At 36.4% G+C, this 57671-nt stretch carries 58 protein-coding genes, 5 tRNA genes and 1 riboswitch (2 of these 64 cut by a window edge); of the genes, 61 read left to right on the forward strand and 2 right to left on the reverse strand.

Annotated elements, in window-relative coordinates; translation table 11 throughout:
- The 16 genes from proB to VEI_RS04220 form a co-directional block, all read left to right on the forward strand.
- Positions 1-628, forward strand: partial view of a glutamate 5-kinase gene (gene proB / locus VEI_RS04145; protein WP_059362177.1) — the 3' portion only. The gene continues 494 nt to the left of window position 1, outside the view; 628 of the gene's 1122 nt are visible here — the last part of the coding sequence; the start codon falls outside the window, past its left edge; it ends in the stop codon at positions 626-628.
- An 11-nt stretch (positions 629-639) separates the two neighbouring features.
- Positions 640-1893, forward strand: a complete 1254-nt coding sequence (locus tag VEI_RS04150) for a glutamate-5-semialdehyde dehydrogenase (RefSeq protein WP_059362180.1) — start codon at positions 640-642, stop codon at positions 1891-1893.
- 139 nt (positions 1894-2032) lie between these two features.
- A complete protein-coding gene (nadD, locus tag VEI_RS04155) occupies positions 2033-2647 on the forward strand; it encodes a nicotinate-nucleotide adenylyltransferase (RefSeq protein ID WP_059362601.1) in 615 nt (204 codons plus the stop codon).
- A 6-nt stretch (positions 2648-2653) separates the two neighbouring features.
- Positions 2654-3235, forward strand: a complete 582-nt coding sequence (yqeK, locus tag VEI_RS04160) for a bis(5'-nucleosyl)-tetraphosphatase (symmetrical) YqeK (RefSeq protein WP_059362185.1) — start codon at positions 2654-2656, stop codon at positions 3233-3235.
- Positions 3228-4352: an LCP family protein gene (locus tag VEI_RS04165; RefSeq protein ID WP_059362188.1), complete on the forward strand. Its 1125-nt coding sequence runs from the start codon at positions 3228-3230 to the stop codon at positions 4350-4352. Before yqeK ends, VEI_RS04165 begins: the two co-directional genes overlap by 8 nt.
- Before the next feature lie 13 nt (positions 4353-4365).
- On the forward strand, positions 4366-4728 hold the full coding sequence (rsfS, locus tag VEI_RS04170; RefSeq protein WP_059362191.1) for a ribosome silencing factor: 363 nt from the start codon (positions 4366-4368) through the stop codon (positions 4726-4728).
- Between the two features lie 3 nt (positions 4729-4731).
- Positions 4732-5628 (forward strand): CvfB family protein, encoded by an 897-nt coding sequence (locus tag VEI_RS04175; protein ID WP_059362194.1) that lies wholly within the window; start codon positions 4732-4734, stop codon positions 5626-5628.
- 3 nt (positions 5629-5631) lie between these two features.
- Positions 5632-6972, forward strand: coding sequence for a Trk system potassium transporter TrkA (trkA, locus tag VEI_RS04180; protein ID WP_059362200.1), 1341 nt, complete (start codon positions 5632-5634; stop codon positions 6970-6972).
- A 7-nt stretch (positions 6973-6979) separates the two neighbouring features.
- Positions 6980-8467 (forward strand): TrkH family potassium uptake protein, encoded by a 1488-nt coding sequence (locus tag VEI_RS04185; protein WP_059362203.1) that lies wholly within the window; start codon positions 6980-6982, stop codon positions 8465-8467.
- A gap of 52 nt (positions 8468-8519) precedes the next feature.
- Positions 8520-9116: an MBL fold metallo-hydrolase gene (locus VEI_RS04190; RefSeq protein WP_059362206.1), complete on the forward strand. Its 597-nt coding sequence runs from the start codon at positions 8520-8522 to the stop codon at positions 9114-9116.
- Between the two features lie 50 nt (positions 9117-9166).
- Positions 9167-9242: transfer RNA gene (locus VEI_RS04195), tRNA-Asp, on the forward strand.
- Positions 9243-9247: 5 nt separating this feature from the next.
- Positions 9248-9323, forward strand: a tRNA-Phe gene (locus VEI_RS04200).
- A 7-nt stretch (positions 9324-9330) separates the two neighbouring features.
- Positions 9331-9405, forward strand: a tRNA-Gly gene (locus VEI_RS04205).
- 7 nt (positions 9406-9412) lie between these two features.
- Positions 9413-9487, forward strand: a tRNA-Cys gene (locus tag VEI_RS04210).
- A 14-nt stretch (positions 9488-9501) separates the two neighbouring features.
- Positions 9502-9590: transfer RNA gene (locus tag VEI_RS04215), tRNA-Leu, on the forward strand.
- 70 nt (positions 9591-9660) lie between these two features.
- Positions 9661-10116: a 2-thiouracil desulfurase family protein gene (locus tag VEI_RS04220; RefSeq protein ID WP_059362211.1), complete on the forward strand. Its 456-nt coding sequence runs from the start codon at positions 9661-9663 to the stop codon at positions 10114-10116.
- A 26-nt stretch (positions 10117-10142) separates the two neighbouring features.
- On the opposite strand, the gene VEI_RS04225 is transcribed toward VEI_RS04220, so the two are convergent.
- Complete coding sequence (locus VEI_RS04225; protein ID WP_059362214.1) at positions 10143-11975, reverse strand: phosphoethanolamine transferase; 1833 nt, start codon at positions 11973-11975, stop codon at positions 10143-10145.
- 175 nt (positions 11976-12150) lie between these two features.
- Between VEI_RS04225 and VEI_RS04230 the strand changes: the two genes are divergently transcribed.
- From VEI_RS04230 to VEI_RS04290, 13 genes are all read left to right on the forward strand, one after another.
- Positions 12151-12900, forward strand: coding sequence for a segregation and condensation protein A (locus VEI_RS04230; RefSeq protein WP_059362217.1), 750 nt, complete (start codon positions 12151-12153; stop codon positions 12898-12900).
- A gap of 1 nt (position 12901) precedes the next feature.
- The gene (scpB, locus tag VEI_RS04235; protein WP_059362220.1) at positions 12902-13426 is read left to right on the forward strand and encodes an SMC-Scp complex subunit ScpB; all 525 of its coding nucleotides are present in this window, start codon (positions 12902-12904) and stop codon (positions 13424-13426) included.
- A gap of 25 nt (positions 13427-13451) precedes the next feature.
- Entirely contained in the window at positions 13452-14177 is a 726-nt protein-coding gene (locus tag VEI_RS04240) for a pseudouridine synthase (RefSeq protein ID WP_059362223.1), read from the forward strand.
- Positions 14174-15421, forward strand: coding sequence for a BaiN/RdsA family NAD(P)/FAD-dependent oxidoreductase (locus VEI_RS04245; RefSeq protein ID WP_059362226.1), 1248 nt, complete (start codon positions 14174-14176; stop codon positions 15419-15421). Before VEI_RS04240 ends, VEI_RS04245 begins: the two co-directional genes overlap by 4 nt.
- Positions 15422-15431: 10 nt before the next feature.
- Complete coding sequence (gene cmk / locus VEI_RS04250) at positions 15432-16115, forward strand: (d)CMP kinase (protein ID WP_059362229.1); 684 nt, start codon at positions 15432-15434, stop codon at positions 16113-16115.
- Entirely contained in the window at positions 16108-16728 is a 621-nt protein-coding gene (locus VEI_RS04255) for a lysophospholipid acyltransferase family protein (protein WP_059362231.1), read from the forward strand. Before cmk ends, VEI_RS04255 begins: the two co-directional genes overlap by 8 nt.
- Complete coding sequence (locus tag VEI_RS04260) at positions 16719-18617, forward strand: bifunctional 4-hydroxy-3-methylbut-2-enyl diphosphate reductase/30S ribosomal protein S1 (RefSeq protein WP_059362234.1); 1899 nt, start codon at positions 16719-16721, stop codon at positions 18615-18617. The genes VEI_RS04255 and VEI_RS04260 overlap by 10 nt, the downstream gene beginning before the upstream one ends.
- A 120-nt stretch (positions 18618-18737) precedes the next feature.
- The gene (gene der, locus VEI_RS04265; RefSeq protein WP_059362238.1) at positions 18738-20072 is read left to right on the forward strand and encodes a ribosome biogenesis GTPase Der; all 1335 of its coding nucleotides are present in this window, start codon (positions 18738-18740) and stop codon (positions 20070-20072) included.
- Between the two features lie 24 nt (positions 20073-20096).
- Entirely contained in the window at positions 20097-20705 is a 609-nt protein-coding gene (plsY, locus tag VEI_RS04270) for a glycerol-3-phosphate 1-O-acyltransferase PlsY (protein WP_082161455.1), read from the forward strand.
- A gap of 1 nt (position 20706) precedes the next feature.
- Complete coding sequence (locus VEI_RS04275; RefSeq protein ID WP_059362241.1) at positions 20707-21705, forward strand: NAD(P)H-dependent glycerol-3-phosphate dehydrogenase; 999 nt, start codon at positions 20707-20709, stop codon at positions 21703-21705.
- Between the two features lie 69 nt (positions 21706-21774).
- The gene (gene rsmD / locus VEI_RS04280; RefSeq protein ID WP_059362244.1) at positions 21775-22326 is read left to right on the forward strand and encodes a 16S rRNA (guanine(966)-N(2))-methyltransferase RsmD; all 552 of its coding nucleotides are present in this window, start codon (positions 21775-21777) and stop codon (positions 22324-22326) included.
- A gap of 4 nt (positions 22327-22330) precedes the next feature.
- The gene (coaD, locus tag VEI_RS04285; RefSeq protein WP_059362247.1) at positions 22331-22822 is read left to right on the forward strand and encodes a pantetheine-phosphate adenylyltransferase; all 492 of its coding nucleotides are present in this window, start codon (positions 22331-22333) and stop codon (positions 22820-22822) included.
- A gap of 14 nt (positions 22823-22836) precedes the next feature.
- Positions 22837-23301: a hypothetical protein gene (locus tag VEI_RS04290; RefSeq protein WP_059362250.1), complete on the forward strand. Its 465-nt coding sequence runs from the start codon at positions 22837-22839 to the stop codon at positions 23299-23301.
- Positions 23302-23379: 78 nt separating this feature from the next.
- Here VEI_RS04290 and VEI_RS04295 read toward each other — a convergent pair whose 3' ends face one another.
- The gene (locus VEI_RS04295) at positions 23380-25098 is read right to left on the reverse strand and encodes an Rqc2 family fibronectin-binding protein (RefSeq protein WP_059362253.1); all 1719 of its coding nucleotides are present in this window, start codon (positions 25096-25098) and stop codon (positions 23380-23382) included.
- Between the two features lie 108 nt (positions 25099-25206).
- Between VEI_RS04295 and VEI_RS04300 the strand changes: the two genes are divergently transcribed.
- The 32 genes from VEI_RS04300 to mutS form a co-directional block, all read left to right on the forward strand.
- Complete coding sequence (locus tag VEI_RS04300; protein ID WP_059362256.1) at positions 25207-26088, forward strand: YicC/YloC family endoribonuclease; 882 nt, start codon at positions 25207-25209, stop codon at positions 26086-26088.
- A gap of 12 nt (positions 26089-26100) precedes the next feature.
- Positions 26101-26370, forward strand: a complete 270-nt coding sequence (remA, locus tag VEI_RS04305; RefSeq protein ID WP_005379012.1) for an extracellular matrix/biofilm regulator RemA — start codon at positions 26101-26103, stop codon at positions 26368-26370.
- Between the two features lie 8 nt (positions 26371-26378).
- Positions 26379-27008 (forward strand): guanylate kinase, encoded by a 630-nt coding sequence (gmk, locus tag VEI_RS04310; RefSeq protein ID WP_059362259.1) that lies wholly within the window; start codon positions 26379-26381, stop codon positions 27006-27008.
- 4 nt (positions 27009-27012) lie between these two features.
- Positions 27013-27228, forward strand: a complete 216-nt coding sequence (gene rpoZ / locus VEI_RS04315; protein WP_059362263.1) for a DNA-directed RNA polymerase subunit omega — start codon at positions 27013-27015, stop codon at positions 27226-27228.
- Between the two features lie 54 nt (positions 27229-27282).
- Entirely contained in the window at positions 27283-28485 is a 1203-nt protein-coding gene (coaBC, locus tag VEI_RS04320) for a bifunctional phosphopantothenoylcysteine decarboxylase/phosphopantothenate--cysteine ligase CoaBC (protein ID WP_059362267.1), read from the forward strand.
- 49 nt (positions 28486-28534) lie between these two features.
- Positions 28535-30193, forward strand: coding sequence for a SulP family inorganic anion transporter (locus VEI_RS04325; RefSeq protein WP_059362270.1), 1659 nt, complete (start codon positions 28535-28537; stop codon positions 30191-30193).
- Between the two features lie 44 nt (positions 30194-30237).
- Positions 30238-30337: riboswitch (SAM riboswitch) on the forward strand.
- 48 nt (positions 30338-30385) lie between these two features.
- Positions 30386-31576 (forward strand): methionine adenosyltransferase, encoded by a 1191-nt coding sequence (gene metK, locus VEI_RS04330; protein WP_059362272.1) that lies wholly within the window; start codon positions 30386-30388, stop codon positions 31574-31576.
- 88 nt (positions 31577-31664) lie between these two features.
- Positions 31665-33848, forward strand: coding sequence for a replication restart helicase PriA (gene priA, locus VEI_RS04335; protein ID WP_059362277.1), 2184 nt, complete (start codon positions 31665-31667; stop codon positions 33846-33848).
- Between the two features lie 12 nt (positions 33849-33860).
- Complete coding sequence (gene def / locus VEI_RS04340; RefSeq protein WP_059362280.1) at positions 33861-34349, forward strand: peptide deformylase; 489 nt, start codon at positions 33861-33863, stop codon at positions 34347-34349.
- Positions 34342-35349, forward strand: coding sequence for a methionyl-tRNA formyltransferase (gene fmt / locus VEI_RS04345; RefSeq protein ID WP_059362283.1), 1008 nt, complete (start codon positions 34342-34344; stop codon positions 35347-35349). The genes def and fmt overlap by 8 nt, the downstream gene beginning before the upstream one ends.
- Positions 35306-36130: a DUF116 domain-containing protein gene (locus tag VEI_RS04350; protein ID WP_059362286.1), complete on the forward strand. Its 825-nt coding sequence runs from the start codon at positions 35306-35308 to the stop codon at positions 36128-36130. The genes fmt and VEI_RS04350 overlap by 44 nt, the downstream gene beginning before the upstream one ends.
- Positions 36114-37472, forward strand: coding sequence for a 16S rRNA (cytosine(967)-C(5))-methyltransferase RsmB (gene rsmB, locus VEI_RS04355; protein ID WP_059362289.1), 1359 nt, complete (start codon positions 36114-36116; stop codon positions 37470-37472). Before VEI_RS04350 ends, rsmB begins: the two co-directional genes overlap by 17 nt.
- 30 nt (positions 37473-37502) lie before the next feature.
- Positions 37503-38549: a 23S rRNA (adenine(2503)-C(2))-methyltransferase RlmN gene (rlmN, locus tag VEI_RS04360; protein WP_059362292.1), complete on the forward strand. Its 1047-nt coding sequence runs from the start codon at positions 37503-37505 to the stop codon at positions 38547-38549.
- Positions 38542-39243, forward strand: coding sequence for a Stp1/IreP family PP2C-type Ser/Thr phosphatase (locus VEI_RS04365; RefSeq protein WP_059362295.1), 702 nt, complete (start codon positions 38542-38544; stop codon positions 39241-39243). The genes rlmN and VEI_RS04365 overlap by 8 nt, the downstream gene beginning before the upstream one ends.
- 26 nt (positions 39244-39269) lie before the next feature.
- On the forward strand, positions 39270-41192 hold the full coding sequence (gene pknB, locus VEI_RS04370) for a Stk1 family PASTA domain-containing Ser/Thr kinase (RefSeq protein ID WP_059362298.1): 1923 nt from the start codon (positions 39270-39272) through the stop codon (positions 41190-41192).
- Positions 41193-41199: 7 nt separating this feature from the next.
- The gene (gene rsgA / locus VEI_RS04375; RefSeq protein ID WP_059362301.1) at positions 41200-42063 is read left to right on the forward strand and encodes a ribosome small subunit-dependent GTPase A; all 864 of its coding nucleotides are present in this window, start codon (positions 41200-41202) and stop codon (positions 42061-42063) included.
- 1 nt (position 42064) lies between these two features.
- On the forward strand, positions 42065-42715 hold the full coding sequence (gene rpe / locus VEI_RS04380; protein ID WP_059362304.1) for a ribulose-phosphate 3-epimerase: 651 nt from the start codon (positions 42065-42067) through the stop codon (positions 42713-42715).
- Positions 42716-42932: 217 nt separating this feature from the next.
- Positions 42933-43652, forward strand: coding sequence for a 30S ribosomal protein S2 (gene rpsB / locus VEI_RS04385; protein WP_005379396.1), 720 nt, complete (start codon positions 42933-42935; stop codon positions 43650-43652).
- Positions 43653-43765: 113 nt separating this feature from the next.
- Positions 43766-44446: a translation elongation factor Ts gene (gene tsf / locus VEI_RS04390; protein WP_059362307.1), complete on the forward strand. Its 681-nt coding sequence runs from the start codon at positions 43766-43768 to the stop codon at positions 44444-44446.
- A 62-nt stretch (positions 44447-44508) separates the two neighbouring features.
- On the forward strand, positions 44509-45234 hold the full coding sequence (gene pyrH / locus VEI_RS04395; protein ID WP_059362313.1) for a UMP kinase: 726 nt from the start codon (positions 44509-44511) through the stop codon (positions 45232-45234).
- Between the two features lie 5 nt (positions 45235-45239).
- Positions 45240-45800, forward strand: coding sequence for a ribosome recycling factor (gene frr, locus VEI_RS04400; RefSeq protein ID WP_059362316.1), 561 nt, complete (start codon positions 45240-45242; stop codon positions 45798-45800).
- Positions 45800-46051 (forward strand): hypothetical protein, encoded by a 252-nt coding sequence (locus VEI_RS04405; RefSeq protein ID WP_059362319.1) that lies wholly within the window; start codon positions 45800-45802, stop codon positions 46049-46051. The genes frr and VEI_RS04405 overlap by 1 nt, the downstream gene beginning before the upstream one ends.
- The gene (locus tag VEI_RS04410) at positions 46032-46793 is read left to right on the forward strand and encodes an isoprenyl transferase (protein WP_059362322.1); all 762 of its coding nucleotides are present in this window, start codon (positions 46032-46034) and stop codon (positions 46791-46793) included. Before VEI_RS04405 ends, VEI_RS04410 begins: the two co-directional genes overlap by 20 nt.
- Positions 46794-46796: 3 nt before the next feature.
- Complete coding sequence (locus tag VEI_RS04415; protein ID WP_059362325.1) at positions 46797-47618, forward strand: phosphatidate cytidylyltransferase; 822 nt, start codon at positions 46797-46799, stop codon at positions 47616-47618.
- Between the two features lie 26 nt (positions 47619-47644).
- Positions 47645-48796 (forward strand): 1-deoxy-D-xylulose-5-phosphate reductoisomerase, encoded by a 1152-nt coding sequence (locus VEI_RS04420; RefSeq protein WP_059362328.1) that lies wholly within the window; start codon positions 47645-47647, stop codon positions 48794-48796.
- A gap of 1 nt (position 48797) precedes the next feature.
- Positions 48798-49814, forward strand: coding sequence for an RIP metalloprotease RseP (rseP, locus tag VEI_RS04425; protein WP_059362330.1), 1017 nt, complete (start codon positions 48798-48800; stop codon positions 49812-49814).
- Positions 49815-49836: 22 nt separating this feature from the next.
- Positions 49837-50913: a flavodoxin-dependent (E)-4-hydroxy-3-methylbut-2-enyl-diphosphate synthase gene (gene ispG / locus VEI_RS04430; protein WP_059362333.1), complete on the forward strand. Its 1077-nt coding sequence runs from the start codon at positions 49837-49839 to the stop codon at positions 50911-50913.
- 4 nt (positions 50914-50917) lie between these two features.
- Entirely contained in the window at positions 50918-52636 is a 1719-nt protein-coding gene (locus VEI_RS04435) for a proline--tRNA ligase (RefSeq protein WP_059362336.1), read from the forward strand.
- A gap of 176 nt (positions 52637-52812) precedes the next feature.
- A complete protein-coding gene (locus VEI_RS04440; RefSeq protein WP_059362339.1) occupies positions 52813-53637 on the forward strand; it encodes a PHP domain-containing protein in 825 nt (274 codons plus the stop codon).
- 20 nt (positions 53638-53657) lie between these two features.
- Positions 53658-54536: an Asp23/Gls24 family envelope stress response protein gene (locus VEI_RS04445; protein ID WP_059362342.1), complete on the forward strand. Its 879-nt coding sequence runs from the start codon at positions 53658-53660 to the stop codon at positions 54534-54536.
- An 8-nt stretch (positions 54537-54544) separates the two neighbouring features.
- On the forward strand, positions 54545-55861 hold the full coding sequence (gene miaB, locus VEI_RS04450; RefSeq protein WP_059362346.1) for a tRNA (N6-isopentenyl adenosine(37)-C2)-methylthiotransferase MiaB: 1317 nt from the start codon (positions 54545-54547) through the stop codon (positions 55859-55861).
- Between the two features lie 2 nt (positions 55862-55863).
- Positions 55864-57671 carry the 5' portion of a DNA mismatch repair protein MutS gene (gene mutS, locus VEI_RS04455; RefSeq protein ID WP_059362350.1) on the forward strand. Its footprint extends 814 nt past the window's final position, so only the first 1808 of its 2622 coding nucleotides appear in the window; the start codon lies at positions 55864-55866; its stop codon lies beyond the right edge, outside the window.

Consider the following 57671-nt stretch of genomic DNA (forward strand, 5'->3'; position numbering starts at 1 on the left):
AGCAGATGTATTAATTATTCTATCTGATATAGATGGATTATATACGGCAAATCCTGCCACTAATCCAGAAGCAACCTTAATCCATGAGGTTTCGATGATTACCGATGAAACCTATAAAATTGCAGGTGGTGCTGGATCTAGTATGGGTACTGGTGGTATGTATACAAAAATAAAAGCGGCTCATATGGCAACCAACTCAGGTATTCACATGATTATCACTAGTGGAGAATCGGATAATTCTTTACGCAGAGTTTGTAACGGTGAAGACATAGGTACATTATTTATTGCTAATGATCAAGGTGTTTCTCAAAAACATCACTGGGTTGCGTATGGCAAACGTTTAAGTGGTTCTATTACTATTGATAATGGTTGTGCTAGTGCCGTTTTGGATAAGGGTGCTAGTATTCTTCCAGCGGGTATCATTTCTGTAGATGGCATTTTTGAACCTGGTGATACTGTATCCATTCTGTATGATGGCAAAGAGATTGCTCGTGGTTTAGTAAATTACAGTTCATCAGATTTAGTTAAAATTAAAGGTCATAATACACAGGATATTGCGCGTGTACTAGAAATTAATACAACCTATGATGAAGTCATTCATAGAAATAATCTTGTTATTATTCATTGATGAGGTGCTGCATGATTTCATATGAATCAATCTTTAAAAATATGGGCGAATCTGCTAGAGCAGCATCACTTGTATTACAACAATTGCCAGAGGAGCGCATCAATGATGTATTGCGTGCAATGGCTCAGGCTTTAGTAACACATACAGATCGTATCTTAGAGGCTAATCATAAAGATATGGAGTCTGCCCGTGATGTAGTGCCTGACACGATGCTTGATCGTTTACTTTTGTCAAAAGATCGTATTGAACAAATGGCAGAAGGTGTTCGGCAAGTCAGTTTATTGGCATCTCCTGTGGGCTCTGTTTTAGAAAGTATAAATAGACCAAATGGACTTCATATAGAAAAGAGAGCCGTTCCTTTTGGTGTTATAGGTATTATTTTTGAAGCGCGTCCAAATGTGACTGTAGATGCTGGTGCACTATGTTTTAAAACCGCTAATGCCACTATTTTACGAGGTGGTAAAGAGGCTTTCAATACAAATCAAGTTATTGTTTCCATTATGCAAGATGTACTTGAAGAACATGATTTACCTCGATTGGCTATCCAATTAGTAGAGGTCTTAGATCGTGAAGCTGTAAGTGTATTATTACAACAACGTCGTTATATCGATGTGATTATCCCGCGTGGTGGTGCTGGTTTAATTCAACGTGTTGTACAGGATAGTATGATTCCTGTTATTGAAACAGGAAGTGGTGTTTGCCATACCTATGTTGATGTTGATGCGAATCTTGAGATGGCCCTTGATATAGCTGTAAATGCTAAGGTACAACGTCCTTCAGTTTGTAACTCCATGGAAACACTGCTTGTTCATGAAGGGATTGCAAAAGAATTTTTAGTGGCTTTAGAAAAAAAATTAGCGTCTCATCATGTAACCATTCATGGTACGCCTGAGGTGTTACAAATAATAAAAGGTATAGCTGTTGATGAACATTCTTTTAGCACAGAATATAATGATTTTGATTTAAATGTAGCCATTGTTTCATCTTTGGATGACGCTATTTTACATATTAATCGTTATACAACACATCATTCAGAAGCCATTGTTACAGATGATGTTGCATCTGCACAGCGTTTTATGAATCTTATAGATTGTTCAACTGTATATCATAATGCTTCTACTCGTTTTACAGATGGTTTCGAATTTGGTTTTGGTGCTGAAATTGGCATTAGCACTCAAAAGCTTCATGCTCGTGGTCCAATGGGCTTACAAGCATTAACATCTTATAAATATTTTGTATTTGGTACGGGGCAAATTCGTTCGTGATACGCTTATATTATTTATTGCGAGCTTACTATCGTTATATACAGACTCCAAAAGGTTCTTATGAGTGGGTATCGTATATAAAAGCAATTACATTATTTATCTTGATTTGCATTATAGTCATAAAGGGTGTGGCTTATATATGGTAGAAACAAGGCGCATAGGTATAATGGGAGGAACTTTCAATCCCATTCATTTAGGCCATCTTATGATTTCAGAGGTCGCAAGAGAAACTTTCAAACTAGATAAGGTTATTTTTGTTCCTGCCCGTATTCCTCCTCATAAACATAATGATGTTATTGATGCAAAGCATCGATATGCGATGACCGCTGCCGCAGTAGCAGACAATCCATATTTTGAAATATCTGATGTGGAAATGCGTCGTGAAGGGCCTTCCTATACTATTGATACGATTCATCATTTCAAAAATATATATGGGGACTCTGTTGAGTTTTTCTTTATCGCTGGCACAGATACAATACGAGATTTACCAAATTGGAAATTTATTGATCAATTATTAGATAATTGTCACTTTATTGGTGCCATGCGTCCCGATGGATCTCAAGTTATAGATACTACCTTAGATTTATTAGGGCCTAAAGCTCATGATAAGATTCATTTAATGAATGTACCAGAAATGAAATTATCTGCTACTTATTTACGTGATAGATTACGCCATGGATTAACGGTGCGCTATATGTTGCCTAAATGTGTAGTTCAGTATATTGAGAAATATGATATTTATCGGGAGGAATAATATAAGGTGGATATAAAAGAGATTGAAACCGATTTATCTAATAAATTAAGTAAAAAACGTTTTATTCATACATTAGGTGTAGTGAATTCTGCTATGTATTTAGCCCAAAAGTATGGTGCAAATATTGAGGATGCTCATTTAGCTGCACTTTTACATGATTGTGCTAAAGAAATTCCTCTCTTAGAAATGCGTGATTTAGTTGCAGATTTGCCTTGTGACCAAGATATGCTACATAGTGGTGCCTTGCTACATGGTTTGGCTGGAATGGTTTTGGCTAATACTCAATATGGTGTAACAAATCCAGATATTTTGGAGGCTATACGCGTTCATACTACTGGGAAAGAAAATATGTCAAAGTTAGATAAAATTATATTTCTAGCTGATTATATTGAACCGAATCGTAAATTTCCTGGTGTAAATGATATTCGATTAGCTGCTGAACAGTCTTTAGATGCTGGTGTATTATGTGGTTTTGATATGACTATACGTCATTTAATTGATAGTGGAGATTCAATTTATCCACTCACTATTCTTAGCCGTAATGATCTATTGCGACATATGAAAAAAGGAGGTGCAAATAATGGATGAACTCGAAAAAGCACGTGCCCGTCGACGTAGAAGGCGTCGAGAGAGACAAATGAAGAAATCCAAGGTTCAGTGGGGACGATTAGTGATTGCCGTTGTATTAGCACTATCTGTCATTTGTGGCATAGGTTGGGGCCTGTATAGTGGTGTTAGTTATGTTTATCACCGTATTACTAATACTGATACGGCAGCTACTATTGAGGAATCTAGTGAGCCAAAACATACTGATACAGTCAGTGTAGAGCAAAAGGCTTTAGATAAGCCTGTTTATGTATTGATTGTTGGCAAAGATAAAAATAATCCGAGTCAAGCCGATTCATTATTCCTCATGTCTATTAATATGAATACGAGTACGATGGATATAATCGGTATTCCTAGTAATAGTAAGATTGAAAGTAGAGATCAAAAATCTGTATCCATGTTAAATCAAATGTATGCAGATGGTGGTATTGAACTAACAAAGGCCGTAGTAGAGGATGTATTTCATATCAGTATTCCTTACTATGTTGTTGTTGACGAAACAGCTTTCAGAAAAACCAGTGATGTATTAGGTGATCAACAGTTTTATGTAGAAAAAAATATGGAACATGTTGATGCTGAAACAGGGAATAAGGATATCGACTTGCGTCGAGGCTATCAAAACTTAGATAGTGATAAAGCATTAGCCTATTTGAGATATGCTGATGAACATAATGATAATTTTAGCCGTGTACAACGACAAGAACGTTTCTTAAAACTTTGGGTTGAACGTGAGCAAGATCGATTTTTCCTAACTAAAGCTTGGCATATTTGGCGTTTATGGAGCCATTATGAAAGTAATATTTCCATATGGGATGCCATTAAATTGATGCGTTCCATTAGTCAAACTGAAAAAGATCATATTCATTTTTATATTTTACCTGGTGAAAAAGAGAAAATTGATAATATCGTTTACTGGCATGTGAATCCTACTGAAGCACAGCGTTTAGTAGGTATAACTATGGGAACATTATCACCACAAGATATGAGTCAATTTGTGTCTGCTCCTGTAGCAACTAAGGAAAAGGTTGCTGTTGAATCGGAACAAGGCACAAGAGCTAAACCAAGTGAACCAGGTTCAGAAGCAGAAAAGAAAGAGTAAAATAGGAGATACAATGAAACAAAAAGAAGCAATTAAACAACATGCATTATCCCTTGCACAAGCAGCTTTTGATAAAAAAGGTCGACATATTGAAATCTTAGATTTAGAAGGCATTTCTATGTTAGGCGATTATTTTATGATTGTAAGTGCTAACAATATTAAGCAATCTCAAAGTATTGCTGATCAAATTGAAGATGTTGCAGCTGAACAAGGTATGACAGTGCTTCATCGTGAAGGTTATCGTGAAGGTGAGTGGGTTTTACTAGACTTCGGTGACATCATTTGCCATGTATTTGGCAATGATGAAATTCGTGAATTTTATGGTCTAGAAGCCTTATGGAATGACGCTGAGCGTGTTCCTTTTGAAGGAGAATAATATATGGCTAGCGAATTATTGGAGAATACCATAGCCACCCTACGTGTTTTACGTACCAGTGATCATGGTGCTTTCCTTGATGGTCAAACAGGTAATACAAATGATGATATATTACTCCATAAGGATCAACAAACATCACCAGTATCTATTGGAGATGATGTAGAGGTATTTTTATATCGTGATCCAAAGGGGCGTTTGACAGCTTCCATGCGATTACCAGCTATGAAGGTAGGACAAATTGGTTATGTTGAGGTTATTAATGTAACTAATTTTGGATGTTTCGTAGAGGTTGGTACTGAACGGGGGATTTTCATGCCTCACGCTGAAATGCGTGGTAGACCACAAGTCGGGGAAAAGGTATGGGTAAAACTCTATACCGATAAATCTGGTCGTATGGCTGTATCGATGGATGTTGATGATGAAATGCGCCGTGCTTCTAAGGCGGCTACAGAAGCTGTTGTAGGGCAACAAGTTAATGGTGCTATTTATAATTTGACTAGTGATGGTGCATTTTTCATTACTCCAGAGCGATGGATTGCTTTTTTGCATCGCTCTGAAATGACAAGAAAACTAAATGTTGGAGAAATGGTAGAAGCCCGCGTTACATTTAAACGTGACGATGGTCGTATTAATGTTTCTATGCGCCCTATAAAAGAGAAGGCATTGGTATCTGATGGTCAGATTATTATGGAATATCTTTTACAGCGGGGTGGTAAAATGCCTTATAGTGATGAGTCATCAGCAATGCTGATTAAAGATAAATTTAATATCAGTAAAGCTGCATTTAAACGTGCTATTGGTCATTTGATGAAGGACCGTCTTGTAGTTCAGGAAGATGGATGGACATTATTAACAGAAACGGGAAAAGAATGGACACCATCAACTGACAAAGAGGACTAAACTATGAAAATTATTGTAGTAGGTGCTGGTAAAGTTGGATATTCTTTGTGTGAAAGATTGGTTCAGGATGATCATGATGTATATCTTATAGATCGTTCACAAGAACGGATTCATAATTTAGAAAATATGCTAGATGTTAGCCTTGTTTGTGGCAATGGTAGCGATATTCAATTATTAAACGAAATTGGTATGTCTGATGTAGGCATATTTATTGCCGTTACCGACTCTGATGAAGTGAATATGTTATCCTGTGCGGTAGCCAAGATAGCTGGTGTTCCATCTACGGTAGCTCGTGTTAGAGATACGAATATCGCTGAAAATATGGATGACACAATGAAAGCACGGTTAGGTGTTGATTTATTCATCAATCCAGAGATGGTTACCGCTCAAGAGTTACTTCATATTATTGAAACACCATCTGCTCTTGATGTAGAGGAGTTTGGTCAAGGTTCTGTACGTTTGATAGAGTTTAAGATTAATAGTACATTTCCTCTCATCAATAAACCGTTAAAAGAACTAACTTTTCCAGAAGGGGTTTTATTAGTTGGTATATTACGCTTAGGCGAAATGATTATACCTCATGGTGAAAGTATTCTTTTACCTAATGATAGTGTTTTCTTTCTAGGCTTAAAAGATGGCGTTGATGCTGTTGAACAACAATGGTTTTCTAATCATGCGGCCTTTCATAAACGCGCTATTATCATTGGTGCTGGCTTGTTAGGTAGAAATCTTGCTGTATTATTAGAAAAATCTGGCTTTACGGTTAAGGTTATAGAAAAGGATATCGAGCGATGTGAAGCCTTGGCTGCTCAAGTGGATAAAGCAATTATTATCAATGGCGATGGTACGGATTTTGATTTGCTCGAAGCAGAAGAAGTGGCTGATAACGATGTTATCATTGCTCTCACAGATGACGATAAGCTGAATCTTCTTGTTGCTTTGGTGGGCAAGCATATGGGCATACCTAAAACTGTTGTTCGTGTAGGTCGTCCAGAATACATTATGTTAATGGAACAAGTGGGGATTGATATTGTATTTTCTCCTAGACTTATGACGGCAGGTCAAATACTAAGAATTGTACGAAGTGGTGAAGGCGTTGTGTCAATTTCAACCTTCGAAGGTGGTAAGGCTGAATCCATTGAAATTCTTATTACAGATCAATCACCAGTAGCAGGCAAACAACTTAAGGATATTCGCCTTCCTGGTAAAGCACTTGTTGGAGTTATACTCCGCGGTGATGAGGCTATTGTGCCGCGTGGTAATACAGAGATTTTGGTAGGGGACCATATTGTATTATTTACATTGCCAGAGTCAGTTACTAAATTATTAAACTATTTGACGTAGGGGTTATATGCGTATACAAATTGTCATGTCTTTGGTAGGGAAATTACTCTATATCTTTGGAGCATTTCTCCTTATACCATTCATATATAGCATTATATTTGAAACTGCATATTGGTCATTTGCTGTTACAGCTACTATATCAGGATTAGCAGGATTTTTATTGGTTACTAATGGTCATCAAAGTAAAAGTTTTAGCTTGCGTGATGGCTTTCTCGTAGTTGCATCTACGTGGCTTTCTACTATTTTACTTGGTTCCATTCCTTTTATGATATCTGGTATTCTCATTAATCCTGTAGATGCATTATTTGAAGCTTCTTCAGGGTTAACTGCTACAGGCGCTACAGTTATATATGATGTCGATCAAGCACCTAAAACTTTTATCCTTTGGCGTGGATTAATGCATTGGATAGGTGGTATGGGAATTATCGTTCTAATTTTGTCATTCTTACGTAACCTGGGTGCTGATGCAGCCCACTTTTTCAATGCTGAAGCATCCGTCCCTAAGCCAGGTGTAGTATTGCCACGTATACAATCAATGGCTTCCAAATTATGGTCTCTATATGTTGTATTTACGATAATTTGTTTTATTATGTTGTGGCTTGGCGGTATAGATCCTTTTAATGCTTTAAATTATGCTTTTTCCATTATAGCCACAGGGGGATTAACACCGACTACAGCTGGAACCTTTATATACAGTGATAATATATATATTTGTGTAGTATTCATTTTATTTATGATTATTGCTGGTGGCAACTTTGCTGTATATTACAACGTAATTCATAAAGGTTTTTCTGCATTAATCTCTGACTTTGAGACCCGTATGTATTGGCTCGTATTAGCTTTAGGTATTCTTATTACATTTATAGCTTTATGTATCCAATCCGAAGCTACTCATATAGGCAAGTTATTTCAAGATGCTGCATTTACTTTGGTTTCTATTCAAACAGGTAGTGGCTTTGCTGTGGCAGATTATGATTTATGGCCTGCTGCAGCTCAAATGATGTTATTTATATCTAGCTTTTTTGGCGGTTGTAGTGGTTCTACTACAGGGGGTGTTAAGATTATACGACTTATTATTCTAATCAAGAGTAGTATTATTTATTTGCGTAAGTCTATACATCCTGATATGGTTCAAGTTGTGCGAATCAATGGAAAACCATTGCCTGATAAATGGATTCGGATGACACAACAGTTCATATTCTTATATTTTATGATTTATGTAATTTCTGTTTTCTTTATGACTTGTTTTGGTTTGTCTACTAGTGACGCATTACAAATTGTAACGGCATTTCAAAGTAATGTAGGTTTAGCTTTTGCTAATTACGGTCCTACAGATACTTTTTCTATATTGCCTGATGGTGCTAAGATTATCGCTATAATAGATATGTTATTAGGCCGTCTGGAATTATTTACAATTTTAGTTATGCTACATCCACAATTTTGGGAAGGTTATTTTATTAAAAAGGATATGACAAAACGATATACAGTTCTATAATTCCTTTAATTACTGTATATGGCGGGTTTATTATAAGAGAAGGGAAACGTATATGGAGATAATAAAACGTCCACTAGGCTTATATAAAGCAAATTGTTACGTGTTAAAACAAGATAACCTATCCCTCATAATAGACCCTGGTTTTCACAGTCGACATATTATTGATATGGTTGGGGATACAACACCGTTAGCTGTTGTATTGACACATGGTCATTGCGACCATGTGTCTGCTCTCGATGAAATCTGTGAACATTATAAAATTCCTGCTTATTTACACAAAGGTGATCACGAATTATTACAGCTTATTCGTCGTCGTCCTAGTGTATATAAAAAGAAAATGTTTACACAATGTATCTCATTACATGAGGGTTCCTTAGAAATAGGTCCTTTCAAATTCTATGTTTATCATACACCGGGACATAGTGCTGGATCAGTTTGTTTGCAAATCGAAAATCATTTATTTACCGGTGATACTATATTTAAACAAAATGTGGGTAATAGTGATAATTATAATGGTAATGCAGATGATTTACGTAAAAGTCTTGATAAAATATTACAGTTAGATGATGCATTATTAGTGGAACCCGGACACAAAGATAGCACTATTTTGGGAGATGAAAAAAACTTCATTATGAATTTTAATATATAGTGTTGACAAAAACTCTGATAACCGATATACTAAGCAAGTACTTTGGATACGGCCCCGTGGTGTAGCGGTTAACATGTCGCCCTGTCACGGCGAAGATCGTCAGTTCAAATCTGATCGGGGTCGCCATTCATGCCTCGGTAGCTCAGTCGGTAGAGCAACGGACTGAAAATCCGTGTGTCGACAGTTCGATTCTGTCCTGAGGCACCATGTACATGCGGGAATAGCTCAGCGGTAGAGCACCGCCTTGCCAAGGCGGGGGTCGCGAGTTCGAATCTCGTTTCCCGCTCCACTTATATGGCGGCATAGCCAAGCGGTAAGGCAGAGGTCTGCAAAACCTTTATTCCCCAGTTCGATTCTGGGTGCCGCCTCCACAATCGTTACCCATGCCGGGGTGGCGGAACAGGCAGACGCAACGGACTTAAAATCCGTCGGTTAGAAATAACCGTACCGGTTCGATTCCGGTCCTCGGCACCATTAAGACTAACTTCGGTTAGTCTTTTTTTATTACTACTATACATATCTATCGATTCCAAGGAAATGAAACATGAAAAAGCCTAATTTACTAATTAGTGAATGTCTGTGTGGCGTTCACTGTAGATATGATGGAAAGAATAATAGAATAGATGAATTAGAATGTATTCAGTCATTATATAATATTATTCCAATTTGTCCGGAAATATTAGGCGGATTATCTACGCCTAGACCACCTGCTGAACGTGTGGGGCAGCTTGTAATCAATAATATAGGTGTAGATGTAACAAAAGAATTTGTCCGAGGTGCTTTGCGTACTTTAACTATTGCACAAGATAATAATTGCCATAGGGCCTTATTAAAGGCTAAAAGCCCTAGTTGTGGCTGTGGTGAGATTTATGATGGTACATTTTCTGGCATCTTAACAACAGGAAATGGTGTTACTACAGATTTATTGTTAGAAAATCATATAGAGGTATTTACAGAGAAAAACATAGATTCTCTTATACCGAAGAAAAGCGACGATTGACAGATTCAATCGTCGCTTTTGACGTTCTATTTACCCTGATTTACAGGATCATTAGTAAGTGGCTGTTCACCTAATAATGTAGTAAGGTTATGTAAATTAAATTGATATGCATCATTACTAAAGTCTCTTGATTTATCATAGCGGCTATTTGGTGCATGCATAAGTCCTACTAAGGTATCGTATAATAGATCATTAGTAAAATATTGTTGTTCATGATTTGTTAATGTCGTTGCTGTTTGAGGGTAGGCAGCACGATATTGAGGGGATAAGTAAATCCAGAACGGGATATGAGTCATCACAAAATCAAAGGTATCTGGATTATGTGATTTATCTAGACTTTCACCATGATCAGAAAAATATACCATGGCTTGGAGATTTAAATTATCTTTGCCATATGTGTAAATCTGTTGTAATAACCAATCCGTATATAGTTGGCTATTAGCATAGGCTTCAATACCATCAGGATAAGGACCTTTTTTCCATTTACTAAACTCGTGTGGATAACGGTCATTATAATAAATATGACTGCCCATAATATGGATAACAACAAAATTATTTTTCTTGGGATCTACATTTTTTAGTAATGGTAATAAAGCTTCATCGTATAAGTCTGAAAATCCATAAGACTCATGGGACCATTTGGTGAGGTCTGCTGTTTTAGCCATTAAGGAAATAGCCGTATCATATTCACCGAATACGCCTTGATTACTAAACCAAGATGTAGTATAACCGGCTTTTTTGGCAACGTCTAAGATATTGGCGGAGTCTAAAAATGGACGGTCATTATATTGATTACGTTCAGAAAGAGCTCGTTCTAAGGTTGGTACCGTTTGTACATATGAGGAATAAGCATTATTATAGAAGATAAAATCTTTATTGTTTGATTTCATATCTTCTTGCCAAGGTGTATCATCATACGGAAATTCTGGATTATATACTTTCATATAATCGCGAGAACTAGATTCCCCGATGACGAGAATAATTGTACCCGGTGTTTTCTTAGCTGCTGTATCAGATGTATTAACATTGAACGAGTCGAATACAATATGATGATTATCATTATATTGTTGCATTTCCTTTACATAGTTACCAGCTGCAATCCAATTGGCGATAATACAAGTTTGGGGAAATAAATAAAAAGGTACATATACTAGAAAGGCAACCATAGAGGCGACAAGTACGCCTAAACGTAATGGACGTGTTGTATTGATTTCAACTACACGTTTCATACCAAGATTACACCAATATAGGAATAGGGTGAACAGAATTAATCCGATGGCTACAGCAATGAGTCCAGGGATGCCTGCTGCGTTTTTTAGAAAGCCTAATGCTTCCTCAGGATTGGTCATATAGAGGGCTAATAGGCTAGCAGGTGTTAAGCAGTGCCACGTAGTCATATAGTAGCCAATTTGAATAAGAGGAATTAAGCTAAGTGTGGTGGCAAATAATGCCATAATAGCGGACGTTATTTTTTGAAAGCGTCCTGTTTGGGTTATTAAATATTGGATACCTGAAAGTCCCATAAATAGGAGTAAACCAAAGAGGAAATCATTAGCAAATTCGTAAAAATATAGGGGTTTTACATACGACCAATGAAATAAGAGCGGGAATGTTAATCCCCATAGTAGGCCTACAAGGCCGTAACCGATAAAAGGACGATGAAATACAGTGCAGCTCAAAAAATATTGGAATAAAAATAAACCAACCATTGTCGGCACTGCAAGAATAGTGATATTTTCAACATCTAGGCCTAGTGTAATGGGTTCATAAATCAAAAAAAGTGCAATATAGAGCACGATACCGATAATCCCAAAACGTAATATGGGGTTACGGAGAAGTTCTTTCACCGATGATAACATTGTAAATACCTTTCTAAAGGAGCTCTTAAAATAAACTATATAGTAATTCTTTACATTAATAAGATAGCAGAGAACAATAAAAAATACAATTATATATAACGAGCGTAGAAGAAATCTCTGATTTACGTTATAATTATATGATTGAAGATAAAGTATCAATAAGGAATGGGGATTCATGGGGGACTATAATTATAAGCTTGATGTATTTGAGGGACCACTCGATTTGCTCTTGCATTTAATTGAAAAACATAAGATAGAAATTACTGATATTCCTATTGTTGAAATTACAAGTCAATATTTGGAATATTTAGATAATTGGAATCATTTTGATATTCATTATAGTAGTGAATTTCTTGTAATGGCTTCAACATTATTGCAGATAAAATCTCGTATGTTATTACCTAAAGTTGAACCTGAGCCAGAGGAAAATGAAGATCCTCGTGATGAATTGGTGACGAAACTTGTGGAATTCAAAAAGATTAAAGATTTCACTCATTTACTTATGGAGAAGGCATCTATTGAGTCTAATGTATTTAGTCGTCCTGAAGAAACGAGTATATTGGGATTAGATAGCTACTATAATCTTGAGCTTACAAAGTTATATGATATTTTTTATACTGTATTAAATCGTACTGTAGAAAAAGAGTCCAATGAAAGGGTGCCACAAGTAACTGTTGAGAAAGATACATATAGTCTAGAGGATATGATTGTATCTTTATCTAGCCGTGCTCGTAGAGGTGAACGATTAGCCTTTAGAGACTTATTGATTGCTATTGAAACTCGAAGTGGTATGATTACGATTTTTATGGCTGTTTTAGAGTTATTAAAGCAGCAACAATTGATTATGCATTATGAATCAGAGGATATTATTTTTACAGCACCAGTCAATATAGACTGTAAGGATTTATCTATAGAGGAGGTTTAGCATGAAAACATCACATTTAGAAGCAGTTTTGTTTTCAGCTGCTAAGCCATTATCAATCGATGTTCTGATGGATGTGTTTGACCTTTCAAAAGAAGAGGTTGAAATATATATTGATACATTAGCTAGTGAATTAATTGAAGCTGAGAGAGGGATACGCATACGTGTTTCCGCAGCAGGAGTTGAACTTGTAAGCGATTCCTCATCTTCTGAATATGTAGGTCATATTCGTAAAAAAGAAGATAAGCTATCAAATGCAGCGATGGAAACATTAGCTGTGATTGCATATAAACAACCTATTACCAAAGCTGAAATTGAAGAGGTGCGTGGCGTAAATAGTGATAAGGTTATTAAACAATTATTATCTCGCGCTTTAATTGCTGAATTAGGTCATAAGGATACTGTGGGACGACCTATCTTATACGGTACTACCGATGAATTTTTGCGCAGCACAGGTGTAACATCTATTGATGATTTACATAAAGAGTTGGATATTACAAATGAAAGTGACGAATTAAATAATGATTAGCATTCATTATAGATAAGGATATAACATGGAACGTTTACAAAAATTTATTGCTAGTTGCGGTGTAGCATCACGACGTAAAGCAGAAGAACTGATTACCGAAGGTAAAGTATTAGTTAATGGTCGAAAAGTAACTGAACTGGGTGTAAAAGTAAATCCTTTAAAAGATAAGGTTAAGGTAAATGGTCAATTGTTGGCTGTTGAAAAACCAGTCTATTATTTACTTAATAAACCTAAAGGTGTCATTACATCTGTCACAGATCCTCAAGGCCGTGAAACAGTTTTAGATTATATTAAGAACGAAAAGAAACGAATTTATCCTGTAGGCAGACTTGATTTGAATACAGAAGGTTTATTGCTCTTAACCAATGATGGTGAGTTAGCACAAAATTTAACACATCCTTCTAAAGGCGTTGAAAAAACATACGAAGTTCGTGTAAAAGGCCGTGTTAAAGAAGATGATCTTCAAGTGATTGCGAATGGTGTTCCCTTAGAGGATGGTATTACATCTCCTGCAACGATTGTTGACTTAGGCTTTGATGATCATAATGGTGTTCACGAAGTTGAAATTACTATTCATGAGGGTCGCAACCGCCAAGTTCGTCGTATGTTTGAACATTTTGGATATCGTATTCATAATCTTAAACGTATTGCTTATGGTGGCTTATCACTAAGTGGTGTAAAACGTGGTGGTGTTCGACAACTAACTCAACGTGAAGTTAATGCTTTAAAATCGTTGGGAGATAAGAAATGAAGCAAATCGTTGTAATAGGTGGCGGTGCTGCCGGATTAATGGCTGCTGTTATCGCTGGTCGTGAGGGGGCTCGTGTTATTCTTCTGGAAAAGATGAATATGGTGGGCAAAAAAATGGGCATCACCGGTAAAGGACGTTGTAATATAACAAATAGTGCTGACATAAGTGATTTTATTAAAAATACACCGGGAAATGGTAAATTCTTATATGGTGCTTATGAGCGTTTTAGCAATATAGATTTATTAGCTCTTTTGCATGAATGGGGGTTGAAAACTAGGGTAGAAAGAGGCGGTCGTGTCTTCCCAGAATCTGACTCTGCGTTAGAGGTACGCAATCTCTTTATGAAGATGCTTAAGAAATATAATGTTACCGTTCATTTAAATGAAGCTGTTACAAAGATTGTTACAAAAGATAATGTAGTAACAGGTGTTGTTACAACTAAAGACTCCTATGCTTGTGAGGCTGTCATCATTGCTACCGGTGGTGCATCATATCCATTGACTGGGTCTACTGGTGATGGATATCGTTTGGCGGAAGGTGTAGGTCATAGTATTACAGATATACGTCCATCACTAGTACCCATTGTTACAGAAGAGTCTTGGGTAAAAGATATTATGGGCCTTAGCTTACGTAATGTAGAGGTATCTATAGTGTCTAAGGGAAAGGTACAGGCTAAAATGTTTGGCGAAATGATGTTCACTCATTTTGGTGTAACTGGGCCAACTATTTTATCTCTTAGTCATACAGTAGGTAAGCTATTGCGTAAGAAAAAAACAGCACCCATTGCAGTTTCCATTAATTTAAAACCTGCATTGACTCCTGAGGTTTTAGATAAACGATTACAGAAGGATTTTGATTTGTATTCTAAGAAACAATTAGCTAATGGCATGAAGGATTTATTACCCTCAAATCTTATTCCCATCATTATTTCCTTAGCTAAGTTAGATCCGGCTAAACCAATAAATCAAATTACTAAGGAAGAACGTCAGCAACTTTGTCATGTGTTACAACATATGACCTTAACTGTTAAAGGGCTTCGTCCTGTTGAGGAGGCTATCGTAACGGCTGGGGGTATTTCTTTAAAAGAATTTAATCCCAAAACTATGGAATCTAAATTAGTGAAAGGTTTATACGGTGCTGGTGAGGTACTTGATATAGATGCTTTTACAGGGGGCTATAATTTACAAGCTGCATTTTCTACTGGTTATGTAGCTGCTATGCATATTGTTCACGGCGAAGTTTAAGGGGGATGTAATGAGTCATAAAAAGATTGCTATTGCTATTGATGGACCTGCTGGTGCTGGTAAAAGTAGTATTTCAAAGGTGGTAGCAAAGGAATTACAATATTTATATATTGATACGGGTGCTATGTATCGCGCTGTTACGTGGGCTGTGTTGCATGAACATCTTGAGGTGTCCAATCAAAAAGCGGTAGAAGCCTTATTACCTTCTTTGGATTTGACTATGGAACCTACTGATACGGCGTTTAAGGTCTTTGTACGTGGTGAAGATATAACTGACTATATTCGACAACAAAAAATCAATGAAAATGTTTCAACCATTGCATCTTATAAAGGGGTTCGTCAATACTTGGTTGAGCGACAACAGGCGATGGCTTCGGTTGGTGGCGTTATTCTAGATGGTCGTGATATCGGGTCTGTCGTATTACCTAATGCGGAATTAAAGATTTATTTGACTGCATCTGTTGAGGCGCGAGCTATGCGCCGTTACTTAGAGGTTAAGGGTACAACTAATGAACAATCTTTAGAAGATATTAAAATTAGTGTTATGCAACGTGACGAGATGGACAAAACTCGTAAAGAGTCCCCGTTGATTCAGGTCGAAGATGCTATTTTGGTAGATTCCAGTAATATGACATTTGATGAAACAGTAGCTTATATTTTACATCTTGTACGGGAGCAGATTGAACATGAATAAAATATCTACATGGCTTTGGCGTACGGCCTTTTGGTTGCGTTACAAAGTTGGATATGGCTTAAAAATATATGGTCGAGATAACTTCCCTATGGAAGGCCCTGTTATCGTCGTTCCAAATCATTTGAGTAATAATGATCCACCAATTTGTGGCTATGCTCTTCCGAGACATGTACATTTTATGGCAAAACAAGAGTTATTTGTAAATCCAATTTCAAAATTTATCTGTACATGGTTAGGTGCATTTCCATTAAATAGAGGTGCTATAGATAAAGTTGCAATTCGACATGCTATGGGCTTATTAAAAGATCATAAGGTATTAGGTATTTTTGCGGAAGGGAATCGTCAAAAGAGTGGTAAACTTGGCCGATTCCATGATGGCGCAGCATCTATTGCGTTGCGCACAGGTGTTGGTATAGTACCAGTTGCGATAATTGGTTCTTATAATATGAAACGCGGCAAGGTAGCTTGTATTATTGGAAAGCAAATTCCCGTAGAAAAAGCAAAGGCCACACCTGAAGCTATTAATGCCGTTAATGATGTTGTAAAGGCTGAAATACAACGTATGATTGATTCGTATCATGAAAATCGTGTAGAGGAGACTTTATGGAAATAATTTTGGCAGAGAACCATGGTTTTTGTTATGGTGTAAAACGAGCTGTGGAAATGGCGAATGAGGCAGCCAATGGGGCTGGTAAAAGCTATACCTTAGGACCAATCATTCATAATCCACAGGTAGTAGGCCGACTTGAAAGTAAAGGTGTGAAACCTATTGATGAAGTTTCTGATATTGATTCAGGAACTATGATTATTCGATCCCATGGTGTAGGACCAGCCATTTATGAAGAGGCTGAAAATAAAGGGCTTAATATAGTAGATGCAACTTGTCCACATGTTAAAAAGGCCCAACAAGATGCTAAGTCTGTTATAGAAGATGGGATGACACTTGTTATTTTAGGCGAAAAAAACCATCCTGAGGTCAAAAGTATTAATTTATGGGCTAATAATGAAGGAATAATCATCGAAGATGAAAAATCCGCCAAAAAACTACAAATTGTTGAAAAAATGGGTGTTGTTGTACAAACAACCTTTTCACAATTCAAATTTACAAGTATAATAGAGATATTAGAGAAAAAATCTAAGAATCTTAAGATTTTCAAAACGATTTGCAATGCAACGCAGGAACGACAAAACTCTGCTGTTGAATTAGCTCGTAATGTAGATCTTATGATTGTGGTAGGTGGTAAGAATAGCGGCAATACAAACCGATTGGCAGAGGTTTGTCGTGACGTTGGATGTATGACTCACCACATTGAAACTTCTACTGAATTACAACTGGAATGGTTTAACCGAGTACAGACGGTAGGAGTAACAGCAGGAGCATCGACTCCCGACTGGATTATTAAGGAGGTCATTGAGACAATGAAAGATTTTGCAGAATTATTAGCAGCAGAAGGTCAAGAAGAATTTAAGAAAGGAAATGTTGTAGAAGGTCAAGTAGTCCAAGTAGAAGATGAACGCGCATGGGTATCTTTTGGCTACAAAACTGAAGCAATTTTGAATAGAACTGAAATTTCTTATCCAGCACCAAACTCTGCCAAAGATGTGTTGAAAAATGGTGATGAAATTAAAGCAGTTATCATGAACCACATCAAAGAAGATAATCCTATTTATCTTTCCATGACTCGTTTGGCTAAAGATGAAGATTGGCAATATGTTATCGAAGCTCAAGAAAAAGACGAGCCTATCGTATGTAAAGGTATCGACGCTATTCCAGCAGGCTTGGTGGTAACAGTAAAATCCCTTCGTGGTTTCATTCCATTGTCCCAAGGTGATGTGCATTTCGTAAAATCTTTGGACAACTTGGTTGGTACTGAATTCGAAGCAAAAGTTCTTGAAATCGATGAAAAGAAAAACCGTTTGGTTCTTTCCCGTCGTGCAGTACTTGAAGTGGAACGTCAAGCAAAATTAGCTGAAGCATTGAAAAACATTACTGTAGGCGAAAACTATAAAGGTATCGTTCGTAAAATTATGCCTTATGGTGCATTCGTAGATATCGGTGGTATTGAAGGTTTACTTCATATCTCTGACATTTCTTGGCAAAAAATCAAAAAAGTGGAAGATGTTCTTTCCGTTGGTCAAGAAATCGAAGTTAAATTACAATCCTTCGACGCTGAAAGCAACAAATTATCCTTATCTTTAAAAGCTTTGACTAAGAGCCCATGGGATGTTGCTGAAGAAACTTTACATGTTGGTGATGTTATCACTGGTAAAGTAGTACGTTTGGTAGCTTACGGTGCATTCGTAGCGGTTAACGACGATATTCAAGGTTTACTTCACATTTCTCAAATTACAAAACAACGTAATGCAAAAGTTGAAGATTATTTGAACCGTGGTCAAGAAGTTGAAGTTAAAATCATTTCTCTTAACAAAGATGAAAAGAAATTGGGCTTGGCTTTAACTGAGTTGATGGAATCTAAAGAAACTGAAGAAGACGCTGAATAATTCAGTATAATTCAGAATCTATAAAAAGGCTAATCAAGGTTTTCCTTGATTAGCCTTTTTGCGTACAATCCCCTTAATATGATAAAATGAAGTGATATATATTATAAATGAGGTGAAAGTATGGCAAAACCATTAGTGGCCGTTGTAGGCCGTCCAAATGTAGGTAAATCTACATTATTTAATGCCATTGTTAATAAGCGAATTTCTATTGTAGAAGACATTCCAGGTGTTACGCGCGATAGAATTTATTTTGATGCAGAGTGGTTAAATCGTGAATTTACTATGATTGATACCGGTGGCATTGAGTTCGTTACAGAAAATAGTCATGTTATTCCTAAAATGATGAGACTTCAAGCAGAACTTGCCATTGAAGAAGCTGATGTAATTCTTTTTGTAGTAGATGGTAAACAAGGAATTGTACCTGCCGACGAAGAGGTTGCTAATATTTTAAGAACTAGTGGCAAACCTGTAGTATTAGTTGTAAATAAGATTGATAGTGTTAACCAAGAAGCTAATATTTACGAATTCTATAATTTGGGCTTAGGTGATCCCATTGGTATTTCTGCTAAAAATTTAATGAACCTAGGTGATTTATTAGATGATACGGTTAAACATTTTCCACCAGTAGGAACGAATGTAGATGAAGAGGATACCATTCATGTTGCTATTATTGGTCGTCCTAATGTAGGTAAATCATCTCTAACTAATGCTTTATTAGGTCAAGATCGTGTTATCGTTTCTGATGTGGCAGGTACTACACGGGATTCTATCGATACCCATTGGAAACATGGGGATCAAAAATTTGTTCTTATTGATACGGCAGGTATGCGTCGTAAAGCTAAAATTGATGAAGCTGTTGAACGTTATAGTATCGTTCGTTCTCTTCGTTCTGTAGACCGATCCGATATTGTAGTTCTCGTTTTAGATGGCGTTGATGGCGTTACAGAGCAAGATAAAAAAATTGCCGGTTATGCTTATGAAGCTGGTAAGGGCGTTATCATTGTAGTAAATAAATGGGACCTTGTAGAAAAAGATGATAAAACTACATTGAGATACACTGAAGATATTTATGATGAATTAGGTTTCTTGCAATTTGCACCAATTCTATTTGCTTCTGCATTAACTAAGCAACGAATCCATCGTTTAGCGGATATGCTTAAATTCGTATCTGAACAACAATACCGTCGTGTTTCTACAGGTACTTTAAATCAGTTATTACAAGATGCTCAAACAGTAAATCCTGTTCCATCACGTAATGGCAGAATTCCGAAAATTTATTATATGACACAAGCTAGTGTTAAGCCACCAACTTTTATACTATTTGTAAATGAACCAGAATTAATCCATTTCTCGTATATGCGTTTCTTAGAAAACCGTTTACGCGAAAGTTTTGGATTCGAAGGGACTCCAATTCGATTAGTTCTTCGTGGTAAAAAACGTGAAGATGAAGATTAATAGTTATAAAGGATAAGGGTGAAAATGGTGGTTGAATTGATGTCCATATTAGGATATGCACTATTAGCCTATGTAATTGGCTCTATACCAAGCGGTCTTATTATCGGTAAATTGTTTTTTAATACAGATGTCCGTTTGTATGGTTCTAAAAATATTGGAGCTACTAATACCTATCGCGTCATTGGATTAAAAGCAGCGCTTCCTGTATTTTTCTGTGATGCCTTGAAGGGTGCTATTGGAGTGCTTTTGTTTTCTTCATTAAATCCAATGTATATGATTTTAGGTGGTATTTTGGCTATGGTTGGACATAACTGGTCACTATTCCTTGGGTTTAAAGGTGGTCGTGGTGTAGCAACTGGTTTAGGTGTACTAGTTGCATTATCTCCGATTGTTGCAGGCTTATGTTTTGCTATTTGGGGGATTATTGTATACTTCACTAAATTAGTCTCTCTTGGATCTATTGTGGCCGCAGCATTGGTTCCAATATTGATGTATGTAACTGGAGAATCTTGGTGGTTTGTAGGTTTTGGTGTATTAGCAGCATTGTTTGTTATTGTACGCCATAGAGAAAATATTAGTCGATTACTAGCCGGTAAAGAGTTGAAGGTAGAACGTGTCAAAAAAGGAGAGTAATATGAAAGTTTGCATCATCGGCTCTGGCAGTTGGGGCACAGCTCTAGCAATAAAATCAGTAGTCGCTGGTAATGATACCACCTTATATTGCAGACGTCCTGAATTTAGGGATGAACTCATTGCGTATAGAGAAAATAAGTCTTATTTACCTGGTGTTGCATTACCAAATGAGTTGGTTATTAGCTCGGATTTACAAACATCTATAGAACAAGCTGATATTGTACTCATCGTTACACCATCTATTCATGTGCGAACTGCTTTACAGAATTTAAAGCAATTTGCTCATAAAGATCAGATTTATGTTCTTTGCTCTAAGGGGGTGGAACGTAATACTGGCAAATTATTGACCACTGTTATGAAGGAAGAATTAGCATCTATAGGCTGTCATTTAACAGTTTTATCTGGTCCTAATCACGCAGAAGAAATTGGTCGGAATTTACCTGCCGCGGCTGTAGTGGGGACTACATCTATGGAGATAGGTAAAAAGGTTCAACAAGCCTTGCATAGTAAAAAGTTTCGTATATATACTAGCGATGACTATATCGGTGTTGAATTAGCTGGGGCTACAAAAAATGTAATAGCTTTGGCAGCAGGCATTGTTGATGGATTATCCTTGGGGGATAACTGTAAAGCATTATTATTAACTCGTGGATTGCATGAAATGACACGCTTTGGTCTAGCTATGGGGGCAAGGAAAGAAACCTATGCAGGATTAGCTGGAATGGGTGATTTAATTGCTACCTGTATGAGTCCACATAGTCGCAATCGATCTGCTGGTCAACAGTTAGCAGATGGTAAGACTATGGATTATATTATGAATCATACTAATATGGTAGTAGAAGGTTTTTTTGCTACTTCTATTATTCGTGATATGGCTATTGAGTATCATGTAGAAATGCCGATTACTCAAGCGCTATATGAGGTTTTATATGAAGAAAAGTCTCCTCGATTAGCACTGCAGGAATTGATGGGACGAGATAGCAAAATCGAAGTGTCATAATTGTAAAAGATACTTTTATTTTGAGTATTTATATACTATAATTAATGAGTATAATCTAGTGAGGATTGTATGCGAATTATTGGAGGCACTGCCAAAGGCCATACTATAAAATCTCCTAAAGGTGTGGATACGCGCCCAACATTGGATCGTGTTCGTGAAAGCATTTTCAATGTATTAGCGCATCGTGGCATATATGGTGCTCGCGTATTAGATTTATTTTCTGGTACTGGGGCAATTGCTATTGAAGCACTAAGTCGTGGAGCAGAATCAGCTATTGCTGTTGATTTTAGAACTGGTAAATTAATTCGTGAAAATGCCACTCATTGTCGCGTTGAGGATCGAATGCAAATTGTACCAAAAAAACTTTCACAACTAAAACATTTTATAGGTGACCAGCAGTTCGATTATATTTTTTCTGATCCACCATATGAAAATGGCTTTATACAAGAGACCATTGATTTTGTTGTGGCACATAATGCTTTAGCTGATGATGGCGTTTTAGTATTAGAACACCATAAAGATGAGGCTTTTACAATGCCACCAGAGTGGGAATGTATAAAGGAACAAAAATTTGGTTACACCCTTGTTTCATATTTTGTGAAACATAGTGAAAGGAGTTAGACCTTTGCGGATAGGAGTTTGCCCAGGAAGTTTTGATCCCGTAACAAATGGTCATGTTGACATTTTTGAACGTGGTAGTCGTTTAGTCGATAAGTTAATTATCGCAGTGAGTTCAAATCCTAATAAGAATTCACTGTTTACTATGGAAGAACGCGTTGAAATGATACGAAATTCTGTCAAACATATTCCTAATGTAGAAATCGACTGTACTGGTGGATTACTCAATGATTATGTTAAATCTAAGAATGCAACTATCATCATTCGTGGTCTTAGAGCACTTAGCGATTTTGAGTATGAATTCCAACGTGCTTTGTTTGCTAAGTATTTAGATGATGACATTGAAACAGTGTTTATTATGACGAATAATAAATATTCTTTTGTAAGCTCAACAGGGATTCGTGAGCTAGCCAAATTTGGTGGTAAATTGGAAGGACTTGTTCCTGACGATGTAAAGATTAAATTAGAAAAACGTTTTAACATCGATGGTAATGAATAATAGGAGTGAATTGTATGAAAACAGAAAAATTACTTGAAGATTTAGAGGTTCTTATTGAATCCAGCAGCCGTATTCCTATGACTACAAAACGCATGGTTGAAGAGGATGAAATTATGCGTATTATCGATGCTATCCAAGAATCTTTGCCGCTTGAGCTCGATGAATCTCGTCGTATTGTAGCTGAAAAAGATAAAGTATTAGCTGATGCTCAACGTCAAGCTGATACATTAATTGATCAAGCTAAAGACTATATTGCTAAATTGACAGCTGAAAGTGAACTTGTTAAACAAGCTCAAGAACAAGCTAATCAAATTATCAATGCAGCAAACCAATCCTCTGAAGAGTTAAAATCTAGTTCTATTCAATATGCTGGTGATGTATTGAAATATGTAGAAAATAACTTAGAAAAAACTTTGGAAAGCCTTCGTCAAAACCGTGAAAGCTTGCAACAAAGTGAACAAAAAGCTGAAAATCAATAAAAGCTAACATTATAATCTGATTGTATTATAGTGACGGTTACATAAAAGGGCCCCGATAGATTTCTATCGGGGCTTTTCTTATTCCTCATACATAGGTGGTTTTTCTGGTTCAACAATCATTGTTTGATGTGTATTAAAAATGACAAAGCCTAAAGGTGATTTAGGAGGCTTTTTAATATTTTTAATATATGTGTAGTCTACGGGTACCTTTGATGTATGACGGGCTTTACTAAAATAAGCTGCATATTTAGCTACTTGTGAGATAAGCATATCATCTGCATCATTATTGGTTCGTAAAATAAGGTGTGATCCTTGAACATCCTGTGTATGGAACCATAAATCATTAGGTTTGGCAAAACGATGTGTTAAATATTCATTTTGTTGGTTATTGCGGCCTATGTAAAGGTCGCCCTCTGGAATCTCCAAATGAATGTAATTAGATTTTCCTAGTTTATATGAAAGAGGTTTTTTAGATTTTTTTATTATACCAGCATCCATACATTCGTGTCGTATTTCCTCTAAGGATTCTCTCGTTGTTGCTAGTGATAAACTATATAAGATAGTTCTATAGTATTCTAATTTTATTGTACTTTGGTCCAACTGATATTGTCCGCTTATGATACGATTTTTCAGTTTAGTATAAAGCTTATAATACCATTGACCATTTTCTACGATTGTTAAGGTCGGCTTTAATGGAATGCTAATGGTTTCTGCTGACTCTGAAAGTAAATTCTGTACTTCGATAGAGGTTTGATATTGTACTTGTAAATGACCATTAATCATCAAAAGATCGCCATATAATTTATAGGTTTCCATTTTTTGTGTATCATCTAGCTCGTCCTTAATTTTTTTATGACGCAATTCCTCTTTTTTGATAGCGTTAGATATAATTCGCTCTAATTCCTTATCTGCTGTATGGATGGAACCAGTTGCAACAATAGATTCTTCAATTGCATTTGAAATAGATGGATATGTTTTGATTAATGTATAATCTATTTCAATAGGAAAAGGCATAAATATTTTTTTGCCCCTAGTATTTTCATACATCAATAATTGGTGGGCCACTAATAACTTTTCTTTTAAATTATATAGAGATTTATATAAACCTTGAAATGAAGTATCTGATAATGTGGTTAGTTCTTCTGAGCCATCTAAATTAGATTGATTAAGTACATAGTCTAATAAAGCTTTGCCAAAGCCATTAAATACAGAGCGAATGGTATTAATAACTGTACCAGAACCAAAGGTCTTTAGTAGATTAGAAATTTCTTCTTCAGAAAAATCTAGTAAGGAAACTCTGTTAGAGTTTGGTGGTAATTCATAGGCAATTTTAGGACCTACAGAGCGCTCTCGATTCATCATAGGCGATACATGGATGATGGACTCTAAAATAGTGTCGTTTTGAACAAATATACAGTTCGAATATTTCCCCATAAGTTCAATATATATAGATGTGGAGGTAATGGATCCATCCATTTCAAGCTTATCTATATGAATACATAGGATGCGGTCGCCATTAATTTGCTCTACCGATGTAATGCGACTACCTTCTATGTGTTTTCGTAAAAACATGCATAAAGAACTTGGTTCCTTCGGTAAGTCTTGTAGGGGATTGCAGATATATACTGCAGGATTAGCACCAACAGTAATCATGAGATTCATATCTTGATTAGCACTGCGCACTTTAAAAAGTAACGAATGTTTATCTACTTGATATAGTTTTTGTATTTGTCCACTCTGAAGGCTTTCATTTAGTTCTCTAGCCAATACAGACATGGTTAATCCGTCTAAATTCATGGTGATCCTTTCTTTTGGTGATACACGATGTATAGTTTAGTATATCATATATATTTGATAGATATCTTTAAGATTCGTGATACAATATATAAAAAAGGAGGGGATTTTATGAATAGTATGACGGGATTTGGGCGTGCAACCCAATTATTAGATGGTTTACAATGTACAATTGAGATTAAATCAGTTAACTCAAGATTTTTAGAGCTTAATATACGGAGCCCTAAACAAGTAAACTCAGTAGAGCATATTATCCGTAAATGCATCCAAAAGGTTATGCATCGAGGAAAGGTTGATGTCTATGTGACCCTACAAGATGTGGGGGATAGAACTAAGAGTTTCTTAATTAATAGCGCTTTGAAAGCACAAATACAAGATTTACTTGTGGCAGAAAAATTTTATGCATCACCACAAGAAGTACCTTTATCTGCCGTTATGTCTATATCTAATGATTGGGTACAGGTTAAGGATGATGAGATAACAGAGGATTCACTTACTGCTCTAATTACTGAAACCATAACCAATGCTCTTGAGGCATTAATAACAATGCGTCAAGCAGAGGGAGTTCATATTCAACAGGATTTGTTACAGAGACTTTCAGAAATGACAGAAATTATTGATTATATCAATGAGCATAAAGACGATGCTGTGGTCGCCTATAAAGAACATTTACGAACTAAAATTAATGAATATGTTGAAAATTTAAATATTACTATCAATGAAGATCGTTTACTCCAAGAGGTTGCCATTATAGCAGATAAAACAGATATTACGGAAGAGATTGTCCGATTTAGGTCTCATGTGGTACAATTAACAAATACACTTATGAAGAATGAACCTATTGGTCGCAAGTTAGATTTTATCATCCAAGAAATGAATCGCGAGGTCAATACGATTGGCTCGAAAGCGATGGATATAACATTGACAGATCATGTGGTACAATTGAAATGTGAATTAGAAAAAGTAAGAGAACAAGTACAGAACATTGAGTAAGGAGGTCTGTTTATGAGTATCCAATTACTAAACATTGGATTTGGTAATATGGTTTCTGCTAATCGTGTTATTGCCATAATTAGCCCTGAATCTGCTCCTATTAAACGTATGGTTCAAGATGCTAGAGATAAAAGTCTCCTCATAGATGCAACCTATGGTCGTAAAACTCGGGCTGTACTCGTTATGGATAGTGGGCAAATTGTATTGTCAGCTATTCAACCTGAAACAGTGGCACACCGTATTGTGCAACACGAAGTTGATGAGGATACTGTTGAAGCTTAGGAGTTAATATGGCAGATCGAGGTTTATTAATTGTCATCTCCGGTCCATCTGGTGCAGGTAAGGGTACTATTTGTTCTAATATACGCGGCGAAATGCCTAATCTCGTATATTCTGTATCTATGACTACACGGGAACCACGGGTTGGAGAAAAGGAAGGAATTAATTATTTCTTTCGTACAAAAGAAGAGTTTGAATCATTATTGTCAGAAGATGCTTTTTTAGAGTATGCTAAGGTGTATGATAATTATTATGGTACTCCAAAACAACATGTAATGAACTTGTTGGATGAGGGTAAGAGTGTACTTCTTGAAATCGACATTCAAGGCGCTATGCAAGTTAAAGAACGTTTTAGTGATGCAGTATTTATTTATATTGTACCTCCATCTTTAACTGAATTATCTGAACGACTTTACAATCGTGGAACTGATGCAAAGGAAGTTATAGATAAGCGATTGTCATTGGCTTGCTCTGAATTAGCATTAGCTCATCGTTATGATTACATTGTAGTCAATGATGATTTAGAAGATGCTTCTGTGAAGGTTGCTTCTATTTTACGTGCTGAAGCTTGTAAGATTAGCCGTAATAAAGAGCAAATTAAATATATTTACAAACAATATCAAGAATCTAAGGAGAAGTGATAGTATGATGGTAAAACCTCCATTGAAAACATTGGAAAAACGTGTAGATAGTAAATATACATTAGTAACATTAGCAGCTAAGCGTGCTCGTGAATTGACTGATGGTGAAGATTGTCTTGCAACTGATATGCATAATACAGATAAACCGGTGTCTTTAGCATTCTATGAAATTGCTGAAGGTGAAGTAACATATAAACGCACTAAAGAAGGTATTAAATAATTTTACTCAAGATTCCTTGTACATTTTGTACAAGGAATTTTTAAAAGGAGAATTATGAAAGGGAAACATATTATTGTAGGCGTTTCAGCAGGTATTGCTGCATATAAAGCAATTGAAGTGGTTAGTCGTTTACGAAAAGCTGGGGCAGAGGTCAAAGTGGTAATGACAAAAAATGCCACTCATATTGCGACGCCTATGACATTTGGTGAGATTAGCGGTCACCCAGTGGCTGTTGATATGTGGGAAGAAATTCACGATTGGAATGTAGAGCATATTGCTCTAGCGACATGGGCTGATGCTTATATTGTTGTACCAGCTACGGCAAATGTAATTGGCAAAATTAGAGCAGGTATTGCAGATGATATGTTGACAACGACAATTATGGCTACTTCAGCTCCTAAATTTTTGTGCCCTGCTATGAATACAGAGATGTTCAACAATCCTATTGTACAGCGAAATCTAGAGGATTTAGCATCCTTCGGTTATCATATCATGGAACCTGATGCTGGATGGCTTGCTTGTGGTGTAACTGGTGTTGGTAGATTACCATCTCCAGAGAACATCGTCGCATGGTTAACTAAAGAATTGCAATTATTAGATGGTACTGGAAAACTATCTGGTAAAACTGTACTTGTTACTGCTGGTGGGACGCAAGAGAACATTGATCCTGTGCGTTATATTGGTAATAGATCTAGTGGTAAAATGGGCTATTCTATTGCTGAAGCTGCTCTTAAAGAAAATGCTCGTGTAATTCTAGTAAGTGCTCCCACATCTCTTGATGTTCCAGATGGCGTTGAATATGTACCTGTAGATTCTGCAGAAGCAATGCAAGAAGCAGTTAATTCATATTATGATATTACTGATGTTGTCATCATGGCAGCTGCTGTTTCCGATTTTAGAGTGGCCAATAAAGCACCTCAAAAAATAAAAAAAATGGAGACCATGACCTTAGAGCTTGTAAAGAATCCTGATATACTTAAAGGTTTAGGAGAGCTCAAGACACATCAATTGCTTGTTGGTTTTGCTGCAGAGACGGAACATGTTGTCGATTATGGTATGGATAAAGTTCGTCGTAAGAATCTAGATATGTTAGTGGCTAATGATGTTAGTAAATCCAATGCTGGATTTAACGTAGATACTAATGAAGGTTTTTTCTTATATCCTAATAAAGAGCCAAAGGTAATGCCAAATATGCAAAAATCTGAACTTGCTAGATATATAATTGGCGAGGTTGTTGAATTGTTGGCATCGAATTAATAAATCTATTGTAGTTACAGTTTGTAGTTATAGAAAGAAGTGTTTATTTGTGTTTGCCATACAGAGGGCATATCAACAAGGATCATTAGCTAAGTCTCAATGGAGTAATAATATTGTAGCGGGTTTAGTTGTAGGCGTAGTTGCATTACCACTGGCTATGGCCTTTGCCATCGCCAGTGGTGTTACACCACAGGCTGGTATATATACAGCTATTATTGCGGGTATATTTGTGTCAATTTTTGGGGGATCACAAGTTCAAATTGCTGGTCCTACAGGTGCATTTATTGTTCTTTTAAGTAGCATTGTAGTGACCTATGGATTCGATGGACTTCAAATCGCTACCATGATGGCAGGTATTATGTTGCTATTGATGAGTGTAGCAAAATTAGGCAATGTTATTAGATTTATTCCTGCGCCTGTTATTATGGGCTTTACAGCCGGTATTGGGGTCACTATATGGGTTGGGCAATGGCCGTATTTCTTTGGATTTCCTTCGTTGCCTTATGTAGAACACTTTCATGAAAAATTGTGGCTCATGATACAATCTTTGCCATATTCTGATATACCTACATTATGCATTTCCATATTTAGCTTAATTTTATTACTTGTATTACCTAAGATTCCATATATTAATAAAGTACCAGCTCCTATTGTGGCTATGGTGATAGCTACTTTTATTCAAGGGTATTATCAATTTCCAACGGTACAAACGATTGGTACTGCTTTTGGCGGGATTCCTCCAGGCCTACCAGAATTTTCGTTTCCAAGTTTATCTTTAGATAAAATATTTTCCTTGATGGGGCCAGCATTTACGATTGCCATGTTAGGTGCCATTGAATCCTTATTATCTGCTGTCGTAGCAGATGGGATGAGTGGACAAAAACATGAGTCAAATACAGAATTGTTTGGCCAAGGTTTAGCCAATATATTTGCTCCGCTATTTGGTGGTATTGCTGCGACAGGTGCTATTGCTAGAACGGCAACTAATATTCGCCAAGGTGGGACATCTCCATTGGCAGGAATTGTACATGCTATTACATTAGGTGCTATTTTATTATTCTTAGCGCCATATGCTGTATATATCCCACTAGCCTCTATGGCAGCCATATTATTTGTCGTATCTTATAACATGAGTGATGCACCACGTTTTATACGCATGATTCGTTTAGCGCCAAAAGCCGATCAAACTATCTTGATTTTAACATTCTTTTTAACTATATTTACTGATTTAGTTGTTGCTGTTAATGTCGGTGTAGTATTGGCTGTATTACAATTTATGCGTAAAATGATCGAAACCGTTGATGTTCACGAAGTGAGTTGTAAAGAATTATCCGAACAAATTAAACACGAAATTGAAATACATCCAGATATTATGGTATATACTGTGGAAGGGCCACTTTTCTTTGGCGCTATAACAGCTTTTGAAAGAGCATTAAATTCGATTCATAAGGACCCAAAATATTTAATTATTAGATTTGGAGCAGTCCCTTTTGTAGATTTAACAGGTCTACGTATTTTGAAAGGGATTATCGAAGAATTACAGGCTAGAAATATTGAAGTTTTACTAAGTGATATCAATTATGATATTCGTCGTGAAATGTATAAGTCCGACTTTCTTGATATTTTGGGCCGTCATCACTTGTATCGGAGATTTGAAAGTGCATTACATAAAGTAGAACATGACTTATCTTTACAAGATAAGGAATAGCTTGCTTTTTTTTCTAAAATCGTTTACAATGTAAAACAAGATTTAACTCATCAAGAGTAGTGGAGGGAAAGGCCCGTTGAAGCTACAGCAACCCTTTATTAAAGAAGGTGCTAAATCCGACAGTCAAGTACTGATAGATGGGTCTCCCTCATGAGAGACCATGAGGGATTTTTTTTATTATAGGAGGAACAAATGGCAGAAAAACATATGTTTTTTACTTCTGAATCCGTTACGGAAGGCCATCCAGATAAAATAGCAGATCAAATTTCTGATGCTGTTTTGGATGCGATTATTGAAAAAGATCCAAAAGCTCGTGTAGCTTGTGAAACACTTGTGACTACAGGTTTAGTCCATGTAGTAGGGGAAATCTCTACTAATACATATGTTGATATTTCTCGTATTGTACGTGACACAGTTCGTGAAATTGGTTATACACGTGCAAAATATGGTTTTGACTGCGATACTTGTGGTGTATTAGTTTCCATTGACGAACAATCTGCAGATATCGCTATGGGCGTAGATGAAGCATTAGAATCTAAAGATGGTAACAGCGAAATCAACGATAAAATCGGTGCTGGTGACCAAGGTATGATGTTTGGTTACGCAACTAATGAAACACCTGAATATATGCCTATGCCAATTTCTTTAGCTCATCGTTTATCTCGTCGTTTAGCTGAAGTTCGTAAAAATGGTACATTGACATATCTTCGTCCAGATGGCAAAACTCAAGTTACTGTAGAATATGTTGATAATCAACCTAAACGTATTGATACGATTGTTATTTCTACACAACATAGCCCAGAAGTAACACAAGAGCAAATTAAAAATGATTTGAAACGCTATGTTATCGACGCTGCACTTCCTGCAGAATTCATTGATGAAAATACTAAATTCTTCATTAATCCTACAGGTCGTTTCGTTATCGGTGGACCTCATGGTGACGCTGGTTTAACAGGTCGTAAAATTATCGTAGATACTTATGGTGGTATGGCTCGTCATGGTGGTGGTGCTTTCTCTGGTAAGGATCCTTCTAAGGTTGACCGCTCTGCAGCCTATGCTGCTCGTTATGTAGCTAAAAATGTTGTAGCAGCAGGCTTAGCTGATAAATGCGAAGTACAAGTAGCGTATGCTATTGGTGTTGCAAAACCTGTATCTATTTTAGTTGATACATTTGGTACCGCTAAAATTGAAGAAGAAAAAATTCAAGAATTAGTAAGTAAACATTTTGACTTGCGTCCAGCAGGTATCATTGAAATGCTAGACTTATTAAAACCTCATTATCGCAAAACTGCTGCGTATGGTCACTTTGGTAGAACTGATGTTGATCTTCCTTGGGAACATACTGATAAAGCTGATATTTTACGTCACGAAGCTGGTTTATAATTTGAAAGACTTAGTAGCCTTGGCTACTAAGTCTTTTTTTTATTCCTTTATCATATGATATAATAATTAGATTAGAGGAGGTGAACTAATGCGCGTAGCAAGTATTATTATAAATAGACCTGCAAAACAATTACATAAACCATTAAGCTATTTATTGCCTGAGAAATTTGGCGATGTAAAAGCAGGAACTCGTGTATTAGTTCCCTTAGGTGGTAGCCGTGAAGAAGGTATACTCATTGGTTATGAAGAGTTACTAGAAAAACCAAATTATACTTTACGTTCTATCATAGATATTCTCGATAGCGATCCTTGGTTTACTTCAGAGATGATGGATACGGCTAAACAAATTAGTAAGTATTTCTTATGCTCTTTTGGAGATGCATTGCGATTATTTACAGTTCATAAAACATTAAAATCTTATGATGCACCTAAAGAAGAATGGTTAGTTGTTACAGCTGAATTTAATATTGATCAAGTGAGTCCTAAAAAACGTAAACAACGGGAACTAGCTACTTATTTAATTGAGGTCGGTGGTGCTCCAAAATCTTTGTTAAGAGCAAAAGGCTTTTCCTATATGGTTATTAAACAAATAGGTGAAGAGAAGGGGATTCACATTGAAAAACGTTTTAAAGATACAAAAACTACTTTTACAGAACTCCTTAGTGGTGAGGAGAGTATTCCCTTAACAGATGCACAGATGACTGTATATGAACCAATTAAGAAAACTATAGATCTTGAACAGCATGAAACATTTCTGTTACATGGTGTAACAGGTAGTGGTAAGACACAGCTTTATTTGAAAGCAGCAGCTCGTTGCATCGGTAAAGGCAAAACCGCTATTATTCTTGTTCCAGAAATCATATTAACAGATCAAATTGTTCGAAGATTTGTATCTACCTTTGGGGATGAGGTCGTAGTATTTCATAGTAAATTAACGATTAGTGAGAGAAATAATAATTGGGAGCGTATACGAAGAAAAGATAGTCATATCATAATCGGTGCTCGTTCAGCTGTGTTTGCACCGGCTGAAGATATTGGACTCATCGTACTAGATGAAGAGCATGATACATCGTATAAGCAAGAGGATATGATTAGATATAATGCTAAGAATGTTGCATTATGGCGTGGCAAAGCCCACAATTGTGCAGTTCTTTTGGGTTCCGCTACACCATCCATAACTTCGTATTACAAAGCTTCAGAAGGTGAATATAAATTATTAGAATTACCTAATCGTATATTTGATCAACCTATGCCTCGTGTTCAAATAGTGGATATGAAGGAAGAAATGATACGTGGTAATTATTCTGTGTTTTCTGATGCTATGATGGAGTTGATTCAATGTACGCTCGCTGATGGAAACCAAATGATTATTCTTTTGAATCGTCGTGGTTATAGTACCTTTGTTATGTGCCGAGATTGTGGTGAAACTATTATGTGTCCCCATTGTGAGGTGGCGATGGTGTATCATCAGGCAGGCGAAGAACTACGATGTCACTATTGTGAGCATCATGAACCAATCCCTACCATATGCCCCAACTGTCATAGCAAAAGAATTAAATTTTTTGGTTCTGGCACACAGAAGGTAGAGGAAGAATTGCGTCGTCATTTTAAATCGGCTCGCATTGCTCGTCTTGACCAAGATGTAACTAAACATAAAGATGTGGGTGAAGAGATTTTACAAGATTTCAGAAATCATAAATACGATATTTTATTGGGCACTCAAATGGTTTCTAAGGGGCATGATTTCAAGGATGTTACAGCTGTTGGGATTTTGACGGCTGATTCAGTCCTAAATATTCCAGTCTATTCGGCATCAGAACGTGCGTTTGATTTACTGACTCAAACATCAGGTCGTGCTGGTCGTGGTGATAAGTCAGGTACCGTTGTGATACAAACGTATAATCCTTTAAATTATGCTATAATAAAGAGTAAGGCTCATGATTATTTGGGCTTTTACAATGAAGAAATAGAAAATCGTAGGGCCTTAGGTTATCCACCATTTCGCGAGATGATTTATATGGTCGTAAGACATGTAAAGGAAGATATGGCTGAAAATATAGCTCAAAAGATTGTAGATGAGTTAGAGCAACATTTTCAATCACAACCGATTGACTTTAATGGTCCCTATGAAGCTGGCATAAAAAAAATACGCGATATGTATCGTTTGTCGATTATGATTCGCGGTGAAGATTTAGATGCTGTGAAAGATTATATTTATAATTCTTGGATTTTTACACAAGAGGGCTTACTCATAGATGTAGACCCCATTTAATAAGAGGAATAAATGGCAGTACTTGAAGTAGTAAAAGCAGGTCATCCAGTTTTAAAAGAGGTGGCTGAACCTGTAGAACATGTAAATAAAAAATTACGTACACTAATTGAAGATATGGCAGATACCATGTATGAAACTGAAGGTGTTGGATTAGCAGCGCCTCAAGTTAATGTATCTAAGCGAATTATTGTTGTTGATGACCATGCTGGTAGTGGTTTAATAGCTCTTATCAATCCTGAAATCACTCATGGTGAAGGTTCTCAAATCGGCTTAGAAGGCTGTTTGAGTGTTCCTGGATATTTTGGTGATGTAGAGCGTTATGAAAAGGTAACTGTAAAGGGGATTGATCCTCATAATAAGAAAGTTACTATCAAAGCTGAAGGGTTTTTGGCGAGAATTTTTCAACATGAAATAGACCATTTAGAGGGCCATTTGTTTATTGAAAAAGCAACAAATTTACGCCGTATTACAGATCATCCGGAGGAGAAGGAAATTGTCTAATTATAAGCCGTTACGCATTGTATTTATGGGCACTCCAGATTTCTCAGTACCTACATTACAAGCATTAGTTGAAGCAGGGCATTCTATTGTAGGTGTGTACTGTCAACCTGATAAACAAAAAGGTAGAGGCAAACAAATTCAAATGCCCCCTGTAAAAGAGGCGGCATTATCTTTAGATTTGCCTATTTATCAGCCTGTAACGCTTCGTGAGGAAACTGTACAAGAGGAATTAATGGCTCTTGCTCCAGATGTTATCGTTGTTATTGCTTATGGAAAGATTTTACCACCATGGCTAATTCGTTTGCCTAAATACGGCTGTGTTAATATCCATGCATCTATTTTACCTAAATATAGAGGTGCTGCGCCTATTCATTATGCAATTTTAAATGGTGACACTAAAACGGGGGTTACTATTATGCATATGGATGATGGTTTAGACACCGGTGATATTATCGATATTGCAGAAATAGATATTCTTCCAGATGAGACGACGGGCGCTTTATTTAATCGTATTGCTGAATTGGGGGCCCGTACAATTTCTCCTGTTTTAGATAAATGGGTGAATGGTGAGATTATATCAATGCCTCAAGATGATAGTCTTGCTAGCCATACCTCTAAAATTACAAAAGAGATGGGACTTATCGATTGGTATCAACCAGCAGATAAGATTGTTAATTTAATTCACGGCTTAAATCCTGCCCCTGGGTGTTATACATATTTACAGGGGAAACGTTTAAAGGTTTGGCGTGCTCAAAAGGTGATTGTTGAGTCTGTAAATGCAAATGAGGCTATTGTTTCTATAAATAATAATCAGCTTACTGTAGATGTTGCCAAGCCTGGTACTATTGTTCATACAACGAAAGGTCTTGTCGTTTCAACTGGTGAACAAGGTTATATTCTGCTTATAGAGGTACAACCAGAAAATAAAAAACGCATAAGTGGGCAAGATTTTATTAATGGTCACCAAATTAAAGGTGGTATTGCATTTGATGAAGTGTAATGAATCTTATAAAACATATCCATTATATTTAAAGCTATCTGCCCTGTCTTGTATGGCAATAACCTTAATCATGAGCTTTACTATGTATATAGTGTGGCCTGGTTTAGAACAGATATCTTATACCTTAGCTTTGGTGAGTGAAATCATTGGGGGAATCATAATTTTAATCGTCTGGTTCCTATGGTTTCTTCTAGCTATTGCATCAGCAGGGGCTACATATATTCATCCTATATTATTACGTATTGCAAATCGTTTTATATATTTACTTTTTCCAGTATCCTTGGGATTAGGAAGGGTTTTTATAGGTATAAAAAAAGATGAATTGCGTCAATCCATGATTGATTTGATTAATCATTTAGTAGGCATGAAATTATATAAGGTATGTCCCGAGCGAATTCTTCTGTTAACACCTCACTGTTTACAAGAAAATACATGTATTCACAAGGTGACACATGATGTATATAATTGTAAACAATGTGGCCGTTGTCAGGTGGGAGGCCTATTAGGAATAGCAAAGGAATATGGTTGTCAATTTATTGTCGTTACTGGCGGTACATTAGCTCGTATGAAGGTTAAAGAAGCTAAGCCAAAGGCTATTATTGCTATAGCATGTGAACGGGATCTTGCCAGCGGCATGGCTGATGTATTTCCGATTCCTGTCATTGGCGTATTAAATCAGCGACCTAACGGGCCTTGTTGTAATACTACTGTCGATATTAATAAGGTGCGAGAGGCTGTAGAATTATTGATTGATAAGGATACTTATGAACGAAATTGCTAAGAATGGACAAAAACAAAATATACGATTATTGGCGGTAAAGGCATTATCTGATATCAATCGAAATGGTGCTTATGCTAATATAACTTTACAGGACTATATTTCTAAACATAATTTAGCCGATTTAGATAGACGTTTCTTTACTGAACTTGTATATGGTGTGGTACGAAGACGTAATTATTTAGATGCTATTATTGTGCATTTTGCTAAACGACCTTTGAAGAAATTATCTTCTATGGTTGTAGAGATTTTGCGTCTAGGTATTTATCAAATTATTTATATGGATAAAGTTCCTGAAAGTGCAGCTGTTAATGAATCAGTCAAACTAGCTAAAAAATTAACTCGTGGCTTATCGGGTTTTGTGAATGCTATTTTGAGGTCTGTTATACGGGAACAAGATAGCATTGGTGTCGAGGATTTAGCATCAAATGATATAGAGGTAATATCTTTTATTTATAATATTCCTTTATGGCTTATCGATTTATGGATGAGTGAGTTTGGTCGTGATAAGACAGAGAGTTTATGTGCATGGTTTAATCAACAGCCTAAATTGACTGCACGAATTAATACAATTCTTATAGATATTCCTCAATGTTTAACTTTATTAAAAGAACAAGGCTGGGATGTTTCGCAGGATAGTAATTACAAGGATATTATTTATATAAATAGCCATCGCGGTAGTCTTGAAAAATCTGATGCAGTTATAAAAGGTTATATAACTTTCATGGATAAGGCCTCTATGTTGGTAGCACGATTAGTTAATCCTCAGCCTGGTGAACGTGTATTAGACTGTTGTGCTGCTCCTGGTGGGAAATCAATGTATATGGCAGCCTTAATGGATAATACGGGCTCATTGATGAGTTGTGACATACATGAGCATAAGATTGCTCTAATGGAGTCGAATGCTCAACGATTAGGTATTTCTATTGTTCAAACTAAGGTTCAAGATGCTACTGAATTACCATCTGCATGGAAATCGTACTTTGATCGAGTATTGGTTGATGTCCCTTGTTCTGGTCTAGGTATATTACAAAAGAAACTTGATATGCGTTGGCGCAAGGATGAATCTACTCTTTCAGAATTACCGCCATTACAATTGGCAATTTTAGAACGAGCAGCAATGACTGTTAAAGAAAAGGGATATTTAGTATATTCCACTTGTACGCTAAACTACAAGGAAAATGAAGATGTAGTTGAAGCATTTTTACAAAAGCATAAAGAATTTTCCATAGTCCCTGTAGGTACTGATTTTCCACTAAAGTCAAATAATGGTATGATTACAACATATCCACCTACAGATGATATGGATGGTTTCTTTATGGTTAAAATGCAACGTATATCTTAACTAAGTAGTTATCAGTAAATGGGAGAACTCATGATTGAATTATTAGGTAAATCCTTAGTTGAATTGCAATCGTTATTTGAAGAACATAAGATTCAAAAATTCCGAGCTAAGCAATTAATAGATTACATATATCATCGACATATTTTTGTCTTTCAAGATATGACACAATTCCCTAAGATGTTAAGAGATTGGTTGGACGCGAACTGCATAATATCGATTCCAAAGATTGTTACACAATCTATTTCACCAGATGGCAAAACTCAAAAGTTATTATTAGAACTTATTGATCATAGTCGAATTGAAGCGGTGTTGATGGAGCAACATTATGGTAATTCTGTATGTGTTTCATCTCAAGTTGGCTGTGCGATGGGCTGTGTTTTTTGTGCTTCTACACAGGGTGGATTATTTAGAGATTTAACTGTTGCTGAAATTGTAGGACAAGTTGTTCTTTTTAGTGCCTTAAAGCAGAAGGACATCCATTCTTTAGTCGTTATGGGGGCTGGTGAACCGCTACAAAACTATGATAATGTATTACAAGCATTGAAGCTTATTCACGACCCTATTACATTTGATATTAGTTATAGAAAAATGACGATTTCCACGTGTGGATGGGTTCCTAATATATATAAATTGGCCGATGAGGATCTTCCAATTACATTGGCATTATCGCTACATGCTACAACAGATGAAACACGTCGTAAGATTATGCCTGTTGGATCTCGTTATAAGTTAGATGAGGTATTAGAGGCTGTAAAATATTATTATGAGAAAACACAACGACGTATTACTTTTGAATATATTTTAATAGATTCAATTAATGTGTCATTAGAGGAAGCTCATGAATTAGGAAAAATTGGTAAAGAATTCCCTAATTGTCATGTAAACCTAATTCCTGTAAATGGTAATGAGCATATTAATTTATATAAACCTTCTAGTAAACATATGAACATATTTAAGGATATCATCGCCTCCTATGGTGTTTCTGTTACAATTCGTAAAGAAATGGGGGATGCTATTCAAGCCGCATGTGGGCAGTTAAAGGCAGCTCATGGACGGAAAGAGGAGATTCATGAATAATATCGTAGGTTTAAGTAAAATAGGATTAGTTAGAAAGCAGAATGAAGATCGCTTTTTTATTAGCGATAATATTTGTGCTGTTACCGATGGTATGGGTGGATATAGAGGCGGAGAAATTGCCAGCACCTATGCTGTTGATGAAATAAAAGAATATTTACAATCTATATCAACCATTGATGAATTATCCTTGGTGGATGCTATATTGCATGCGAATACTCGCATAGTCAATCGCGTAGCTCGTGAGGAACGTCTCAGTGGAATGGGCACTACTGCTGTTGTAGTGGCTAAGGTAGATGATAAACTATTATGGGCTAGTGTTGGCGACAGTAGACTCTATATTTTTAGAAATGATGAACTAACTCAAATTACTACTGATCATTCTATGGTGCAACAACTATTAGAAGCCGGAGAAATTACAAAAGAAGAGATGTTTAAGCATCCTCAACGTAATTTACTTACTAGAGCAGTTGGTGTTGAAGAAGATTTACAAGTCGATAGTGGTACATTATCCGTAAAATCTGGAGACCGCATTTTATTATGTACTGATGGTTTATCTGGGTATATTAGTGATGAGAGAATACGTCAGGTATTACATGATATTGAAGATAATACAGAAGTATTGGATGCATTGATTGATGATGTATATAATGCAGGTGCCGGAGATAATGTTACTATTATCGTAGGTACTATCTAACTTAGATATGGAGAGTTATAAATATTATGAAGATTAAAGATACATTGTTGGATAATCGCTATCGTATCCTGTCTAAAATTGGCGTCGGTGGTATGGCTGACGTATATAAGGGCGAAGATACCTTATTAGGGCGTCCAGTAGCTATTAAAATTTTACATGCAAATTTTGCTAGTGATGATGAGTTTGTAAGTCGTTTTAAACGTGAAGCACAAGCTGCGGGTAAATTAAACCATCCTAATATTGTAAATATGTATGATGTTGGCTACGACCAAGATATGCATTACATCATCATGGAATATGTGGATGGTGAAACATTAAAAGAATATATTACCCGTCACCATAGATTATCTATTGATGAGGCTGTTAAAATAACCATTTCTATTGGAGAAGGTTTAGAGCACGCACATGCGATGGGGATTGTGCATTGTGATATAAAACCTCACAATGTCATTATCACTAATACTGGTCGTGTAAAGGTAACTGATTTTGGTATTGCTCGTGCTATGAATTCTACTAATACCGTAATGTACACCAACTCTATTATGGGATCGGCTCACTATCTTTCACCAGAACAAGCTAGTGGCAAATCTGTAGACGGCAATACGGATATCTATTCACTAGGTGTTGTTCTATATGAAATGTTAACTGGTAAGGTTCCTTTTGAAGGTGATACGCCAATTGCTGTTGCATTAAAACATGTACGAGAAAAGGTAATACCACCTACGCGATACAATCCTTCGATTCCTCCATTATTAGAATCTGTTGTACTGAAAGCATTAGCTAAAAATCCAGCAGATCGTTTTGAATCTATTTCAGAAATGATGGGTGACTTGCGTTTATCTCAAGGCTTTACAATGGGAAAAACTCAACGTCATGAGCCATATGATTTTGCAACACAAATGATTCCAGCGGTAGATCCAGATACACTAGATGATTTTAGTGATATTGATGACACTACGCCAAAAGAGGTACAAAAGAAATCTATGCTTAGTAAGATTGCATCTATACCACAAAAATATATTGTTTTAAGTGCGGCTGTTATTTTCTTGATTGCATTTTTAGGCGCATTCTTGAGTTATGGTAATTTTTGGAGTAATACTACTGTTGATGTGCCAAATGTTGTGGGCAAACAAGTATCAGTAGCGAAAAATATATTAGAAGATAAACATTTGCGTGTTTCTACTAGTGAAGTTACTAATACCGATGTACCAGCGGGACAAGTTATCTCTCAAAGCCCTGGTTCTGGTGAAAAGGTTAAGGAACAACGAACTATCCATCTTGTTGTATCTAAGGGTGTTGGGGATATTACCGTTCCAGATTTATCCGGTATGACTGTAGAACAAGCTAGACAACGACTTAAAGATTTAGGATTAGTTGTCGGTAAGATAACACAAGGTTCTATTGAAGGTAAACCGGATAATACTATTGTTGCGCAAAGTCCTTCTGGCGATTCTAAAGTATCTAAAGGTACAACTGTTGATCTAGTTGTCAATAAACCTCAAACTAAAAAAGTTAAAATGCCTGATGTAGTTGGTATGACCTTGAAAGATGCTCGTCAAGTTCTAGGGTCTAATAATATTGGGGTTAATCAAATTTCTGGTTCTGTAGATGAAAAAGCAATTGTTACCGAACAAAGTGTAAAAGCTGGTGAAGAGGTTAATGAAGGTAGTAGCCTAAACTTAGCTACTGAATTAAAAGACTCTAAGAAAAAAGAGGATTCTAAACAAAGTTCCTCCAACCGAACTAAAGGGACTGTCGATGTAACCGTTCCATCTGGTTCAAAGAATCAAGAATTAAAGATAGTTGTTAAAGATGATGAAGGTTCTACGGTTATCTATGATGATACAAATAAACCGGGTGACCGCATCGTTAAAAATGTATCTGGTGTTGGTAACGTGCGTATAGAGGTGTATCTAAACGGTGCGTTAGTTCAGGATACAACATTGTAGAGGCCTTATGAATAAAGGTATTGTTATTAAAAACATGAATGGTTACTATTACATTCAAGATGAATTAGGGACCATTCATGAATGCAAAGTAAGAGGACGTTTAAAAAAATCAAGATATAGTTTACTCGTAGGTGATCGCGTAGAATTTTCAGAAGATGGCTTTGTAGAATGTATTTTGCCACGTCAAAATTCTATGGTTCGCCCTGCGGTGGCCAATATTGATCAAGTCATCCTCGTCGTAGCTGCACATAATCCAGATATTAATGAATTATTATTGGATAAGATGCTTGTCATGATAGAACATGCCGATATTCCGGTAGTGCTATGTGTTAATAAGTATGATGTAGGTGATACATCTACAGATCAACTTATCGATAAATATAAAGCCATTGGTTATCAAGTTATTACAACCTCTGCTACAGCGAAGATTGGCATTAATGAATTACGTAATAAATTGCTGCATAAGGTGACTGCCTTTGCAGGACCTTCAGGTGTTGGTAAAAGCAGTCTATTAAATGCTGTTGATGAAAAATTTGCCTTTCAAACGGGTGATATAAGCGATAAAATTAAACGCGGAAAACATACAACAAGACATGCATCATTGTTTAGCTTAAATACTGACTCCTTTATTATGGATACGCCTGGTTTTAGCGCCATTGAGTTTACTGATATCACTTTGGAACGATTGCCAACGCTATTTCCAGAGTTTTCTGATTATGTAGAGGCTTGTAAATTTCATCCATGCTATCATGAACATGAACCAATTTGTGGTATTAAGGATGCTTTGGTTAATCATAAGATTTTTGAAAGCCGTTATGATGCATATACAATCATTCGAAAGGATATTCAGAACCAAAGAAAGAGGTTTTAATATGATTAAAATAGCTCCATCTATGTTATCAGCTGACTTCTCTATACTCCGTGACGAGCTTAAAAGTATTGAACAAGCTGGTGCGGATTATCTTCACATTGATATTATGGACGGACATTTCGTACCAAATTTAACATTTGGTGCACCTATTGTGAAAGCCATTCGCCCTCATACCACATTACCATTTGATGTGCATTTGATGGTTACTAATCCTGCTGATTATGTTGAAGAGTATGCGAAAATTGGCGTTGAATATTTTACATTTCATCAAGAAACAGTTCCACATATACATCGTTTAATTCAACAAATAAAAGCAAATGGCATGAAGGCTGGCGTTGCACTTAATCCAGGAACACCAGTCGCCACATTAGAAGATGTAGCTGCAGATCTCGATATGATTTTAATTATGTCTGTCAATCCTGGTTTTGGGGGACAAACTTTTATTCCACGGGCAGTTGAAAAAGTTAAACAAGCTAAAATTTTATTGGAAACAATGGGGAATCATGATGCTGTTATTGAGGTTGATGGTGGTATCAATGATATTACATGCATCCCAATAAAAGACGCCGGTGCTACTCTGCTAGTTGCGGGATCAGCTGTATTTTGTGCTCAAGACAGAGCTAACATGATAGAATCAATACGAAACAACTAAAACTCGTACATGTATTATGGACTATGAAAAATAATATATTTGATGAAGAGTCAGTAATTATTAAATAATTACTGACTCTTCTCTTGCTTTTACAATATTTTTCTGATAAAATTATTGGGTATGAAAAATATGCACGTCAGTGGACTTCGGTACTGTGCCTAATTTTGGGTGACCCGGAGGATGAAGCGGCGGAGGTTAATTAACAGGAGGTGCCACAATGGCAGTAGTATCAATGAAACAATTATTAGAGGCTGGTGTACACTTTGGTCATCAGACTAGAAGATGGAACCCTAAAATGGCGAAATTCATCTTCACTGAACGCAATGGTATTTATATCATTGACTTGTCTAAAACAGTTAAAAAAGTAGAAGAAGCTTACAATTTCTTACGTGAAGTTGCTTCCCAAGGCGAAGTTATCCTTTTCGTAGGTACTAAAAAACAAGCTCAAGAAGCTATTAAAGAAGAAGCTATCCGCGCTAACATGTTCTTCGTTAACGAACGTTGGTTGGGTGGTATGTTGACTAACTTCAAAACAATTGAAACTCGTATTAAACGTTTAAAACAATTGGAAGCTATGGCAGAAGATGGTACTTTCGAAGTATTGCCTAAAAAAGAAGTTATCGGCCTTCGTCATGAAATGGAGAAACTTGAAAAATACCTTGGCGGTATCAAAGATATGCCTAAAATGCCAGGTGCTCTTTTCGTAGTTGATCCTAAAAAAGAAAAAATCGCTATTGCAGAAGCTAAAAAATTGGGTATTCCAGTAGTTGCAACAGTTGACACTAACTGTGATCCAGACGAAGTTGAATTCCCAATCCCAGCAAATGATGACGCTATCCGTGCAGTAAAATTATTGGCTGGTAAAATGGCTGACGCTGTTCTTGAAGGTCGTCAAGGCGAATCCTTCGAAGAAGGCAATGCTGAAGCTGCAGAATAATTCTGTTAGCACTTAATCATAATTGATTAGCATTTGAAAGATAAATCTATAACATATATAATTAGGGTAAGGACTATATCCTTACCTTAATTAGTACTAGGAGGAACAAAATAATGGCAATTACTGCTGCTTTGGTAAAAGAATTGCGCGACATGACTGGCGCAGGTATGATGGATGCTAAAAAAGCATTGGTAGAAACTGACGGTAATATCGATAAAGCGGTTGACCTTCTTCGTGAAAAAGGTTTGGCTGCTGCAGCTAAAAAAGCTGGTCGTATCGCAGCTGAAGGTGTAGTACAATCCTACATCCATGCTGGTGGTCGTATCGGTGTTTTAGTAGAAGTTAACTGCGAAACTGACTTTGTTGCTAAAACTGATGATTTCCAAAGCTTAGCGCGCGATATCGCAATGCAAATCGCTGCTGTTAACCCTACATACTTGAATCGTGAAGAGGTTCCTGCTGAAGTTATCGAACATGAAAAACAAGTATTGTTGGAACAAGCTAAAGTAGAAGCTGAAGAAGATGTTAAAGCAGGCCGCAAACCAAAACCTGAAGCTGTTTTGGAAAAAATGGTTGCTGGTCGTATTGAAAAATTCTATAAAGAAAATTGCCTATTAGAACAAGCGTTCATTAAAGATGGTGACAAAACAGTTACCGATATCATTAATGAAAATATTGCAAAAATCGGTGAAAACATCAACGTACGTCGTTTTGTTCGCTACGCTTTGGGCGAAGGCATTGAAAAACGCCAAGATGACTTCGTAGCAGAAGTAATGGCATCTGTTGGTAAATAATTAAGAAATAATAAGAGAACACCGTACCGTGTTCTCTTATTTTGCAATAGAGGAGTATACAAATGGCAAAGAGACACTTTAAGCGTATTGTTTTGAAGTTGAGTGGTGAAGCTTTAGCAGGTGATCAAGGATTTGGTATTAATCCTGATGTTGTAGAAAAGTTTGCTCAAGAAATTGCAGCTTTAGCTAAATCCACTGATTTAGAAATCGCTATTGTTGTTGGTGGCGGTAACCTATGGAGAGGGTTGGCTGGCAGCAATCAAGGTATGGATCGTGCTACAGCTGACTATATGGGTATGCTAGCAACAGTAATGAACTCCTTAGCATTGCAAGATGCTTTAGAACAAGCTGGCGTAGATACACGCGTTCAAACAGCTATCGAAATGCAAGAGGTTGCAGAACCTTATATTCGTCGTCGTGCTATTCGTCATTTAGAGAAAAAACGTATTGTAATCTTTGGTGCAGGTCTTGGAAAACCGTATTTCTCTACTGATACAACTGCTGCATTGCGCGCTGCTGAAATTGAAGCTGATGCAATTTTGATGGCGAAAAAATTTGCTGATGGTGTATATGATTCTGATCCAAAAACAAATCCTAATGCCATCAAATTTGATGAATTAACATATAATGATATTATTACAAAAGAGTTAAAAGTAATGGATTCTACATCCACTACATTGTGTAAAGATAATAATATCCCTATCATCGTGTTCAGCATGGATATTCCTGGTAATATTACAAAAGCTGCAAAAGGTGAAGAAATAGGGACTATCGTTCGAGGAGAATAATCACTATGGAATTAAAAGATTTAATGCTAGAACAAGAGCAACGCATGGATAAATCCATTGAGTCTTTAAAACATGAATTTGCTTCTATTCGTACTGGTCGTGCTAGTGTTGCATTACTTGATAAAATTATGGTTGATTACTACGGTTCTCCTACACCAATCAATCAAGTAGCCAATATTTCTGTTCCAGAACCTCGTATGATTTTGGTTGCACCATGGGATAAATCTATGATTGGTGCTATTGAAAAAGCTATTCTACAATCTGATTTAGGTTTAAATCCTGGTAATGATGGTACTGCAATTCGTTTGACAATTCCTCAATTAACAGAAGAACGTCGTAAAGAGATTGTAAAAATCGTACATAAAAAAGCTGAAGATGCAAAGGTTGCGGTTCGCAATATTCGTCGCGATGCTAATGATGTATTGAAAAAAGAAGAAAAAGCTAAAACCATTACTGAAGATGATGTTAAAGATGGTTTAGATCAAATTCAAAAATTGACGGACAAAAAGATTAAACAAATCGATGATTTGAAAGCCGTTAAAGAAAAGGACGTATTAGAAGTATAATGACTCATTCTAGTAGTCTTATAGGAATGCCTTGGCAGCTTGCAAAGTCTCAATTGCAGGCTGCCCATATTCCTTTTAAGGTAATAATTGGCGATAATCTTAATCGCTTTTTTGATATAGCCTCTGAAGGCTATTATGTCGCAAGAATTACTGAATGTGGGGATGTGCTTCATATCGTTGTATATAGACCTATGATAGCCAGTGATTTTGGACATACTCTGGGGGTAATGTATGCTGAGGAAACTATTTAAACGCAATACCTCGTCTACAATCAACATAGATGAAAATAATGTGCCTCGTCATGTGGCCATCATTATGGATGGTAATGGACGTTGGGCAAAGCGTCGTGGCATGCCTCGGTCAATGGGACATCGAGCAGGTGCTGATGTATTAAAAGAAATAGTTATTGCTGCTGATGAAATCGGTATTAGCGCTTTAACTGTATATGGATTTTCTACGGAGAATTGGAAACGGCCTGAACAAGAGGTTTCTCTTTTGATGGCTTTAATCAAAGAATATTTACAAAAAAATGTACAATATATGCATGAACATAATGTTCGCATACGTTTTATTGGACATATTCAAGGACTTTCAGACGAATTACAGACAATTATTTCTGACTCAGAATTATTAACCAAGAATAATACAGGCCTAACATTACAATTAGCTATTAATTATGGTGGGCGTGATGAAATAGTTAGAACTGTACAAGAATTAACACAGTCTGTGTTAGATGGCCAACTTGCAGTTCAAGATATTACAGAACAATATATTAGTGATCATTTGTATACTCAAGAATTTAGTGATGTGGATTTATTGATACGACCAAGTAAAGACTATCGCATCAGTAATTTTCTATTATGGCAGCTAGCGTATGCCGAATTTTGGTTTACAGATTTGCATTGGCCAGACTTTACAAAAGAAACTTTATTAGAAGCTGTAGCAGCATATCAAAAGCGCGAACGTCGTTTTGGTGGCTTGCAAGAGGAATAATCGATGCTTAAAACACGTGTTATCACTGCGGTTATTGGTTTTATTATTGCATTAGGTGCTATAACTATAGGTGGTTTTACCTATGATGCTCTCATAACCTTATTGGCCCTTATTGGGTGGCGTGAATTTGTTCTGCTCAGTAAGGCTAGACGTGTGCGGGTACCGGTTTTATGGGGATATATATCGATTATCGCTATAATGATATCCTTATGGTTCGGAACCTACACACTTGGTTTGACTGCGCTTATGTTTGCATTCATCGCTAATTACCTAATGTGTACATTTGGCGAAAATACATATTCTATGAGTAGTGTATCCTATAGCTTATTTGGATTGATATATATAGTAATGGGATTAGGTTCATTACTATTAATTCGTCATGATTGGCTATATTATTCCTTAACTATGCCTATTTCTGGTGAAAGCTGGGGCGTAGTTATGCTATGGCTACTATTATTCTGTACATGGGCCAGTGATACCTTTGCTTATTTTGCGGGTCGTGCATTTGGTAAGCGCAAAATTGTACCTTCTATTAGTCCTAATAAAACATTAGAAGGCTTTATTGGTGGTTTTATCGGCTGTATTATAACGGGTATTATTTATGCTAGTATAAGCAATATACCTGTTTATTTTGGTGCCTATGTAGGTATTATTTGCGGTGTATTAGCACCATTAGGGGATTTATTTGAGTCCAAATTAAAACGATTATGTAATGTGAAAGATTCGGGTACATTATTGCCTGGTCATGGTGGCGTATTAGATCGTTTCGATAGTCTACTGTTTACGGCCCCTGTTACATTATTACTTATTTTATTTTTTGCATAATAACTTAAGCAGAAAAGAAGGTTTTTATGAAATATGTAAGTATATTGGGAAGCACTGGCTCAATAGGTACTCAGACGCTAGATGTTATCAAACAACATCCAGATCAATTTAAGGCAGTTGCCTTAGTAGCAAATAAAAATATTGATCTTTTAGAAAAGCAAATCAATGAATTTCAACCTCTTATAGCTGGCGTTGTTGATGAGCAAGCGTATACTCTTCTTAAAGATCGTTACACTGGATCTACTAAACTAATTGGTGGCAAAGAGGCTTTGATAGCGGCAGCAACAATACAAGAGGCAACTATGGTTATTACTGCTATTGTAGGTGCTGTAGGAATCGAGCCAACTGTGGAGGCCATTAAAGCTCGTAAAACCATTGGTCTTGCAAATAAAGAGACCTTAGTTGCTGGGGGACCCTTAATTACTTCTATTGCCAAGGAATATGACGTTGCTATTTTACCTATAGACAGTGAACATAGTGCTATTTTTCAATGCTTAGAAGGTCAAACTAAAGCTAATGTAGATTCATTAATCTTAACTGCTTCTGGTGGACCACTTCGTACTTGGCCTAGTGAACGTATTGCGTCTGCAACTGCAGCGGATTGTTTAAAGCATCCAACTTGGAACATGGGGAGCAAAATCACTATTGATTCTGCTTCTTTATTCAATAAAGGATTAGAAGTAATTGAAGCACACTGGTTATTTGGTTTTGATTTTGATCATATCGATGTTGTGGTTCACCCTCAAAGTATTATCCATTCCATGATTCGTTTGAAGGATGGTGCTATTCTTTCACAAATGGGAAATCCTGATATGAGAGAACCTATTCAATATGCTTTAACCTACCCTGATCGTATGTCTCTTGATATGAAGCATTTAGACTTTAAAGAATTACTCACTCTCGAGTTTATGCCTCCTAGAGTTGACGATTTTCCTGCACTACGTTTAGCTTATGAAGTAGGTAAAATAGGTGGTTTTAAACCAGCTGTTTTTAATGCGGCTAATGAGACTGCTGTTTACGCCTTCCTAGATGGGAAAATTGTGTTTAGCGACATCTATAAAATTGTTACTGCTGTATTAGAATCTATGGAACCTGATGATACGTTCACCCTTGATAACTTATTGGCTGTCGATCAATGGGCTCGCATAAAAGCAACAGAGTTTATAAATAGGAGATAGTATGATTACGGCTTTAGCCACAATATTTGTATTTGGTCTAATTGTGTTTATTCATGAATTAGGTCATTTTATAACTGCAAAATTATCTGGAATGCGCGTTGATGAGTTTGCCATTGGTTTTGGTCCTATTTTAGTCAAAAAACAATATGGCGAAACACTCTATTCCATTCGTTGTATTCCTTTAGGTGGTTTTAATAAAATTGCAGGTATGACACCTGATGAGCCTTTGGATGAAGGTTCTTTTTACAATAAACCAGCCTATAAAAAGTTAATTGTTATTTCTGCTGGTGCAATATTTAATTTCTTACTAGCTATCGTGATTTACTTTGGCTTAAATGCAACAGTAGGAACGATGGTCTCTACGGATAAACCAATTATTGGTAGTGTAGTAACAGGTGGTGCTGCTGATTTAGGTAAATTACAAGGTGGAGATGTAATTCTTTCTATTGATAATCAACCTATTTCAAAATGGTCAGAGATTTCTGAACGCTTAAAAGGGACCGCTAATCATGGGGTTACTGTAGTAGTAGAGCGTAAAGGAGAAACAGTAGAATCTACAGTGATTCCTAAATTAGAAAAGGATACACCTAAACTTGGTATTTATCAATCCTATGAAACAATACCTCATAGTATTGGGGAGTCCTTTGTATTAGCTGTTCAAAAAACAGGATATATTATTGGAGCCATGGTAGATGGTCTTAGAGAGATGGTTGTCGGCAAAGAACAAGCAGAAGTATCTGGGCCAGTAGGCATTTCACATATGGCTGGTTCTATAGCTCAACAAGGGTTTGCCCCATTATTGAGCTTTGCTGCATTACTTAGCATCAACCTTGGCGTAATTAATTTATTGCCACTACCAGTATTAGATGGCGGTCATCTTATCATCATTTTGATTGAGGCTATTACAAGACGTAAATTACCTGCTAAAGCGTTGATGTATATTCAAATGGTTGGTATCGCTCTTTTAGTCACTATCTTTGTATATGCTACGGCAAAAGATATTATACAATTACTATAAGAGTCATAGTTAGGAGTTATATATGATTACTAGAAAACCAACAAATGGCATCTATGTAGGCAATGTAAAAATTGGCGACTATGCACCAGTTAGTATTCAATCTATGATTACTACTGATCCTGTACATACAGAAAAGGCGATAGCTGAAATTAATCGACTGACTGAAGCAGGTTGTGAATTAGTGCGTGTAGCAGTACCGACAATGGCATCTGCTAAAGCATTAAAAGCGGTACGTGCAGGCATTACAATCCCTTTAATAGCAGATATTCATTTTGATTATAAATTGGCCTTAGAAGCTATCGAGAATAATGTAGATGGTCTTCGTATTAATCCAGGAAATATCGGTGGTGAGGATAAGGTCTTAGCGGTTATTGAAAAAGCTAAACCTAAACAAATACCTATTCGAATTGGCGTTAATGCCGGTTCTTTACCTCAACATATATTAAAGGCTTATGGTGGTCATCCTACAGCTGATGGAATGGTTGAAACTGCTTTAGAGCATGTGCGCATTTTAGAAAAATTAGACTATAAACACATGAAGATTTCTATTAAAGCTACTGAAGTTCCTCTCATGGTAGAAGCATATAGAAAGCTTTCAGATAAAATACCATATCCATTACATTTAGGTGTAACTGAAGCAGGTACTATTAAACAAGGTACTATTAAATCTGCTATGGGTATAGGTGCATTACTATTGGATGGTATTGGAGACACATTGCGTGTATCCTTAACAGGTGATCCCATTCATGAAATCGAAGTAGGAAAAAGTATTTTAAGTAATTTAGGCCTTAGAAACTTTGGGGCCACCATGATTTCTTGTCCCACATGTGGTCGCTGCCAAGTTAACTTGTTTGATATGGCAGGTATTGTAGAGGAACGTTTAGCATCTATTTCTGCACCTATTAAGGTGGCCGTTATGGGCTGTGTTGTAAATGGTCCAGGTGAAGCTAGAGAAGCTGATTTTGGTATTGCCGGTGGTAATGGTCAAGGCATTATTTTCAGAAAAGGGGAGGTATTAAAAACTGTTCCTGAATCTGAATTAGTAGATACTTTATTTAGAGAAATAGATCAATATTTAGAAACACTTGATAAGGAGTAATTGTATGTTAGCCAGTAAATTATATGCCCCAACATTGCGGGAGGTTCCATCTGATGCAGATGTGGTAAGTCAACAACTTATGTTGCGTGCAGGTTTTATGCGCAAGGTTGCCAATGGTTTATATAGTTTTTTACCGTTGGGCTGGCGAAGTATCAAAAAAATTGAAGCCATCATTCGTGAAGAGATGGACCGTTCTGGAGCACAAGAAGTCATGATGCCTATTTTGCAACCTGCTGACATTTGGAAAGAATCCGGTCGCTGGAATGCGTATGGTGCTGAAATGATGCGCATTAATGACCGCCATGATGTGGAGTACTGCTTAGGACCTACTCATGAAGAAATGATTACAACATTGGTAAAAAATGAAATTAATTCATATCGTCAATTACCAGTTAATCTTTATCAAATCCAAAGCAAATTCCGCGATGAACGTCGTCCACGATATGGTTTAATGCGTAGCCGCGAATTTATTATGAAGGATGGTTACTCCTTTGATATTGATGATGCAGCTGCAGATGTATCTTACAAAACTATGTATGATGCATATAGTCGTATTTTTACTCGTTGCGGTCTTACTTTTAGACCTGTAGAAGCTGATAGCGGTGCTATTGGTGGTAGCAATACGCATGAATTTATGGCTATTGCTGAAGCTGGCGAAGCAGATATTATTCACTGTTCCGCTTGTGACTATGCTGCAAATATTGAAATTGGTAAACCGGGCATCATGAAACAAGTAGAAGAGGCTTTAAAAGAATTAGAAGTTGTGGATACGCCTCAAGCATCTACTATTGAAGCTGTTGCTGAAATGCTCAATTTACCTTTAGAAAAAACTATTAAAGCCGTAGTATATGCCATTGAAGATAAAGTAATTCTAGCTATGGTTCGCGGTGATCATGATGTGAATGAAGTCGCTGTTCAACATGCTGTTAATGGTTCCGTAGAGCCTGAAATGGCAACACCTGAACAATTGGAAAAGGTTGGATTGACTGCTGGTTTTATCAGCCCAGTAGGCCTTAAACAAACAGACGATTTTGCTATTGTTGTAGACGAATCTGTTATGGAAACATATAATGTTTGTTGTGGTGCCAATAAAGCTGATGCTCATTATATTAATATCAATCCTAAACGCGATTTTAATACAGAAGATATTATTGTAGCACCTATTCGTTTAATTACAAAAGACGATGTATGCCCTGAATGTCATAGTCCTTTAGAATACAGTAAAGGTATCGAAGTAGGCCAAGTATTTAAGTTAGGTACTAAATATTCTGAAAGTTTACAAGCTACATACCTTGATCAAAATGGTCGTCCTAATGCAATGGTTATGGGCTGTTATGGTATCGGCGTTAGCCGTACATTAGCTGCAGCTATTGAACAATATCATGATGAAAATGGCATTATTTGGCCTCGTGCTATAGCTCCTTTTGAAGTAGTTATTGTTCCTATTAACGCAAAAGATGAAGCTCTAATGTCCACAAGTACATCTATTTACGATACATTGTTAAACAATAAAGTAGATGTTTTATTAGATGATCGTAAAGATCGAGCTGGTGTTAAATTTAAAGATGCTGATCTTATTGGCTATCCATTACGAATTACAGTAAGTAAAAATACGTTGGATAGTAATGAAGTAGAAATCCGTATCCGTAAAACAGGTGAAGCTATTAATTGTCCAATTGGTGAAGTATCCAGTAAAGTACAAGAATTATTGAGTCAATTATAATTTAAATTGCGATTCTAGTGAATGCTCATTAGAATCGCAATTTTTATGTTATAGAGAATTAGAAATATTCTAATTATAGTTGTAAAACTTTCAGAGATTAGTTTTAAAAACTTGAATAAACTAGCAGAATAAGTCATAATTAAATGATAGGGTATTGTGATAATTTGGAGGTAATTATGCGTGTAGATTTTCATATGCATTCTACATTTTCTGATGGTGTAGAAACACCAGAGCAGCTATTGCAACATGCTGTGAAAGCTGATTTGAAAATGATTGCATTAACTGATCACGATGAGATTGCTGGAATAGATACAATGTTAGCCATTGAGAGTCCTATTCAAATTATTACAGGCTGTGAATTTAGTGCTCATTATAAAGGAAAAGATATACATATTTTAGGCTATGGTTTTAATCACCATGATGAGGGCCTGCATAAATTCATTGAATTCTTTAAGGAAAAGCGTGAATCAAGAATAAAAGATATTATCTCTCGATGTATTGATCATGGTTATAATATTTCTTTTACAGAATTAGAAGATCTATATCCAAATACCAAATCTTATGGTAGACCACATGTTACTAGATTACTAATAGACCATGGCTATGCCAAAGATGTACAAGAGGTGTTTGATGGCATATTAAATTCAAAAAGTCCTTGTTATATTCCTAAGGTCAAATTAGAAGTTCCTGAAATACTAGATATTATTCACAATGCAAATGGACTAGCTGTATTGGCCCATCCTAAACTAGTTCGCAATGATGATTATGTTACAGAACTACTAGATTATAGCTTTGATGGTGTTGAAGTATATCACTCCAAACACGATCAAGCGGATGAACAAAAATATTTGGCTATGGCAAAGGAGCGGAACTTATTTATTACAGGTGGATCTGATTATCATGGAATACCTAATCGATATCCTTATCATATAGGTGAATATGTGGTTGATAGTCATCTAGTAAATCGGTTTATTGAACGTATACGTTGTATATCTGCGTAAGTTTAGATGTGAGGTGTACTATGGAAGTCATTGCTTTTGTAGGTGGTAGTGGTACAGGTAAAAGCCATCGTGCTCTTGTGCTAGCTCATGAAAATAGTGTGGAATGTATTATCGACGATGGCATTTTAATTCATGATAATAAAATTGTGGCTGGTTTTTCCGCTAAAAAAGAATCTAGTCGTTTAAAAGCAGTTCGTCGTGCTATATTTCAAGATCCGATTCAAGTTAAAGAGGTTCGAGGTCAGTTAGACGCTATTAATCCAAATCGATTAATGATTATCGGAACATCCGATAATATGGTAAAGAAAATAACAAAGGCCTTAGGGATTCAAGAACCAGATCGTTATATTCGCATTGAAGATGTGGCAACCCAAAAGGAAATTGAAAGAGCGCAACATGCTCGCCTAAAGGAAGGTAAACATATCATACCGGTTCCTACTATGGAGCTAAAGCCCCATTTTAAAGGGTATTTAATTGATCCAATTAAAACAATTTGGCGCCGTCGTACCTTACGTAAACAAGACCCAGATAAAATTGGTCAAATTGGTTCTGAAGGCTTTGAACGTTCTGTAGTAAGACCAGCCTTTAGTTATTATGGACGCTTAACTTTTGATGATGATGTCATCATTAAACTAATCCGCAATGGTTTAAAAAAGGTTGCTGGTGTTGATGCATCATCAGATATTGCTTTTAAAAAGAGCCCTAAAGGACAAAATGGTTTAATGTTAGATATGTCTGTTGTGATTGAACATGGACACCCTGTTAAACCTCTTATGCAGCAGGTACAAAAATCTGTTCGCAATGAATTAGAATATATTACTGGCATGTCTGTTGAGCGCATGTCTATTAAAGTTAAAAACATAGTTGAAACAAAACGTAAGATTATAAAAAATATTTAGGAGATATAATGAAGTCATATTATATATATACCTATGGTTGTCAAATGAATACCGCCGATTCTGAGCGTCTTTCACATCAACTTGAAACAGTAGGTTATATACCGACCGATGATGTAGAATCGGCAGATTTAATATTATTGAATACCTGTGCAGTACGTGAAACGGCAGAAACGAAAGTATTTGGTCGTATCGGTGAATTAAAACGTTTAAAACAAAAAAATAAAAATTTGATCATTGCTATTACAGGTTGTATGGCACAAAAAAATCAAGCTGAAATGTTTAAACGCGCACCTCATATCGATATTGTCCTAGGTACTCATAATATTCAATATATTAATGAAATGATTGCTGAGGTTCAACGCACTCATAAGCATCAAATCAATGTTGACATGGATAATACAGTACTTCCAGAATTACAGGCAAAACCTAATGGTACATTTTTTGCTTGGGTTCCTATAATGAATGGTTGTAATAAATTTTGTACTTATTGCATCGTTCCTCATGTGCGCGGTCGCGAAATTAGCCGTCCCGTAGAAGCAATTGTAAAAGAAGTAACTGAGCTTGGGGCAAAAGGATTTAAGGAAATTACGTTGTTAGGACAAAATGTTAATTCCTATGGCTTAGATTTTAAAGATGGTACCGATTTTGGCACCTTAGTAGATGCCCTTGATCATATTCCAGGTATTGAACGCATTCGGTATATGACAAGTCATCCACAAGATATGACTAAATCAATGATTGATGCATTGGGGCGCTCTAGTAATATTGTTACGCATTTACATTTACCAATCCAATCTGGTTCTGATAGAATTTTAAAGAAGATGAATCGCCATTATACGGTGGAACATTATAAAGAATTATTATCTTATTGTAGAGAAAAAATTAAAAATGTAGTTGTGACAACCGATATTATCGTAGGTTTTCCTGGGGAGACTGAGGAAGATTTTGAACAGACGCTTCAATTATTAAAAGATGTTCGCTACGATATGGCTTATACATTTATTTATTCCAAACGTTCTGGTACGCCTGCTGCTACTATGGAGGAACAAGTTCCTGAGGAGGTAAAACGTGTTCGTTTGCAACAATTGATGGATATTCAAAATGAAATTTCCTTAGAACTTAACAAAGCTATGGAAGGTCATATATTTGATATTATTGTAGAAGGTCCAAGTGCTAAAGATGAAACCATGTGGTTTGGCCGTACGTCTGGGAATAAAATGGTATTATTCCCAAAAGATGATGAGTTAACTATTGGTGATACTGTACCAGCCTATATTGATAAAGCACAAACATGGGTCTGCTACGGCACCATTCAAAAGGGGTAAGAATGGCAACAAAATTAACACCAATGATGGAGCAATATTTAGAAATTAAATCGCGACATAGTGATGAACTCTTATTTTTCCGCCTTGGTGATTTTTATGAATTATTTAACGAGGATGCACTAATTGCATCTCGAGAATTGAATATTACCTTAACAGGTAGACCTACAGGCAACGAGGAACGAACACCTATGTGTGGCGTTCCTTTTCATGCTGCTGAAAGCTATATTGAAACATTAGTAAAAAAAGGGTACAAGGTCGCTATATGTGAGCAACTTGAGGATCCAAAGGCTGTAAAGGGCATCGTAAAACGTGATGTAATCCAAGTGATTACACCAGGGACAGTAATGACAGAAAATGGTAATGATGCACGAAGTAATAACTTTTTAGCATTATTCTATATGGTTAAGGAAGCGTGGATTCTTGTATTCTCTGATGTATCTACGGGTGAGGTCATTTGGGATCGTGTACCTCAAGACAATATAAGTCAAATATATGATTCTCTTAGCATGTATAGACCTGCTGAAATCATTGTTCCTGAAGGAACTATTTTGCCACAATCTATCGTTGATTTCATTCATAATCAATTTAATAATGTAGTATTGTCTCCATTTACTTCCTTTGAATGTGCTTCAGATGCATCTCGATTAGCAAATAATCACTTTCAAGATATGGGCCTTATGGAGGAGGATGTACTGGCCGCATTAGGCTTTATGCTCTTATATTTACAGGATATTATTAAAACTGAAATCTCCCATATCAATTACGTTCATCAAATGGATGTAGGTAATCGATTGATTTTAGATACATCTTCATTGCGCCATTTAGAAATCACCCATAATTTGCGGGATGGTGGTGTAAAAGGAACCTTATTAGATATATTAGATCGTACCTTAACACCAATGGGCGCTCGATTATTAAAACAATGGCTAGAAAGTCCGCTTACGGATATTCCACATATTCAACGTCGTCAAGCAGCCGTTGCAGAACTAATCACACGAAATGGAGAACGCTGTGAAATACAAAGTTATTTAGATTGCATTTATGATTTTGAACGTATTGTAGGCCGTATTGAGACAGGCTCAGTATCTCCGCGAGATTTTACATCTCTCCGTGAATCTCTACAAGTATTGCCACATATTAAACAACTTCTTAAAGAGTTTTCTGGATTATCTCTAACATCCATTAATGAGCGGATTAATAATCATGCTGATATTTATGATTTATTAAATCGAGCGATTGCGGAGCAACCTGCTTTAACATTAAAAGATGGCCGTGTAATACGAGATGGTTATAATGAAGAGTTAGATGAACTCCGTTCTTTAGCTACTAATAGTGAAGTGTGGCTTCAAAAATTAGAAGATAAGGCAAAAGAAGAAACCGGTTTAAAGCTTAAAACTAAGTATAACAAAGTGTTCGGATACTTCTTTGAAGTTAGTAAGGCACAAATCGATAAGGTACCGGCCTATTTTATTCGGAAACAAACCACAGTCAATGCAGAGCGTTACATTACACCTGATTTAAAAGAATTTGAAATTAAAATTCTAAGTGCCAAGGAAAAAATTGTTGCCTTAGAACAGCAATTATATCAAGATTTACGTAATCAAATTAAGGGTGTTATTAAAAGTGTACAGGAAACAGCAAGGGCTTTAGCAGAACTAGATGTACTCGCCTCATTAGCAACCGTAGCGTATGAATCAAATTATATATGTCCTAATATCGTAATGAATGGACAAATCAATATACGCGATGGGCGTCATCCGGTAATAGAAAAATTCTTAAAGCGCGAAGTTTTCGTGCCTAATGATGTATT

The organism is Veillonella tobetsuensis (genome assembly GCF_001078375.1).
GTDB classification, from domain to species: Bacteria; Bacillota; Negativicutes; order Veillonellales; family Veillonellaceae; genus Veillonella; species Veillonella tobetsuensis.

Excerpts from the sequence above, each read along its gene's own strand:
- VEI_RS04150 (WP_059362180.1), top strand. The coding sequence starts at position 640 with ATGATTTCATATGAATCAATCTTTAAAAATATGGGCGAATCTGCTAGA.
- nadD (WP_059362601.1), top strand. The coding sequence starts at position 2,033 with ATGGTAGAAACAAGGCGCATAGGTATAATGGGAGGAACTTTCAATCCC.
- VEI_RS04165 (WP_059362188.1), top strand. The coding sequence starts at position 3,228 with ATGGATGAACTCGAAAAAGCACGTGCCCGTCGACGTAGAAGGCGTCGA.
- rsfS (WP_059362191.1), top strand. The coding sequence starts at position 4,366 with ATGAAACAAAAAGAAGCAATTAAACAACATGCATTATCCCTTGCACAA.
- VEI_RS04175 (WP_059362194.1), top strand. The coding sequence starts at position 4,732 with ATGGCTAGCGAATTATTGGAGAATACCATAGCCACCCTACGTGTTTTA.
- trkA (WP_059362200.1), top strand. The coding sequence starts at position 5,632 with ATGAAAATTATTGTAGTAGGTGCTGGTAAAGTTGGATATTCTTTGTGT.
- VEI_RS04185 (WP_059362203.1), top strand. The coding sequence starts at position 6,980 with ATGCGTATACAAATTGTCATGTCTTTGGTAGGGAAATTACTCTATATC.
- VEI_RS04190 (WP_059362206.1), top strand. The coding sequence starts at position 8,520 with ATGGAGATAATAAAACGTCCACTAGGCTTATATAAAGCAAATTGTTAC.
- VEI_RS04220 (WP_059362211.1), top strand. The coding sequence starts at position 9,661 with ATGAAAAAGCCTAATTTACTAATTAGTGAATGTCTGTGTGGCGTTCAC.
- VEI_RS04225 (WP_059362214.1), bottom strand. The coding sequence starts at position 11,975 with ATGTTATCATCGGTGAAAGAACTTCTCCGTAACCCCATATTACGTTTT.
- VEI_RS04230 (WP_059362217.1), top strand. The coding sequence starts at position 12,151 with ATGGGGGACTATAATTATAAGCTTGATGTATTTGAGGGACCACTCGAT.
- scpB (WP_059362220.1), top strand. The coding sequence starts at position 12,902 with ATGAAAACATCACATTTAGAAGCAGTTTTGTTTTCAGCTGCTAAGCCA.
- VEI_RS04240 (WP_059362223.1), top strand. The coding sequence starts at position 13,452 with ATGGAACGTTTACAAAAATTTATTGCTAGTTGCGGTGTAGCATCACGA.
- VEI_RS04245 (WP_059362226.1), top strand. The coding sequence starts at position 14,174 with ATGAAGCAAATCGTTGTAATAGGTGGCGGTGCTGCCGGATTAATGGCT.
- cmk (WP_059362229.1), top strand. The coding sequence starts at position 15,432 with ATGAGTCATAAAAAGATTGCTATTGCTATTGATGGACCTGCTGGTGCT.
- VEI_RS04255 (WP_059362231.1), top strand. The coding sequence starts at position 16,108 with ATGAATAAAATATCTACATGGCTTTGGCGTACGGCCTTTTGGTTGCGT.
- VEI_RS04260 (WP_059362234.1), top strand. The coding sequence starts at position 16,719 with ATGGAAATAATTTTGGCAGAGAACCATGGTTTTTGTTATGGTGTAAAA.
- der (WP_059362238.1), top strand. The coding sequence starts at position 18,738 with ATGGCAAAACCATTAGTGGCCGTTGTAGGCCGTCCAAATGTAGGTAAA.
- plsY (WP_082161455.1), top strand. The coding sequence starts at position 20,097 with ATGGTGGTTGAATTGATGTCCATATTAGGATATGCACTATTAGCCTAT.
- VEI_RS04275 (WP_059362241.1), top strand. The coding sequence starts at position 20,707 with ATGAAAGTTTGCATCATCGGCTCTGGCAGTTGGGGCACAGCTCTAGCA.
- rsmD (WP_059362244.1), top strand. The coding sequence starts at position 21,775 with ATGCGAATTATTGGAGGCACTGCCAAAGGCCATACTATAAAATCTCCT.
- VEI_RS04290 (WP_059362250.1), top strand. The coding sequence starts at position 22,837 with ATGAAAACAGAAAAATTACTTGAAGATTTAGAGGTTCTTATTGAATCC.
- VEI_RS04295 (WP_059362253.1), bottom strand. The coding sequence starts at position 25,098 with ATGAATTTAGACGGATTAACCATGTCTGTATTGGCTAGAGAACTAAAT.
- VEI_RS04300 (WP_059362256.1), top strand. The coding sequence starts at position 25,207 with ATGAATAGTATGACGGGATTTGGGCGTGCAACCCAATTATTAGATGGT.
- remA (WP_005379012.1), top strand. The coding sequence starts at position 26,101 with ATGAGTATCCAATTACTAAACATTGGATTTGGTAATATGGTTTCTGCT.
- gmk (WP_059362259.1), top strand. The coding sequence starts at position 26,379 with ATGGCAGATCGAGGTTTATTAATTGTCATCTCCGGTCCATCTGGTGCA.
- rpoZ (WP_059362263.1), top strand. The coding sequence starts at position 27,013 with ATGATGGTAAAACCTCCATTGAAAACATTGGAAAAACGTGTAGATAGT.
- coaBC (WP_059362267.1), top strand. The coding sequence starts at position 27,283 with ATGAAAGGGAAACATATTATTGTAGGCGTTTCAGCAGGTATTGCTGCA.
- metK (WP_059362272.1), top strand. The coding sequence starts at position 30,386 with ATGGCAGAAAAACATATGTTTTTTACTTCTGAATCCGTTACGGAAGGC.
- priA (WP_059362277.1), top strand. The coding sequence starts at position 31,665 with ATGCGCGTAGCAAGTATTATTATAAATAGACCTGCAAAACAATTACAT.
- def (WP_059362280.1), top strand. The coding sequence starts at position 33,861 with ATGGCAGTACTTGAAGTAGTAAAAGCAGGTCATCCAGTTTTAAAAGAG.
- VEI_RS04350 (WP_059362286.1), top strand. The coding sequence starts at position 35,306 with ATGGTCACCAAATTAAAGGTGGTATTGCATTTGATGAAGTGTAATGAA.
- rsmB (WP_059362289.1), top strand. The coding sequence starts at position 36,114 with ATGAACGAAATTGCTAAGAATGGACAAAAACAAAATATACGATTATTG.
- rlmN (WP_059362292.1), top strand. The coding sequence starts at position 37,503 with ATGATTGAATTATTAGGTAAATCCTTAGTTGAATTGCAATCGTTATTT.
- VEI_RS04365 (WP_059362295.1), top strand. The coding sequence starts at position 38,542 with ATGAATAATATCGTAGGTTTAAGTAAAATAGGATTAGTTAGAAAGCAG.
- pknB (WP_059362298.1), top strand. The coding sequence starts at position 39,270 with ATGAAGATTAAAGATACATTGTTGGATAATCGCTATCGTATCCTGTCT.
- rsgA (WP_059362301.1), top strand. The coding sequence starts at position 41,200 with ATGAATAAAGGTATTGTTATTAAAAACATGAATGGTTACTATTACATT.
- rpe (WP_059362304.1), top strand. The coding sequence starts at position 42,065 with ATGATTAAAATAGCTCCATCTATGTTATCAGCTGACTTCTCTATACTC.
- rpsB (WP_005379396.1), top strand. The coding sequence starts at position 42,933 with ATGGCAGTAGTATCAATGAAACAATTATTAGAGGCTGGTGTACACTTT.
- tsf (WP_059362307.1), top strand. The coding sequence starts at position 43,766 with ATGGCAATTACTGCTGCTTTGGTAAAAGAATTGCGCGACATGACTGGC.
- pyrH (WP_059362313.1), top strand. The coding sequence starts at position 44,509 with ATGGCAAAGAGACACTTTAAGCGTATTGTTTTGAAGTTGAGTGGTGAA.
- frr (WP_059362316.1), top strand. The coding sequence starts at position 45,240 with ATGGAATTAAAAGATTTAATGCTAGAACAAGAGCAACGCATGGATAAA.
- VEI_RS04405 (WP_059362319.1), top strand. The coding sequence starts at position 45,800 with ATGACTCATTCTAGTAGTCTTATAGGAATGCCTTGGCAGCTTGCAAAG.
- VEI_RS04410 (WP_059362322.1), top strand. The coding sequence starts at position 46,032 with ATGCTGAGGAAACTATTTAAACGCAATACCTCGTCTACAATCAACATA.
- VEI_RS04415 (WP_059362325.1), top strand. The coding sequence starts at position 46,797 with ATGCTTAAAACACGTGTTATCACTGCGGTTATTGGTTTTATTATTGCA.
- VEI_RS04420 (WP_059362328.1), top strand. The coding sequence starts at position 47,645 with ATGAAATATGTAAGTATATTGGGAAGCACTGGCTCAATAGGTACTCAG.
- rseP (WP_059362330.1), top strand. The coding sequence starts at position 48,798 with ATGATTACGGCTTTAGCCACAATATTTGTATTTGGTCTAATTGTGTTT.
- ispG (WP_059362333.1), top strand. The coding sequence starts at position 49,837 with ATGATTACTAGAAAACCAACAAATGGCATCTATGTAGGCAATGTAAAA.
- VEI_RS04435 (WP_059362336.1), top strand. The coding sequence starts at position 50,918 with ATGTTAGCCAGTAAATTATATGCCCCAACATTGCGGGAGGTTCCATCT.
- VEI_RS04440 (WP_059362339.1), top strand. The coding sequence starts at position 52,813 with ATGCGTGTAGATTTTCATATGCATTCTACATTTTCTGATGGTGTAGAA.
- VEI_RS04445 (WP_059362342.1), top strand. The coding sequence starts at position 53,658 with ATGGAAGTCATTGCTTTTGTAGGTGGTAGTGGTACAGGTAAAAGCCAT.
- miaB (WP_059362346.1), top strand. The coding sequence starts at position 54,545 with ATGAAGTCATATTATATATATACCTATGGTTGTCAAATGAATACCGCC.